This window comes from Pantoea sp. FN0305 (assembly GCF_050113845.1).
Lineage (GTDB): Bacteria > Pseudomonadota > Gammaproteobacteria > Enterobacterales > Enterobacteriaceae > Mixta > Mixta alhagi.
Genome location: NZ_JBNJSN010000006.1, coordinates 109,562 through 166,710, shown reverse-complemented (window position 1 = coordinate 166,710; position 57,149 = coordinate 109,562). Strand labels below are relative to the sequence as shown.

General features: G+C 54.5%; 52 protein-coding genes and 4 tRNA genes (2 of these 56 running past the window's edge). 36 read left to right on the top strand and 20 right to left on the bottom strand.

Annotation, left to right across the window (positions count from 1 at the left end; genetic code table 11):
• The 3 genes from ACQE3Y_RS13675 to epmB form a co-directional block, all read right to left on the bottom strand.
• Positions 1-225 carry the 5' portion of a fimbria/pilus outer membrane usher protein gene (locus tag ACQE3Y_RS13675; RefSeq protein ID WP_426981888.1) on the bottom strand. It extends 1,728 nt beyond the left edge of the window, so the window shows 225 of its 1,953 coding nt (coding positions 1-225); the start codon lies at positions 223-225; the stop codon falls past the left edge of the window.
• A 70-nt stretch (positions 226-295) separates the two neighbouring features.
• Positions 296-724, bottom strand: a complete 429-nt coding sequence (locus ACQE3Y_RS13670; protein WP_426973234.1) for a DUF1090 domain-containing protein — start codon at positions 722-724, stop codon at positions 296-298.
• Positions 725-1,161: 437 nt separating this feature from the next.
• The gene (gene epmB, locus ACQE3Y_RS13665; protein WP_250650983.1) at positions 1,162-2,190 is read right to left on the bottom strand and encodes an EF-P beta-lysylation protein EpmB; all 1,029 of its coding nucleotides are present in this window, start codon (positions 2,188-2,190) and stop codon (positions 1,162-1,164) included.
• A gap of 40 nt (positions 2,191-2,230) precedes the next feature.
• Here epmB and efp point away from each other — a divergent pair, with 40 nt between their 5' ends.
• Positions 2,231-2,797 carry an elongation factor P gene (efp, locus tag ACQE3Y_RS13660; protein WP_085069833.1) on the top strand — a complete coding sequence of 189 codons (567 nt, stop codon included), beginning with the start codon at positions 2,231-2,233 and terminating at the stop codon, positions 2,795-2,797.
• Positions 2,798-2,930: 133 nt separating this feature from the next.
• Entirely contained in the window at positions 2,931-3,065 is a 135-nt protein-coding gene (locus ACQE3Y_RS13655; protein ID WP_085069835.1) for an entericidin A/B family lipoprotein, read from the top strand.
• An 89-nt stretch (positions 3,066-3,154) separates the two neighbouring features.
• Here the strand turns inward: ACQE3Y_RS13655 and ACQE3Y_RS13650 are convergent, their stop codons facing one another.
• On the bottom strand, positions 3,155-3,694 hold the full coding sequence (locus ACQE3Y_RS13650) for a lipocalin family protein (protein ID WP_426973236.1): 540 nt from the start codon (positions 3,692-3,694) through the stop codon (positions 3,155-3,157).
• Between the two features lie 198 nt (positions 3,695-3,892).
• Here ACQE3Y_RS13650 and ACQE3Y_RS13645 point away from each other — a divergent pair, with 198 nt between their 5' ends.
• Positions 3,893-5,341 carry a flagellin gene (locus ACQE3Y_RS13645; protein ID WP_426973237.1) on the top strand — a complete coding sequence of 483 codons (1,449 nt, stop codon included), beginning with the start codon at positions 3,893-3,895 and terminating at the stop codon, positions 5,339-5,341.
• A 4-nt stretch (positions 5,342-5,345) separates the two neighbouring features.
• On the opposite strand, the gene frdD is transcribed toward ACQE3Y_RS13645, so the two are convergent.
• The 4 genes from frdD to frdA are packed head-to-tail and all read right to left on the bottom strand — an operon-like array spanning position 5,346 to position 8,633.
• The gene (gene frdD / locus ACQE3Y_RS13640) at positions 5,346-5,699 is read right to left on the bottom strand and encodes a fumarate reductase subunit FrdD (RefSeq protein ID WP_426973239.1); all 354 of its coding nucleotides are present in this window, start codon (positions 5,697-5,699) and stop codon (positions 5,346-5,348) included.
• Between the two features lie 10 nt (positions 5,700-5,709).
• On the bottom strand, positions 5,710-6,105 hold the full coding sequence (gene frdC, locus ACQE3Y_RS13635; RefSeq protein WP_426981887.1) for a fumarate reductase subunit FrdC: 396 nt from the start codon (positions 6,103-6,105) through the stop codon (positions 5,710-5,712).
• 10 nt (positions 6,106-6,115) lie between these two features.
• Positions 6,116-6,850, bottom strand: coding sequence for a succinate dehydrogenase/fumarate reductase iron-sulfur subunit (locus ACQE3Y_RS13630; RefSeq protein WP_250650978.1), 735 nt, complete (start codon positions 6,848-6,850; stop codon positions 6,116-6,118).
• Entirely contained in the window at positions 6,843-8,633 is a 1,791-nt protein-coding gene (frdA, locus tag ACQE3Y_RS13625; RefSeq protein WP_426981886.1) for a fumarate reductase (quinol) flavoprotein subunit, read from the bottom strand. The genes ACQE3Y_RS13630 and frdA overlap by 8 nt, the downstream gene beginning before the upstream one ends.
• A 210-nt stretch (positions 8,634-8,843) precedes the next feature.
• Here frdA and epmA point away from each other — a divergent pair, with 210 nt between their 5' ends.
• Positions 8,844-9,821: an elongation factor P--(R)-beta-lysine ligase gene (gene epmA, locus ACQE3Y_RS13620; RefSeq protein ID WP_085069850.1), complete on the top strand. Its 978-nt coding sequence runs from the start codon at positions 8,844-8,846 to the stop codon at positions 9,819-9,821.
• 53 nt (positions 9,822-9,874) lie between these two features.
• Here epmA and mscM read toward each other — a convergent pair whose 3' ends face one another.
• The 3 genes from mscM to rsgA all read right to left on the bottom strand — a co-directional run bounded on the left by mscM (position 9,875) and on the right by rsgA (position 15,270).
• Complete coding sequence (mscM, locus tag ACQE3Y_RS13615) at positions 9,875-13,201, bottom strand: miniconductance mechanosensitive channel MscM (RefSeq protein ID WP_426973242.1); 3,327 nt, start codon at positions 13,199-13,201, stop codon at positions 9,875-9,877.
• 9 nt (positions 13,202-13,210) lie between these two features.
• The gene (gene asd, locus ACQE3Y_RS13610; protein WP_426973243.1) at positions 13,211-14,110 is read right to left on the bottom strand and encodes an archaetidylserine decarboxylase; all 900 of its coding nucleotides are present in this window, start codon (positions 14,108-14,110) and stop codon (positions 13,211-13,213) included.
• Between the two features lie 104 nt (positions 14,111-14,214).
• Positions 14,215-15,270, bottom strand: coding sequence for a small ribosomal subunit biogenesis GTPase RsgA (gene rsgA / locus ACQE3Y_RS13605; protein ID WP_426973245.1), 1,056 nt, complete (start codon positions 15,268-15,270; stop codon positions 14,215-14,217).
• A 158-nt stretch (positions 15,271-15,428) separates the two neighbouring features.
• Here rsgA and orn point away from each other — a divergent pair, with 158 nt between their 5' ends.
• The 5 genes from orn to ACQE3Y_RS13580 all read left to right on the top strand — a co-directional run bounded on the left by orn (position 15,429) and on the right by ACQE3Y_RS13580 (position 16,869).
• Positions 15,429-15,971 carry an oligoribonuclease gene (gene orn, locus ACQE3Y_RS13600; protein ID WP_250650972.1) on the top strand — a complete coding sequence of 181 codons (543 nt, stop codon included), beginning with the start codon at positions 15,429-15,431 and terminating at the stop codon, positions 15,969-15,971.
• Between the two features lie 150 nt (positions 15,972-16,121).
• A tRNA-Gly gene (locus ACQE3Y_RS13595) sits at positions 16,122-16,197 on the top strand.
• Between the two features lie 147 nt (positions 16,198-16,344).
• Positions 16,345-16,420, top strand: a tRNA-Gly gene (locus tag ACQE3Y_RS13590).
• 148 nt (positions 16,421-16,568) lie between these two features.
• Positions 16,569-16,644, top strand: a tRNA-Gly gene (locus ACQE3Y_RS13585).
• Between the two features lie 149 nt (positions 16,645-16,793).
• Positions 16,794-16,869, top strand: a tRNA-Gly gene (locus tag ACQE3Y_RS13580).
• A 1,044-nt stretch (positions 16,870-17,913) separates the two neighbouring features.
• Here the strand turns inward: ACQE3Y_RS13580 and queG are convergent.
• Complete coding sequence (gene queG, locus ACQE3Y_RS13575) at positions 17,914-19,053, bottom strand: tRNA epoxyqueuosine(34) reductase QueG (RefSeq protein WP_250650971.1); 1,140 nt, start codon at positions 19,051-19,053, stop codon at positions 17,914-17,916.
• Between queG and nnr the strand changes: the two genes are divergently transcribed.
• The 15 genes from nnr to ACQE3Y_RS13500 all read left to right on the top strand — a co-directional run bounded on the left by nnr (position 19,052) and on the right by ACQE3Y_RS13500 (position 37,331).
• The gene (nnr, locus tag ACQE3Y_RS13570) at positions 19,052-20,575 is read left to right on the top strand and encodes a bifunctional ADP-dependent NAD(P)H-hydrate dehydratase/NAD(P)H-hydrate epimerase (protein ID WP_426981885.1); all 1,524 of its coding nucleotides are present in this window, start codon (positions 19,052-19,054) and stop codon (positions 20,573-20,575) included. The genes queG and nnr overlap by 2 nt on opposite strands.
• Complete coding sequence (gene tsaE / locus ACQE3Y_RS13565) at positions 20,572-21,048, top strand: tRNA (adenosine(37)-N6)-threonylcarbamoyltransferase complex ATPase subunit type 1 TsaE (protein WP_426973249.1); 477 nt, start codon at positions 20,572-20,574, stop codon at positions 21,046-21,048. Before nnr ends, tsaE begins: the two co-directional genes overlap by 4 nt.
• On the top strand, positions 21,048-22,703 hold the full coding sequence (gene amiB, locus ACQE3Y_RS13560; protein ID WP_426973251.1) for an N-acetylmuramoyl-L-alanine amidase AmiB: 1,656 nt from the start codon (positions 21,048-21,050) through the stop codon (positions 22,701-22,703). Before tsaE ends, amiB begins: the two co-directional genes overlap by 1 nt.
• An 85-nt stretch (positions 22,704-22,788) precedes the next feature.
• A complete protein-coding gene (gene mutL, locus ACQE3Y_RS13555; protein WP_426981884.1) occupies positions 22,789-24,729 on the top strand; it encodes a DNA mismatch repair endonuclease MutL in 1,941 nt (646 codons plus the stop codon).
• Entirely contained in the window at positions 24,722-25,672 is a 951-nt protein-coding gene (gene miaA / locus ACQE3Y_RS13550) for a tRNA (adenosine(37)-N6)-dimethylallyltransferase MiaA (RefSeq protein ID WP_426981883.1), read from the top strand. The genes mutL and miaA overlap by 8 nt, the downstream gene beginning before the upstream one ends.
• 102 nt (positions 25,673-25,774) lie before the next feature.
• Positions 25,775-26,086 (top strand): RNA chaperone Hfq, encoded by a 312-nt coding sequence (gene hfq, locus ACQE3Y_RS13545; protein ID WP_103059170.1) that lies wholly within the window; start codon positions 25,775-25,777, stop codon positions 26,084-26,086.
• Positions 26,087-26,166: 80 nt separating this feature from the next.
• Entirely contained in the window at positions 26,167-27,447 is a 1,281-nt protein-coding gene (hflX, locus tag ACQE3Y_RS13540; protein ID WP_426973256.1) for a ribosome rescue GTPase HflX, read from the top strand.
• A gap of 68 nt (positions 27,448-27,515) precedes the next feature.
• Positions 27,516-28,754 (top strand): FtsH protease activity modulator HflK, encoded by a 1,239-nt coding sequence (gene hflK / locus ACQE3Y_RS13535; RefSeq protein WP_250650965.1) that lies wholly within the window; start codon positions 27,516-27,518, stop codon positions 28,752-28,754.
• A gap of 3 nt (positions 28,755-28,757) precedes the next feature.
• Entirely contained in the window at positions 28,758-29,765 is a 1,008-nt protein-coding gene (gene hflC, locus ACQE3Y_RS13530) for a protease modulator HflC (protein ID WP_250650964.1), read from the top strand.
• A gap of 228 nt (positions 29,766-29,993) precedes the next feature.
• Entirely contained in the window at positions 29,994-30,194 is a 201-nt protein-coding gene (locus tag ACQE3Y_RS13525) for a DUF2065 domain-containing protein (RefSeq protein WP_085069869.1), read from the top strand.
• Between the two features lie 156 nt (positions 30,195-30,350).
• Entirely contained in the window at positions 30,351-31,649 is a 1,299-nt protein-coding gene (locus tag ACQE3Y_RS13520) for an adenylosuccinate synthase (RefSeq protein WP_085069870.1), read from the top strand.
• A 207-nt stretch (positions 31,650-31,856) separates the two neighbouring features.
• Positions 31,857-32,303 (top strand): nitric oxide-sensing transcriptional repressor NsrR, encoded by a 447-nt coding sequence (gene nsrR / locus ACQE3Y_RS13515; RefSeq protein ID WP_426973259.1) that lies wholly within the window; start codon positions 31,857-31,859, stop codon positions 32,301-32,303.
• Between the two features lie 16 nt (positions 32,304-32,319).
• Positions 32,320-34,752 (top strand): ribonuclease R, encoded by a 2,433-nt coding sequence (rnr, locus tag ACQE3Y_RS13510; protein WP_426973260.1) that lies wholly within the window; start codon positions 32,320-32,322, stop codon positions 34,750-34,752.
• Between the two features lie 75 nt (positions 34,753-34,827).
• Positions 34,828-35,562 (top strand): 23S rRNA (guanosine(2251)-2'-O)-methyltransferase RlmB, encoded by a 735-nt coding sequence (rlmB, locus tag ACQE3Y_RS13505; protein WP_085069873.1) that lies wholly within the window; start codon positions 34,828-34,830, stop codon positions 35,560-35,562.
• A gap of 143 nt (positions 35,563-35,705) precedes the next feature.
• Positions 35,706-37,331 (top strand): isovaleryl-CoA dehydrogenase, encoded by a 1,626-nt coding sequence (locus ACQE3Y_RS13500; RefSeq protein ID WP_426973261.1) that lies wholly within the window; start codon positions 35,706-35,708, stop codon positions 37,329-37,331.
• On the opposite strand, the gene bsmA is transcribed toward ACQE3Y_RS13500, so the two are convergent.
• Positions 37,305-37,637: a biofilm peroxide resistance protein BsmA gene (bsmA, locus tag ACQE3Y_RS13495; protein ID WP_426973262.1), complete on the bottom strand. Its 333-nt coding sequence runs from the start codon at positions 37,635-37,637 to the stop codon at positions 37,305-37,307. The two genes, ACQE3Y_RS13500 and bsmA, sit on opposite strands and share 27 nt — an antisense overlap.
• Positions 37,638-37,692: 55 nt before the next feature.
• A complete protein-coding gene (locus tag ACQE3Y_RS13490; protein ID WP_426981882.1) occupies positions 37,693-39,624 on the bottom strand; it encodes a methyl-accepting chemotaxis protein in 1,932 nt (643 codons plus the stop codon).
• A 174-nt stretch (positions 39,625-39,798) separates the two neighbouring features.
• Here ACQE3Y_RS13490 and yjfP point away from each other — a divergent pair, with 174 nt between their 5' ends.
• The 5 genes from yjfP (at position 39,799) to rplI (ending at position 42,227) form a co-directional block, all read left to right on the top strand.
• Entirely contained in the window at positions 39,799-40,575 is a 777-nt protein-coding gene (gene yjfP / locus ACQE3Y_RS13485; protein WP_426981881.1) for an esterase, read from the top strand.
• Positions 40,576-40,785: 210 nt separating this feature from the next.
• Positions 40,786-41,181, top strand: a complete 396-nt coding sequence (gene rpsF / locus ACQE3Y_RS13480; protein ID WP_104958681.1) for a 30S ribosomal protein S6 — start codon at positions 40,786-40,788, stop codon at positions 41,179-41,181.
• Positions 41,182-41,187: 6 nt separating this feature from the next.
• On the top strand, positions 41,188-41,505 hold the full coding sequence (gene priB, locus ACQE3Y_RS13475) for a primosomal replication protein N (protein WP_085069878.1): 318 nt from the start codon (positions 41,188-41,190) through the stop codon (positions 41,503-41,505).
• A gap of 4 nt (positions 41,506-41,509) precedes the next feature.
• Positions 41,510-41,737, top strand: coding sequence for a 30S ribosomal protein S18 (rpsR, locus tag ACQE3Y_RS13470; RefSeq protein WP_000135199.1), 228 nt, complete (start codon positions 41,510-41,512; stop codon positions 41,735-41,737).
• A gap of 40 nt (positions 41,738-41,777) precedes the next feature.
• Positions 41,778-42,227: a 50S ribosomal protein L9 gene (gene rplI / locus ACQE3Y_RS13465; RefSeq protein WP_085069879.1), complete on the top strand. Its 450-nt coding sequence runs from the start codon at positions 41,778-41,780 to the stop codon at positions 42,225-42,227.
• An 82-nt stretch (positions 42,228-42,309) separates the two neighbouring features.
• Here rplI and ACQE3Y_RS13460 read toward each other — a convergent pair whose 3' ends face one another.
• On the bottom strand, positions 42,310-42,858 hold the full coding sequence (locus tag ACQE3Y_RS13460) for a LysM-like peptidoglycan-binding domain-containing protein (protein WP_426981880.1): 549 nt from the start codon (positions 42,856-42,858) through the stop codon (positions 42,310-42,312).
• Between the two features lie 216 nt (positions 42,859-43,074).
• Between ACQE3Y_RS13460 and fklB the strand changes: the two genes are divergently transcribed.
• Both fklB and ACQE3Y_RS13450 read left to right on the top strand, forming a co-directional pair.
• Positions 43,075-43,695: an FKBP-type peptidyl-prolyl cis-trans isomerase gene (fklB, locus tag ACQE3Y_RS13455; RefSeq protein ID WP_426981879.1), complete on the top strand. Its 621-nt coding sequence runs from the start codon at positions 43,075-43,077 to the stop codon at positions 43,693-43,695.
• A gap of 230 nt (positions 43,696-43,925) precedes the next feature.
• On the top strand, positions 43,926-44,216 hold the full coding sequence (locus ACQE3Y_RS13450; protein ID WP_426973274.1) for a class IIb bacteriocin, lactobin A/cerein 7B family: 291 nt from the start codon (positions 43,926-43,928) through the stop codon (positions 44,214-44,216).
• 146 nt (positions 44,217-44,362) lie between these two features.
• Here ACQE3Y_RS13450 and ACQE3Y_RS13445 read toward each other — a convergent pair whose 3' ends face one another.
• Positions 44,363-46,303: a bifunctional 2',3'-cyclic-nucleotide 2'-phosphodiesterase/3'-nucleotidase gene (locus ACQE3Y_RS13445; protein ID WP_426981878.1), complete on the bottom strand. Its 1,941-nt coding sequence runs from the start codon at positions 46,301-46,303 to the stop codon at positions 44,363-44,365.
• Positions 46,304-46,628: 325 nt separating this feature from the next.
• Between ACQE3Y_RS13445 and cysQ the strand changes: the two genes are divergently transcribed.
• Complete coding sequence (gene cysQ / locus ACQE3Y_RS13440) at positions 46,629-47,372, top strand: 3'(2'),5'-bisphosphate nucleotidase CysQ (RefSeq protein WP_426973277.1); 744 nt, start codon at positions 46,629-46,631, stop codon at positions 47,370-47,372.
• Between the two features lie 7 nt (positions 47,373-47,379).
• Here the strand turns inward: cysQ and ACQE3Y_RS13435 are convergent, their stop codons facing one another.
• Positions 47,380-47,934: a YtfJ family protein gene (locus tag ACQE3Y_RS13435; protein WP_426981877.1), complete on the bottom strand. Its 555-nt coding sequence runs from the start codon at positions 47,932-47,934 to the stop codon at positions 47,380-47,382.
• 320 nt (positions 47,935-48,254) lie between these two features.
• Between ACQE3Y_RS13435 and ACQE3Y_RS13430 the strand changes: the two genes are divergently transcribed.
• Complete coding sequence (locus ACQE3Y_RS13430) at positions 48,255-48,461, top strand: DUF1107 domain-containing protein (protein ID WP_085069893.1); 207 nt, start codon at positions 48,255-48,257, stop codon at positions 48,459-48,461.
• 84 nt (positions 48,462-48,545) lie between these two features.
• Here ACQE3Y_RS13430 and ACQE3Y_RS13425 read toward each other — a convergent pair whose 3' ends face one another.
• Complete coding sequence (locus ACQE3Y_RS13425; RefSeq protein WP_250650954.1) at positions 48,546-49,868, bottom strand: hemolysin family protein; 1,323 nt, start codon at positions 49,866-49,868, stop codon at positions 48,546-48,548.
• Between the two features lie 508 nt (positions 49,869-50,376).
• On the opposite strand from ACQE3Y_RS13425, the gene tamA reads away from it, so the two are divergent.
• The 3 genes from tamA to ACQE3Y_RS13410 are packed head-to-tail and all read left to right on the top strand — an operon-like array spanning position 50,377 to position 56,242.
• Positions 50,377-52,116: an autotransporter assembly complex protein TamA gene (tamA, locus tag ACQE3Y_RS13420; protein WP_426981876.1), complete on the top strand. Its 1,740-nt coding sequence runs from the start codon at positions 50,377-50,379 to the stop codon at positions 52,114-52,116.
• A complete protein-coding gene (gene tamB / locus ACQE3Y_RS13415; RefSeq protein ID WP_426981875.1) occupies positions 52,113-55,883 on the top strand; it encodes an autotransporter assembly complex protein TamB in 3,771 nt (1,256 codons plus the stop codon). The genes tamA and tamB overlap by 4 nt, the downstream gene beginning before the upstream one ends.
• A gap of 2 nt (positions 55,884-55,885) precedes the next feature.
• Positions 55,886-56,242 (top strand): gamma-glutamylcyclotransferase family protein, encoded by a 357-nt coding sequence (locus ACQE3Y_RS13410; RefSeq protein WP_426973282.1) that lies wholly within the window; start codon positions 55,886-55,888, stop codon positions 56,240-56,242.
• A 61-nt stretch (positions 56,243-56,303) separates the two neighbouring features.
• Here the strand turns inward: ACQE3Y_RS13410 and ppa are convergent, their stop codons facing one another.
• Together ppa and ACQE3Y_RS13400 are read right to left on the bottom strand one after the other, a co-directional pair.
• Positions 56,304-56,834: an inorganic diphosphatase gene (ppa, locus tag ACQE3Y_RS13405; protein ID WP_250650950.1), complete on the bottom strand. Its 531-nt coding sequence runs from the start codon at positions 56,832-56,834 to the stop codon at positions 56,304-56,306.
• Between the two features lie 102 nt (positions 56,835-56,936).
• Positions 56,937-57,149, bottom strand: the final stretch of a protein-coding gene (locus ACQE3Y_RS13400) for a DUF441 domain-containing protein (protein WP_426981874.1). Its footprint extends 237 nt past the window's final position; only the last 213 of its 450 coding nucleotides appear in the window; its start codon lies off the right edge, out of view — the gene reads right to left on this strand; it ends in the stop codon at positions 56,937-56,939.

Sequence of the window (57,149 nt, the reverse complement as noted above, 5' to 3'; positions counted from 1 at the left end):
AAGATGGGCCAGCCGGGCGCGATAATCAATGAAAAATGCGTTAATGCCATCATCCCAGCGGCTGAAGCTGACCCTGCTCTGCCGTGGAGACATGGTGTTTTCAGGAATAACCCGCGTTAGCAGCCTGGCTTCTGGCTGATGGTTGTCATTTACTATTACCGGTACCGGCAGACTGGCATTGCCCTGCTGGCCAAACGCTATACCGAACAGCAAAATTAATGGCAAAAATTTCATCACAGAGGGAGGGCGGTCAGAAAACGGAAGCAGGGCGCTTCCGTTTATCAAAGCAGTAAGGTTATTTCCTCAGGGCAGCCAGTTCAGCACGGGCCTGTGCCAGTTCTTGCTCAATTTCCCGCAGGTCGGCCTGTTTTTCTTTTAGCTTGCGCTGATATTTTTTTACCTTATCCTGTCGGCCTGATGCCTGCGCTTCATGTAAATCCGCCTGTACTTCTCGCAGTTCATCCTGTTTTTTAGCCCGCTTTTTCTCCAGTTTGGCAACATCCTTTTGCGCACTGGCGATAACCCTGTCATGGGTACAGTGGGCTTTAACTTCTGCCAGCGCCTGTTTCAGGCCGTTAACTTTATGGATATTGCCATGATGCTGGGCAATTTCGATCTCTCTTTCCAGTACGGCGCGCTTAGTTGCACAGTCACTGTTACTGGCATGGGCGATATTAGCTATGCCGGTGAAAATAATGGCGGAAAATAGCGCAAGCTTTTTCATCGTAACTCCTTGTAAAAAAATATTATCCGAACTTTTTCTTTATATTTACCAACAGCAGTGGAGTAAACGGTAAATAAAAAAGGTAAAATCCGGCAATGCTTTCTCTTCCCGAATAACAGCGTTTACCCTGAACATCTGGCGCTATTTACATGATTATCGGCAAAGATTATTTATCTCTGGAAGGGAAAGGCCAGACTATTGTCGGGCAAAAACAGCTGTGCTGGCTATTTAATTTTCGTTATGGGTTATTTGAATGAGCTTTAGCGATTGTTGGTAACAGAAAATACTTAAAATAAATAATATTTTGTAGCTTATTTAATAAGTGAGAAAAATAGCGTTAAATGAATTTTCTGTTTCTTAAAAAATGAAGCCGGCATTGGCATAATTTTGGTCAGGGAAAATATTGTCCGGTAATAAGATCATTACCGGACGTCCAGTCAGGATTGTCTGAGCTGTAAATCGAGCGGTGTTTTGCTTGGCTCGCCACCGATTTCCCGCGCCAGTTTCGGCACCAGATAACCGGAGACCAGCGCCAGCAGCTGTCGCATGATGGCACGCGCCGTCTCGTCCGGAACATAGAAATGCGCTGCGCCCTGCACTTTATCCAGCACGTGCAGGTAATAAGGCAGTACGCCAGCATCAAACAGCGCATTGCTGAGCGCCGCCAGCGTGTGTGCGTCATCATTGATGCCGCGTAGTAAGACGCTTTGATTAAGCATGGTTACGCCAGCGCGCTTCAGCATGGCGATACCGTGGCGTAGCGCGTCATCAATCTCCTGCGCATGGTTGATATGGGTCACCATAAGCACCTGCAGACGCGAGCTTGCCAGACGCTGGCACAAACTCTCTGTGATCCGCGCCGGGATCACTACCGGCAAACGGCTGTGAATACGCAGACGCTTTAAATGCGGGATCGCTTCCAGTTCGCCGATCAGCCAGTCCAGCTCATGATCCTTTGCCATCAGGGGATCGCCGCCGGAGAAAATGATCTCATCCAGCTCCTGATGATCGCGGATATAGTCCAGCGCGCGCTGCCAGTTGCGCTTGTTGCCCTGATTATCCTGATAGGGAAAATGACGACGGAAGCAGTAGCGGCAGTTCACCGCACAGCCGCCTTTTACCAGCAGTAGCGCCCGATTTCTGTATTTATGCAGCAGCCCAGGCACAACGCTGCTCTGCTCATCCAGCGGATCGGTACTGTAGCCGGGCGCATCAATAAACTCCTGGCGATCGGTGATCACCTGCAGCAGCAGGGGATCGTTGGGATCGCCTTTTTTCATGCGTTGCGCAAAGGCACGCGGCACGCGCAGGGCAAAAAGCCGACGCGCATCCTCTCCGGCAGCCAGATGTGGATGGTGATCCAACGCTAAAAAGCGTAGTAATTCATGGGGTTCAGTGATGACGTCTGCAAGTTGTTGCAACCAATCTTCTCTGGATGGGGTATTTAGGGTTACAATGTGTGCCATTTTTTTGGCTAAGTACCAGTATTAATTGTAGAGGGCCTTTATGGCGACTTATTCTAGCAACGATTTTCGCAACGGTCTCAAAATCATGTTCGAAGGCGAACCTTACGCTATCGAATCCAGTGAGTTTGTTAAACCGGGCAAAGGCCAGGCGTTCGCACGCGTTAAGATGCGTCGTCTGCTGACCGGCAAGCTGATCGAAAAAACTTTTAAATCTACCGACTCCGCCGAAGGCGCTGACGTGGTGGATATGAACCTGACTTACCTCTATAACGACGGTGAGTTCTGGCACTTCATGAACAATGAAACCTTCGAACAGCTGGCTGCTGATGCGAAAGCCGTAGGTGAAAATGCGAAATGGCTGCTGGATCAGGCCGAGTGCATCGTGACCCTGTGGAACGGTAGCCCGATTGCCGTTACGCCGCCGAACTTTGTTGAGCTGGAAATCGTTGATACCGATCCGGGCCTGAAAGGCGATACCGCAGGTACTGGCGGCAAACCGGCCACCCTGACCACCGGCGCGGTGGTGAAAGTTCCGTTATTTGTGCAGATCGGCGAAGTGATCAAAGTCGATACGCGCTCTGGCGAATACGTATCTCGCGTAAAATAAGCTTTTATCAGGCGCATCTCCCGGATGCGCTTTTTTATTGCGAGTCATTTCCTTTGCGGTTACGGGCAAGCTGTTAATTTCCGGCTATGCTTTAGTTGCTGTACTTTCAACTGTAACCAACAAGGAAATGGCTATGTCTAAGAAAAGTATTGTTGCTATCTTTTCCGCTCTGATTCTTACTACTCTGCTCTCCGCTTGTAATACTACGCGCGGCGTAGGCGAAGATGTTGAAGCTGGCGGTGAGGCGATTCAGCGCGGCGCCCAGTAAATTGAACGGTGCGGAACGCTGTTCCGTACCGGCATTTTAGCCTGCCCGCACTGTTAATACTCGCTCACCACTCTGCTTTAATTACCCGTTTACGGTGCCGTCACGCCGTCCTGTTTTACCCATATCAGCTTATCCACCGGGAAACCGGCCGTGCGCGCCTGTGCGGTGAGCTGCTGTTTAATGGACTCATCCAGTTGCGGAGTTCGCGACAGGATCCACAGATAATTATGGTTCGGCCCGCAGACCAGCGCATAGCGATAGTCGCTGTCGAGCGCAATCACGTTATAACCAGCATAAAACGGGCCAAAGAAAGAGACTTTGAGTGCCGCACGCTGCGGCGAACCGGTAAAGTAAGCTTTTCCGATGCTCTCTTTCCAGCGCTGCTTTTCAGGGCTGTAACCGCGATTAATGACCTTCAGACCGCCATCGTCCCGTTTGCTGTAAGTGGCAGTGACGTGATCAAGCCCACGTTCGAAGCGGTGATCGAGACGGGCAATTTCATACCAATGTCCCAGATAGCGATCGGCCTCAAAGTTCTCCACTACCGTGACATTTTTGGGCGGCGTCGTACTGCAGGCGACCGAGAGCAGGGCACCTACGCTGGCAATAAAGCTTTTCCACAATGACATAATGCTTTCCTGATAAGTTTTAACGGCTTAAGTATAGGACGTCAAAACGTGACGCGCCGTTAACTCAAAAAAAATCAGTGGATCTGCAAAAAAGCCGCGCGATGCCTGGCGGTAAGCCTGTGTAAACCCGTTAAAGCCATCTGTTTCTGCGCCGATAACCTTTCTACTCTAATAACAGTCAGTGAAGAATTTCTTATCATGGCGACCATTAACACCAATCTGTTATCAGCCAATGTGCTGAAAAATCAGGCAAAGGACGCCTCACAGCTTAGTCAGACTATTGCACGACTTTCATCGGGACTACGTATTAATAACGCGAAAGATGATGCTGCCGGTCAGGCAATTGCTAATCGTATGACTGCCAATCTTGGTGCCGATAAGGTTATTGGCCGTGGGCTGGATGATGGCATCAGCCTGTCGGAAACCGCTGACGGCGGACTGGACTCTATTTCCCAGCTGTTGATCCGTGCGAAAGAGCTGGCAATCCGTTCGGTGAACGATGCGTTATCTGACAGCGATCGCCAAAGTTTGCAGGATGAGTTTCAGCAAATCAGCGACACTATCGATCAGATCGCCGGTAACACAGAAATTTTCGGTAAGTATCCGCTGGCTCCGGCGCAGGCGGAACTGCCGCTGAAGCTGGGCAATGTGTCGTCGGCAAACAGTAAATTTCCGGTGCCGGGCTCCAACTATAGTTTTACGTCCGGGATCGTTTCACTGACTTATATTCCGGCGGGCGCAACCAATATTAATTTGCGCATCGACTCTTACTCATACGATGACGATATCCAGATTTTTACCCGTGACGGCAAACATCTGACCGGCACGGCGCTGCAGGGCAGCGATGCTGATTCCACCTGGCTCAGCAAAGGGGTTTCCAGCGCGGCCCAGGCTGACAGCAGCGTGATTACCGAAGCGAATGGCTTTTTGCCAGGCGCCAGCTATGATGACTCTCTTTTGTCGCAGGGTGGCAGCAGCTATAACATCAACGGCAGCGCTACTCAGAATTATAATGGTATGACCATTACCTATAGCGGCGATGGTGATCGTTATGAAGATGCCAGCACCGGCGGCTACAACGATGGCACCGTTTCCACCGGCAATTCACGGGAAAATATCGCGATTGATAACGTGACCGAAGACCTGCTGATCATGGTGGTGGGCAACGGCTCTTTTGCGGCGCGTATGACCTGGGGAAATATGCCGACGCCGACCTATACGCCCGCAGAACCGGTCAAGGTCAGTACCCCCACGCAAATTGTAACCAGCGCCAATTTTGGCGACGATTTGCAAACCAAAACCATCCCGCCGACGCCTTCCGATAGCGCCTCGTTAGGACTGGCAGCGACGCGCCTTAATCCAAAAGAAGAGGCGACAAGAGCGCTGGGCGCGCTGGATACGGCGCTGCAAACCGTTAGCGGCTATCGTGGCGAATATGGCAGCACGATAAATAGTCTGGAATCAACCCGGGCAACGCTCTCCGCGCAAACGCAGGCGACCACCGCAGCGCGCAGCCGCATTATGGATGCAGACTATGCGCTGGAAGCCAGTAATCTGACGAAAGCGCAGATTATCCAGCAGGCCAGCAATGCGGTGCTGATCCAGGCGAACCAGCAGCCGCAGATGATGCTGTCGTTGTTGAAATAACGGCTTACAGCGTTAAAACGCCGATAGCGGCCACCACCGTAAGGATCGCCGCCAGCCCATAGAACCACCATTTGCTGGCGGGAATAGAAAACTGAAGATCGTGCGCGCCATGATGCAGGCGATGCAGCGCGCACCATAACGGCAGGACGATCGTCAGCAAAATCAGCCCGCGACCGGGCATGGTAGCGGCAAACTGCCGAATACGCTCATAGCTTAGCGCGTCCTCCGGCCACCAGCCCAGCGGCAACAGCAGACCAATCAGCAGAACCGCAACCGGCGATACCACGGCCGCCCACATTCCTCCCGCGCTAAACAATCCCCAAAACAGCGGCTCATCCGATCGTTGTGGTTGTTGCATTGTTTCCTCCTTATTGCGCCAGAGCCAGCCACAGTGCTGTCAGCGTTACCAGCAGAGTGACGATCCACAGAGCGAAAATAATCGGCTGCGGCTTCAGCTTTTCACCTTTCACCATCACAATGGCTGCCCTGGGCGCCAGCCCAAACCAGGTTTTGCTGTGCAGCAGCGCGGCGGCCAGCGTCGCCAGGTTGAACAGCAATATCGCCGGATGCTGGAGAAAATCCACAAAGCTCGCCCAGGATTCAGGGCCTCCCTTCAGGGCATAGAGGCCGAAAATCAGTTCCAGGCTAAACCATAGCGCAGGCAGAGCGGTGCCTTCACGCAGCATATAAAAGCGATAAAAAGTCAGCTGCCGCCACCAGTTGGTTGATACCGGCGCCAGATAAGGTTTGCGTTTACTTATCATTCACAGCTCCTTAGTGCGGTTTCAATCGGGCGATCAGATAATCTTTGGCGCTAGCCACCTTGCCCTGCTGGATAGCCGCAGCCGGATCGACATGTTTAGGGCAGACTTCAGAGCAAAAGCCAACAAAGGTACAGGGCCAGACGCCATTGTCGCCGTTTAACAGCGGCATACGTTCAGCCTTGCCGCGATCGCGGCTGTCCAGATTGTAGCGATGCGCCAGGGCGATAACGGCCGGGCCGATGAACTGCGGATTAAGGGCAAACTGCGGGCAAGCGGCATAGCACAGGCCGCAATTAATACAGCCGGAAAACTGATGATAGCGCGCCATCTGCGCCGGGGTTTGCCGGTTGGCGCCCTGCGCCGGAACGCGTGGATTGCCAATAATGTACGGCTTAATCGCCTCCAGGCTGGCGATAAAGTGGCTCATATCCACCACTAAATCGCGCTCAACCGGAAAATTAGCCAGCGGTGCAATGCGCAGGCCCTCCGGGTAATCACGCAAAAAGGTTTTACAGGCGAGTTTAGGAATACCGTTAACCATCATGCCGCAGGAGCCGCAAATCGCCATGCGGCATGACCAGCGCCAGGCCAAGTCCAACGCCAGGTTATCTTTGATATAACCCAGCGCATCCAGTAACGAGGTTTGTTCATCCCATGGCACCGCAAAGTGTTCATCATGCGGTTTAACGTCCTGTTCCGGGTTATAGCGCTGGAGAGTGATATTCAGAGTCGGCTGTTTATTCATGAGGCGTCTCCTGCGCCTGCGCGGCGTCCGCCTGTGCGCCATATAAGCGCTGGGCAGGCGGCAGGCGGGTAATGGTTACCGGGGAGGTTTCGATGCGCGGCGCGCCATCGGCGTTAAAGAAGGTCAGCGTATGATGCAGATAATTTTGATCGTCGCGCTGTCGGCAGCCCTCATCCAGCCGCTGATGAGCGCCGCGGGACTCTTTGCGATGCATCGCCGCATGCGCCATACATTCGGCTACGTTCAGGCTATGCTCCAGCTCAAGGCTGTAAAGCAGTTCCGTATTGAAAACGCTGCTGCTGTCGCTGATATGCAGGCGCTGGTAGCGCGCTTTTAAATCCGCCAGCGTATCGATCGTCTGCTGCATCAGCTCAGGGGTGCGATAAATCCCGCAGCCCAGTTCCATACTGCGGCCCATCTCATCACGCAGCGCGGACCAGCGCTCTGTGCCTGGCTGATTAACACGCGCCAGCAGGCGCTGTTCCACATCTTTCGCCTGCGCGGTTAACGCCCGCTCGCTGCTGGCAGGATTCTCCAGAGCCCGTTCCGCCGCCTGTTCGCCAGCCAGACGCCCAAACACCACCAGCTCCGCCAGCGAGTTAGATCCAAGCCGGTTAGCACCATGCAGGCCGATGGCGGCACACTCTCCGGCGGCAAACAGCCCATTGATACGCGTTTCGCCGCGCGCGTCGGTTTCAATGCCGCCCATGGTGTAGTGCGCCGTCGGACGTACCGGAATCGGGGCGGTAACCGGATCCACGCCAACGTAGGCTTTGCTCAGCTCACAGATAAAAGGCAGCCGCTCATGCAGTTTCCTGGCACCGAGATGACGCAGATCGAGATGAACCACTTCGCCGCGCGGGCTGGAGAGGGTGCGGCCCGCCTGCCACTCATGCCAGAACGCCTGCGACACTTTATCGCGCGGCCCCAGCTCCATATATTTGTTTTTGGGCTGGCCGGGCGGCGTTTCCGGCCCCAGGCCGTAATCCTGCAGATAGCGATAGCCATCCTTATTCACCAGAATTCCGCCTTCGCCACGGCAGCCTTCCGTCATTAAGATGCCGGAGCCAGGCAGGCCGGTAGGGTGGTACTGCACAAACTCCATGTCGCGCAGGGGAACGCCGTGACGCAGCGCCATGCCCATGCCGTCACCGGTAACGATGCTGCCGTTGGTGTTATAGCGGTAGACACGTCCGGCACCGCCGATGGCCAGCACTACGGCGTTGGCGCGCAGCGTGACCAGCGTGCCTTCCATCATATTCAGCGCCACCAGACCGCCGACACGCCCCTCATCCACCAGCAGATCCAGGACAAAGTGCTCATCGAAGCGGCGAATTTGAGGATATTTCAGCGAGGTCTGAAACAGCGTATGCAGCATATGAAAGCCGGTTTTATCAGCGGCAAACCAGGTACGCTCGATTTTCATGCCGCCGAAGCGACGCACGTTAACCGTACCGTCCTGTTTGCGGCTCCATGGGCAGCCCCATTGTTCCAGCTGGATCATCTCCTGCGGACAGTGCTGTACAAAGTAATCCACGACATCCTGCTCGCACAGCCAGTCGCCGCCAGCAACCGTGTCGTGGAAATGGGCATCAAAACTGTCATGCTGCTGGGTAACGGCGGCGGAGCCCCCTTCGGCAGCCACGGTATGGCTACGCATAGGATAGACTTTTGACACAAGGGCAATGGACAGCTGCGGTTGCGCAACGGCAGCGGCAATCGCCGCTCGCAAACCCGCGCCGCCCGCGCCGACAACCACCAAATCGGCCTGAATGCTCTGCACGGTGACCTCCCGTCGAATGTTTGATAACTCTTTTGGGGTAGGAAGTATATGCCACCTGGAGAGGCGCAAAATTGACCTGTTCAGGTATTACGGTGGGAAAGCCGGCCTGGTCCGGCGGAATAAAGTTTGTTGGATTTATCAGCCGATATTTGTTTGATAACCATGATACGAGTAGACTGCATCCCCTTGTTTGACTGAGGAGTAAACCCCATGAGCGAGACGGCAAGCTGGCAGCCGAGCGCACCCATCTCTAACCTGTTGAAACGCGCGAAAATCCTTGCGGAAATTCGACGTTTCTTTGCCGATCGCGGCGTACTGGAGGTGGAAACCCCGGCAATGAGTCAGGCAACGGTAACCGATATTCATCTGGTCACCTTCCAGACCCGTTTTGTCGGACCCGGCGCTTCGCAGGGGTTAGATCTCTGGTTAATGACCAGCCCGGAATATCATATGAAGCGTCTGCTGGCGGCAGGCAGCGGGCCGATCTACCAGATGGGCCGCAGTTTCCGTAATGAAGAAGCGGGACGTCACCATAATCCGGAGTTCACTATGCTGGAGTGGTATCGCCCGCATTATGATATGTACCGTCTGATGAATGAGGTAGACGATTTGCTACAGCAGGTGCTGGAGTGCCAGCCGGCGGAATCGCTCTCTTATCAGCAGGCGTTTATCCGTCATCTGGAGATTGATCCGCTCTCGGCGGATAAGGCACAGCTGCGTGAAGTAGCCGAGAAGCTGGGCGTAGGCGATTTAGCGAATGCCGAAGAGGATCGCGACACGCTGCTGCAACTGCTGTTTATGTTGGGTGTGGAAACAAAGATTGGTCAGGATAAACCCACCTTTATTTACCATTTCCCGGCAACGCAGGCTGCGCTGGCGGAAATCAGCACCGAGGACCATCGTGTCGCGGAGCGGTTTGAAGTCTATTTCAAAGGGATCGAGCTGGCGAACGGCTTCCGTGAACTGACCGATGCGCGCGAACAGCGTCAGCGCTTTGAACAGGATAACCGTCGTCGCGCCGCGCGAGGCCTGCCGCAGCAGCCGATTGACAACAATCTGCTGGCCGCGCTGGAACATGGCATGCCCGCCTGTTCTGGCGTCGCGCTTGGCGTTGATCGTCTGGTAATGCTGGCGCTGAAGGCGGAATCCCTGAGCGAAGTGATCGCTTTCCCGGTTGACCGCTGTTAAACCCATCCGGCAGGCGTGCGTTTAACGCCGCCTGCCGTTAAGCCAGCGATCGACTACAGCCCGCCCGATTTAAAGGTATGCGAGGCGGGTGAGCCGTTACTGGCTGGATTCCGCTTCGCCGCCGTCTCCATACGTACCTGGAATGGCGGGAACGGCATCTCAATATCGTGCTCACGAAAGCCCTTCAGGATCAGCTGATGCAGCTCATGACGCAGCGGCATACGATGTACCATCTCCGCCGCGTGAATACGTAGCTCAAACAGCTGGATCCCCTGCTGCAAATCCACCAGAAACACTTCCGGCACGGGCGTATCCAGCACATAGGAACAGCGTTCGCAGGCGCGTTGCAAAATCGTCGTAACCTGTTCGCTGTCTACGCCCGCTGGCGCAGGCACGGTAAGCACCACGCGCGTTACCGAGTCAGAAAGCGACCAGTTAACAAATTGCTCGGTAATAAACGCCTTATTCGGCACGATAATCTCTTTGCGATCCCAGTCGGTAATGGTGGTTGCACGCGTATTAATGCGCGTAATGCTGCCGGTGAGATCGCGGATAGTCACCGTATCGCCAATGCGAATCGGCTTTTCAAACAGAATAATCAGGCCGGAAATAAAGTTGGCGAATATCTCCTGCAGGCCGAATCCCAGCCCTACGCCCAGCGCCGCCACCAGCCACTGCAGTTTCGACCACTCAATACCGATCATGGAGAAGCCCATCAGGCCGCCAATCAGCAGCAGCAGATATTTGGTCAGCGTGGTAATGGCGTAGCCGGTGCCGGGCGTCAGGTTAAGATGCTGTAACAGCGCCAGCTCCAGCAGAGCGGGCATGTTACGCACCAGCTGCGTGGTTACAATAAAGATCAGAATCGCGATCAGCACCGAGCCCAGCGTAATCGGATGCAGGCTCTCCACGCCCTGTACCGTACTACTGACGTCCCACAGGCGAATATTCTCCAGGAAAGCGAAGGCTGAATGGATTTCAGACCACAGTACTATTACCGAGAGCAGCGCTATCAGCGTCAGTATCGAACGCACCAGACGCAGCGACTGCGCGCTAATGGCATCCAGATCGATCACCGGTTCGTCAATCTCGACGGCGTCCGCCGTTTGTGCGGTGGTTTCTTCTTCACCGCGCGCGCGTTGTGCCAGCATTTCAGCACGACGCTGACGCGCGCGATCAAAGGCGATGCGGCGGCGCTGAATCAGCATCCAGCGGCGAATAATATGGTAAATCACCAGCAGCAGGAACCAGATGGCGACGGAGGTTTCCAGCCGCGCCAGCAGCGCCTGGGCCGTAGCCAGGTAGCCGGTGCAGGAGGCGAGTGCCGCCGCCAGCGGAATACAGATCAGGATATTCCAGAAGATCCGGTTAAGAACGTTATCACCGCTGCCTTCATTATCCAGCCAGAGCGGAATACCGGCGCGTTTCAGGCTGACCGTAACCAGGCTCAGCGCCCCACAGATCAGAATAAAGCACAGTCGTCCCAGCGTGGCGGAAAACTGGCGATCCTCCAGATTTGCGAAGGTGATCAGTAACATAATCAGCGGAACCATCAGACCGATAGAGAGCGAGTAGTAGCGCATCGCGCGTGCGACCCGCAGCTGCGGCCAGCGGAAATGAACGATAAATAAGCCGTTCGAACGCGCAAAGGCGGCGCTGATCATAAAGGCCCACAGCAGCGGCAGCGTGGCGGTAACGCCATCGCCAATGGCGACCGCCACCGGATAAGGCCAGGCATGTTGCAGACCAAAACCAAAGGCGGCCCACAGTACCGGCAGGGGCAGGGCAACCAGAATGGACCAGAAAACGGTGCGCAGCGTCAGGGTGAAATGATCCTGCGTTACTTTGCCCACGCGGCTGGCGGAGCGCGCCAGAAAAGCGTTGTAATGACGGCGCGAGCTGATGCTGAAGCCAACCAGCAGCACGGCGCCCAGAATCGGCAACACCGTTTCACGATTGGTTATCATCATCATCAGCGCGCCGCCCAGCTGGCCCAGCGTATCCAGCGACAGCAGCCTGGTCAGGTCACGCGCCACTTCCAGCGGGTAGCTCAGGCTCAGAGGATTGACATCGGCGGTCCAGAAAAGATAGCGGTGGGCGGCCTCTTTGATTTCACCCAGTGCATCCTCCAGCTGGCTGTTGGCGACCTTCAGCTTGGTAACTTCCAGAATCAGGGTGTCGCAGCCGGAAATCAGCGAGCCGAGCAGCTCCCGCTGGGTTTTGATCTGAGCATCAAGAATACGGTTCTGCTCACTGGTCAGCGGCTGGCCGTTTTCCTGCTTCAGCTGGCGCAACTGCTGCTGCTGGCTGAGCAAGTCTTCATAATGCAGGCGCTGTACCCGTAGCTGCCCCATCTCACTATCCAGCTGCTGTGAAATCGGCATTTCCGGCAGGCGCGCCACCTGGGCGCGCAGCGCCTCGCCAAGTAAATTAGACGCGCCAAGCCACTGCGACTGCTCGCGAATAGTGCTGAGCGCCTGACGTACCTGAATGGTTTGGTTGGTGGCCTGCCGCTGTTGCGAAGCAATTAGATCAAGGCGTTGGGCCTGCTGATTGAGCGCGGCGGAAAGCTCACGGTTAACATGAAACTGCTCGGTGATAGATGCTGGCAGATCGCCGCTGTTTTCCGCCAGTTGTTCGGTACGCGCCAGCGCCAGCTCCGCTTCATGCTGGCGCAGACTGTTTAACTGATTACGCAGTGCCTGCAGGTAATCATCCAGCTGCTCCGCTTTTTTCTGATGCACTTCGGCGCGCATGCGCGCCAGCTCCTGGCGATTGTTCGCCGACAGCTGTGCCAGCTCTAATTCGTCAACGCGCGCTTTTAAGGCCGCCGACTCCGCCTGGCTTGCATAACTTTGTGCGTGAGCGAGAGCGCCCGATGCGGCAGAAGGGGCCTGCAGGGCGCGATCGCTTTCGCTTAGCGCACGCCGCGCTTCGGTTTGCTGCTGCGGTAGCTGACCAAGCGAATCACTGATCTCTCTGGCGCGATCCTGCTCCTGCTGTGCCTGACGCCCTTCCTCCAGCAGCTGGCTGCTGATTTGCAGGATCTCCTGCTCCAGCTCAGCGCTGCTCATCCCGTTGCGTAGCGAGCGCGCACTATCGTTCAGACCGGCAAGCTGCTGGCGCAGTTCACGCGCCAGTTTAGGAAAATCATCAATGACTTGCTGATATTGCTTTGCCCGCTCCAGCGACTCGTTGCGGGCTTCAAGAAAGCTCAACGCTGATTCCAGCGTTTGTATCACTTCAGCCTGAGCAGGCGTGGAGCGGGCGGATTTCGCCAGCTCCAGCTCCTGGCGCACCAGCGCCGCATCGGGTGCGCTGGCAGCGAAGGCGGACAGGGTGAAAAGCGAGAAAAAAAGAAAACAGAGAATCAGGCGCACGCTAGAGTCTTATTGGTGATGTAAAACGGTTTCCGCATCGGTACGCGCCAGAGCCATAGCCATCGGCTGGCCAAGACGCGTTTTGCTTTCAGCCTCCAGACTTTCTGCCAGCTTAATGCGACCCGGTGCGAACAGATTAATAACGGTGGAGCCAAGCTTGAAGCGACCCATTTCCTGACCTTTCAGCAGCACTACCGCGCCTTCTGCATCGGCACCCGGCCAGCTCCAGCGTTTAATCACCCCTTCACGCGGCGGCGTAATGGTGCCCGCCCACGCGGTTTCAATACTGCCGACAATGGTAGCGCCAACCAGAATCTGCACCATCGGGCCAAACTCGGTATCGAAATAGCAGACAACGCGTTCGTTACGGGCAAACAGGTTGGGAATATTACGGGCAGTAAGTGGATTTACTGAATAGAGATCGCCCGGCACGTAAATCATTTCGCGCAGGATACCGTTGCAGGGCATATGTACGCGGTGGTAATCACGCGGTGCAAGATAAATAGTGGCGAATTCGCCGTCGCGGAACTGAGCCGCCATCTGACGATCGCCTGCCAGCAGCGCTTCCAGGGAATAGTAGTGGCCTTTTGCCTGGAAAATGGTTTCGCCTTCAATATGGCCTAACTGGCTGATGGCGCCGTCGGCCGGCAACACCAGCAGGTTCGGATCGGCATCAATCGGACGCGCTTCATCGCGCAGCGGACGGACAAAAAAGTCATTGAAGGTACGATAGCTGGCGGTATCTGGCTTTTGCGCTTCGGACATATCGACCCGGTAGAACCAGACAAAGATATCGATCACTGCTTTAGTCAGCCAACCGGCACGTTTGCCAGCCGCCCAGCCAGCCAGCTCGGTGAGCCACTTTTTAGGGAGCAGATGATTCAGGCCGAGTTTAATTGAATCCAACACGTTAGCCTCCTGGCTTAATCACACGACGTTGAAGAAAAAGGGGGCGAATTGTAGCAGCGACAGCCCGTTTAGGCTAACGCGCCGATGATGCCATAATTGCAGCATTAGTCTTCGCTGTTACCAAAGTTTTTACGCGTTTTTACCTGCGCCATGCTCTCCAGAATGCGGTGATAATTTTCGAAGCGGGATGCATGAATCATCCCGTTTTCCACGGCTTCACGGATGGCGCAGCCGGGATCGTTATCATGCTTGCAGTCACGGAATTTGCAGCCGCCTAAAAATGCACGAAACTCGATAAAACCCTGAGTAATTTGTTCCGGCTCCAGATGCCACAGGCCGAACTCGCGCACGCCGGGCGAATCAATCACGTCGCCGCCATGCGGGAAATGGTACAGGCGCGCGGCGGTGGTGGTGTGCTGGCCTAATCCGGAGACGTCAGAGACATCATTGGTCAGGATCGTTTGGTCGATCAATTCCAGACCGAGCAGCGCGTTAAGCAGGCTCGATTTCCCCACGCCTGACTGACCGGCGAAAATACTTATCTGACCGGTTAACGCGGCTTCAAGATCGGCAAGACCCGATTTTTCATAGCTGGAAACCATCAGCACGCGATAGCCGATATGGCGATAAATATCCATCTGCTCATTGACAAAAGCGCGGCCTTTATCATCCAGCAGATCGGTTTTATTCAGCACCAGCACCGGTTCAATACCGAGCGTTTCACTGGCGACCAGATAGCGATCGATAATATTCAGCGACAGTTCAGGCACAATAGCGGAAACAATAATAATCTGATCAATATTGGCCGCAATGGGTTTGACGCCGTCATAAAAATCGGGACGCGTCAGCACCGTACGACGCTCATGTACCGCTTCAACAATGCCTTTTACCGTTGCGCCGCCTTCAACGCCAGGACGCCAGAGAACACGATCGCCGGTAACCAGAGAGCGAATGGTGCGGCGAATATTGCAGCGGTGAACCTCGCCCGCGCTATCTTCCACGTCCGCATGCATGCCGAAGCGGCTAATGACAATGCCGTCCTGCGCTTCACCAAACAGGCTGTCATCTGGTTCAGGCTTATCCGCACGCTGTTTTAATCGACGTTCGTGGTTGGCGTTAACGCGACGCTGCTGGCCTTTAGACAGTTTATTTTTACTCACTCTTCCTCACAGGGATTCCGACGGTTTCGCCTTGTCAGGCAAAACGTCTATGATACACCGTGGGCTGAATTACGGCGAGCGACGCGGCGCGGCTTTGCGCGGTCTCTTGCCGTTCAGCCTGATAAACCAGACTGAGACTGCCAACTGCGGGATAAAACATGGGAAATGAAAACAACCTTATCTGGATCGACCTGGAAATGACCGGGCTGGATCCGGAACGCGATCGTATTATTGAAATTGCGACGCTGGTAACGGATGCCAATTTAAATATCCTGGCGGAAGGGCCAGTGCTGGCAGTACATCAGAGCGCGGAACAACTGGCGCTGATGGATGAATGGAATGTGCGCACTCATACGCAAAGCGGGCTGGTGGAGCGCGTCAAAGCAAGTGAATATGGCGATCGCGAGGCGGAGCTGGCTACGCTTGAGTTTCTGCGTCAGTGGGTGCCAGCTAACGCTTCGCCGATTTGCGGCAACAGCATTGGGCAGGATCGTCGCTTCCTGTTTAAATATATGCCGGAGCTGGAAGCCTATTTCCACTATCGTTATCTGGATGTCAGCACGCTGAAAGAGCTGGCGCGACGCTGGAAGCCCGAAATTCTGGCGGGCTTTAAAAAAGCAGGCACCCATCAGGCGCTGGACGACATCCGTGAATCAGTAGCGGAGCTGGCCTACTACCGCAGCCATTTTTTACAGCTGTAGCGCCAGAATAGGCTAAAAAAGCGGCGTTTTGCCGCTAAAATCAGCAAATGCATCGAAAGCGCAAATTTTTGCCCTCAAGGGCTTGCAGGGCAAAAGTTTTCTCGTATAATGCGCTCCCCGTACCGATGAAGATTTTAATCGGCTACGCAGGCGGGAATAGCTCAGTTGGTAGAGCACGACCTTGCCAAGGTCGGGGTCGCGAGTTCGAGTCTCGTTTCCCGCTCCAAATTTGAAGGGTGTTGAAAAAACACAACGTATCCTGGTCAGGATTTTGGGTCGCAGCAAAACGGCAACGGAACGAACTCAGGAGCTTACTGAAGTAAGCAACCGGAGTGAGTGAAGAGAGCCAGCGCAGCCTGAAAAGAAAGATTATGCGGGAATAGCTCAGTTGGTAGAGCACGACCTTGCCAAGGTCGGGGTCGCGAGTTCGAGTCTCGTTTCCCGCTCCAAATTTGAAAGGTGTTGAAAAAACACAACGTATCCTGGTCAAGGTTTTGGATTGCAGCAAGGCGGCTACGGATCAAACCTCAGAAACTTACTGAAGTAAGCGCCTGTGGTAAGTGAAGAGAGCCGGTACAGCCTGAAGAAAAAGATTATGCGGGAATAGCTCAGTTGGTAGAGCACGACCTTGCCAAGGTCGGGGTCGCGAGTTCGAGTCTCGTTTCCCGCTCCAAATTTGAAAGGTGTTGAAAAAACACAACATATCCTGGTCAGGATTTTGGGTTGCAGCAAAACGGTAACGAAACGAACCGCCAGGAGCTTACTAAAGTAAGCAACCGGGGTGAGTGAAGAGAGCCAGCACAGCCTGAAGAAAAAGATTATGCGGGAATAGCTCAGTTGGTAGAGCACGACCTTGCCAAGGTCGGGGTCGCGAGTTCGAGTCTCGTTTCCCGCTCCAGTTTCATCATCGGTTTACCTCCTTTTATCCTTATCTTCCCTGCTATTATTTTATCCCTGTTTTGTCGTTGTGTTTCCGTCACCGTTTCTCCTGTACGATTTCATCCGCTTTAGCACATCTCACGTCTCTTTTTGCTGCCGTTGCATGGCGCTGAAAAACGTTATGCGTTAACCCGGCCGCATCCATCGCATAGAACATACCGTTTGCGCACTGATTATCCCTAAGCCAGCGCAGCCGTCTTCAGGCAAACCGGCTGTCACGCAGCCAGCAAGAAGGGATTCTGGACGGTTCGCCAGATCCTGACCGACGGTTCAGCCAAACACCCCTGCTGTAACCAGCATGGGATCATTCAGTCGTCCGGGGCTTTTCAACGGCAAAAAGACCACAACATCAACGGCGAATTCAGTCAGGAAAGTGGAGAACGTATCCACAGCGAAGAGGAAAAAAGTAATTTTTAAAGGCTGATATTTTATTGTGATACAGGCATTTTTTTAACGGAAGTATCCTGGAGTAATAAGGGATCTCCTGCCTGGCAATGAAAAAAATGGCGGGTTGAATATTGCCAGGGAAAAGGGCTTGTATTTGCCTGGCAATACGTCCATAATCCGTGCCCTCTTCAGTACCAGCGAAGGGCGCGGATTCAATTTCACTAGTGCCATACCGTCGCTTTTGTTTGAGATTCATTCGCAGTGAAAGGGTATCAGGCTACTCACTATCCTTGCTATAAGAATGATGGTTTTCTCGTTCATAAGGTGTAAATGTTATCCACAGCGGTAAGCGGCGTCACACAAGACACAACACCAGAAGTCAAATCTGTTTAAACAGACTTATCCACAGGATAGGTTTCTCTTTGCTTGCATGAAGCCATTATTGTTTGCTTACAATATTCTGATAACCATTTGAAATATATGAATATGATAATATTTCAATTTGTTATGCTGGCCGCTTGCGCTTCTTGTTTCAGTTGAATGACAACGACTTTTTATTTTTATACACAGCTTGTGGAAAAGTCACTGCGCTTAACGCGGGTGATTATATAAGCAGTTATGCATCACGCGGCAATCCCTTTTCAATGGCGCGCACCAGACGTTTTTGCTGTGGTCGCTGCACCTCAATAGCGTTTTCTGCCCGTTTAATCTTTTGCTGCTCCAGCGCCCAGTGAATATGCTCATCCAGCATGGGATTTTCGCCCAGACGGCTGGAAAGCGCCGCGATATTTTCCGTATCCCAGGGCGCATTGCCCAGCGCGACGGCGATATTACGCAGCCAGCGTAAATGTCCGATACGGCGAATTGCCGAGCCTTCCGTAACACGTAAAAATTTCGCCTCATCCCAGGCAAAAAGCTCGGTTAACGGTGGCGCATGCAACGCGGCGCGCGGGCTAAAGTCATCCTCATCGCTTAACTGACCGAAACGATTCCACGGACAAATCAGCTGGCAATCATCGCAGCCGTAAATACGATTGCCGATAAGTGGGCGAAACGCCTCCGGGATCGCACCTTCCAGCTCAATTGTCAGGTAAGAGATGCAGCGGCGCGCATCCACCACATAAGGTTCAACAATCGCACCGGTTGGGCAAGTGGTGATACAGGCGACGCAGCGGCCACACTGTTCTTGCTGAGGGCGATCGACCGGCAGCGGCAAATCGATCAGCAGCTCGCCAAGGAAAAACCAGGAGCCCGCTTCGCGGTTAAGTATAAGTGAGTGCTTACCTGTCCAGCCGAGACCTGCTTTGGCCGCCAGCGGGCGTTCCAGAATTGGCGCTGAATCAACAAACGGGCGAAAATTAACCGTTTCGCAGCGCTCACGTATTAAATCGCCGAGCTTTTTCAGTCGATTGCGTAATACTTTGTGATAGTCGCGGCCTAAAGCGTAGCGGCTGACATAACCCAGGCGGGGATTTTTTAGCGTGCTGGCAAAGGCGGCTTTTGCCGGCAAATAATTCATCCGCACGCTAATTACGCGCAGGGTGCCTGGCAGCAGTTCATGCGGGCGGGCGCGCATCATGCCATGCCGCGCCATCCATTCCATCTCGCCATGATACTGCTTATCCAGCCAGGCCTGCAGACGCGGCTCTTCCAGGCTGAGATCGGTATCGCAAATGCCGACCTGCTGAAAGCCGAGCGACAGTCCCCACTGTTTTATATCCTGAGCAAGCTGTTGAAGATCGAGAGGGTGTGACATGACTGACCATACTGAGAGAGAAAACGCCCACAGTTTACCACACTCCGTGTGGCCTGCGCAGGCGCTGCGTCAGCTGGAAACCGAAGGCGCTGATCATCTTGGGATCACGCTTTATGAACTGATGCTGCGCGCCGGTCACGCTGCTTTTGATACGGTTCGCCAACGGTGGCCGCACGCCAGACACTGGCTAATATTATGCGGGCAGGGGAATAACGGCGGCGATGGCTATGTTATTGCGCGACTGGCGCAGGCGGCAGGCTGCCAGGTGACGCTGCTGGCCTGCGAAAGCAGCCGTCCGCTGCCGGAAGAGGCCCAAAGCGCGCGCGCGAGCTGGCTGGAGGCGGGCGGAGAAATTCATGCGGCGGATGCTATCTGGCCAGAGCAGGTAGATATTATCGTGGATGCGCTGCTTGGTACCGGACTAAATCGCGCGCCCGCTGCGCCTTATGATGCGTTGATTGAGAAGGCGAACCGGCATCCGGCACCGATATTTTCTGTGGATATGCCTTCCGGGCTGGTCGCGACCAATGGCAGCGCGCCGGGCGCGGTGATTGAAGCCGCCATGACGCTGGCGCTGGTGGCGCTTAAGCCTGGCCTGCTTACCGGCAAAGCGCGCGACTATGTCGGTGAGTTGCGTTATCACGCGCTGGGGCTGGAAGAGTGGCTTAGCGGCCAGCAGGCGCCAATGGCGCGCTACGATGCGCCATTCCTGCCCCACTGGCTCCAGCCGCGCCGTGCAACATCCCATAAAGGCGACCATGGACGCCTGCTCGTCGTGGGCGGCGATCGTGGAACGGCAGGAGCGATTCGCATGGCTGCAGAAGCGGCTTTACGCACCGGCGCGGGTTTAGTGCGAGTGCTTACTCACAAGGACAATATTATTCCCATTCCTGGCGCACGCCCGGAGATTATGGTTGATGAATTAACCGACGAGGCGCTACAGCAACAGCTGGAATGGGCCGATGTGATTGTTATCGGACCGGGACTCGGTCAGAAAGCGTGGGGTAAAAAAGCCCTCAGCCAGGTAAAAAATTCTCAGAAACCGATGCTATGGGATGCTGACGCACTTAACCTGCTGGCATTCAATCCCGATAAACGTCAGAATCGCATCATTACGCCGCACCCCGGTGAAGCAGCGCGGTTGCTGAACCTGAAAACCAAAGAAATTGAAAGTGACCGCTTACTTGCAGCTCAGCGTCTGGTGAAACGCTATGGCGGTGTCGTGGTGCTGAAAGGCGCGGGCACCATTATTGCCAGTGAGAGCGGAGAAATGGCGTTTGCCGATGTGGGAAATGCCGGCATGGCCTCGGGCGGTATGGGCGATGTTTTGTCGGGCATTATTGGCGCACTGTGCGGCCAGCATTTGACGCTGTATGATGCTGCCTGTGCGGGCTGTGTCGTACATGGAGCGGCAGCGGATGCTGTGGCGGCGCGCGTTGGCACGCGTGGTATGTTAGCCACTGACCTGTTTTCCGAGCTGTATCAATTCGTTAATCCTGAGATGTTAAACATTAAAGCATGAATACCTGTGTTATCGCATTGCCTGACGAGGCGGCAACCCTCGCTCTGGGCGCACATCTGGCCCGCGCCTGCGACAGCGCGGCGGTCATCTATCTTTATGGCGATTTAGGGGCAGGGAAAACCACCTTTAGTCGCGGCTTTTTACAGGCGTCAGGTCATCAGGGTAATGTCAAAAGCCCTACCTATACGCTGGTTGAGCCTTATCAGCAGCTTGCCCGGCCGGTTTATCATTTCGATCTCTATCGCCTGGCCGATCCGGAAGAACTGGAGTTTATGGGCATTCGCGACTATTTTGCAGGCGATGCCATCTGTCTGGTGGAGTGGCCGCAGCAGGGCGCGGGCGTGCTGCCTGAACCCGATCTCTCTTTGACGTTAAGCTACGTTAATCAGGCGCGCGAGGCGGCGCTGGTGGCGCATTCACCGCTGGGAGAACGCCTGATTTCACAGGTGTTAAACCATAAGGATTCCGCATAATGGCACGCATCAAGGTTATGCTGTTGATGCTGCTGTGCCTGTTATCCTGTACCACGCTGGCAGCTAACCTGTCCGATATTCAGGTATCAAACGGTAACACTCAGGCCACGATAACCCTTAGCTTTAACGGGCAGCCAGTCTACGGCTTTTTCCCGCTGCATAACCCGGATCGCGTGGTGCTGGATATTCGTCAGTCCGGCGTGATCAAAGGTTTGCCGCTTAATTTTAGCGGCGATAACCTGGTCAAGCGTATCCGCACCAGCCAGCCCAAAGATAACCAGAGCATTCGGTTGGTATTTGAATTGACGCAGCGCGGCAAAACCCGCGCATCCACGCAGCGCGACGGCAATAATTATAAAGTGGTATTTACCATTACCGGCAAGCCAGCCGCCGTTACGCCTGCGCCGGTCAGCAGCGCCCCACGCTCTCGCCCTCAGCCAACCGCACCGGCGCATAATCCCTTTGACGGCAATAAAGTGACGGCGGTGTCCAACACCAACAGTCGGGTTTCGCCGGGCCGGAGCAACAGCGTTGCCAGTGATACGGTGATTGTCGCCATTGATGCCGGACATGGCGGTCAGGATCCGGGCGCGATTGGCATGAACGGCCTGAAAGAGAAAAACGTCACTATCGCTATCGCCCGTAAGCTAAAAGCGATGCTTAATGACGATCCGATGTTTAAGGGCGTGTTAACCCGCGATGGCGACTATTTTATCTCGGTTATGGGGCGTTCCGATGTGGCGCGTAAGCAAAACGCCAATCTGCTGGTATCCATTCACGCGGATGCCGCACCGAACCGCAGCGCACGCGGCGCTTCAGTTTGGGTGCTGTCAAACCGACGAGCGAACAGCGAAATGGCCAACTGGCTGGAGCAGCATGAGAAACAGTCGGAACTGTTGGGCGGAGCGGGCGATTTGCTGGCCAACAGCCAGGCAGATCCCTATCTGAGCCAGGCGGTGCTGGATCTGCAGTTCGGTCATTCGCAGCGCGTGGGTTACGATGCGGCGACCAAAGTGATTCAACAGCTACAGCAGGTAGGGGCGCTGCATAAACGCCGACCTGAGCATGCCAGCCTTGGTGTACTGCGCTCGCCGGATATTCCGTCACTGCTGGTTGAGACGGGCTTTATCAGTAACCCTTCGGAGGAACGTCTGCTGGGCAGCAGTGCGTATCAGGAGAAGATTGCCAGGTCGATTTACCGTGGCCTGCGTAATTATTTCCTGGCGCATCCGTTACAATCTGTCCCAAAGCAGGAAAACCGACCGTTGGTGTCCTCAACGGCGGTTGAAGCAGAAGCGAACAGCAGCCGCTCCTCGCTAAGCTATAGCGGCCCGGTGAAGCGTCATGTGGTAAAGCGTGGCGAGACGTTGTCTGGTATTGCGGCGCACTATGGCGTTTCGATGAGCACCCTGACGCAGCTGAACAAGCTTAAAAAACAGAGCGTTTGGGTAGGCCAACGGCTTAAAGTACCGACCAGCGGCACGGTAAGCTCAGCGGCAAACCGTGGTCCGCTGCGTCATAAAGTGGTGCGCGGTGACTCGCTGACCGCTATCGCGGTACACTATGGCGTCAGCGCGCAGGCTATTATGCAGGTCAATAATATGAAGTCGACTAACGTTATGCTGGGACAAACGCTGAAAATCCCCGCCTCCTGATAATAGCTTTGCTTGCCGCGCGTTTGTTTCTCGCCAGCCTCTACGGAGGCTGGCGCCATTTCCGCCCGATTAAGGATACTGCGCTATGCCCATTCAGATCCTGCCTCCTCAGTTGGCTAACCAGATTGCTGCCGGTGAAGTGGTTGAACGTCCAGCGTCGGTGGTGAAAGAACTGGTTGAGAACAGCCTTGATGCTGGCGCCACGCGCATTGATATTGATATCGAAAAAGGCGGCGCAAAGCTGATCCGCATCCGTGATAACGGCTGCGGCATCGATAAGGAAGAGCTGGCTATGGCGCTGGCGCGTCACGCCACCAGTAAAATTACCTCGCTGGATGATTTAGAAGCGATCATGAGCCTCGGCTTTCGCGGTGAGGCGCTGGCCAGTATTAGCTCGGTTTCACGTCTGACGCTAACCTCGCGCACCGCCGATCAAAACGAAGCCTGGCAGGCGTACGCGGAAGGGCGCGATATGACGGTCACGGTAAAACCGGCAGCGCATCCGGTCGGCACCACGCTGGAAGTGCTCGATCTCTTCTACAATACGCCCGCCCGACGCAAGTTCCTGCGTACAGAGAAAACCGAGTTCACCCATATCGATGAAGTGGTGCGCCGGATTGCGCTGGCACGCTTTGATATCGCCATTTCCCTGACGCACAACGGTAAACTGGTGCGACAGTATCGTGCGGCGACCCAGGAGAGCCAGCAGCTGCGGCGTCTGGGCGCAATCTGTGGCGCAACCTTTATGGAACATGCGCTGAAAATCGAATGGCAGCATGGCGATTTAATTCTGCGCGGCTGGGTTGCCGATCCGGCTGGCGCACGTCAGATCAGCGAGCTGCAGTACTGTTATGTAAATGGCCGCATGATGCGCGATAAGCTAATCAATCATGCGATCCGCCAGGCCTATCAGGAAAAGATAAGCGGAGAGCATCAGCCCGCCTATGTGCTCTATCTGCATATCGATCCTCATCAGGTGGATGTGAATGTGCATCCTGCCAAGCATGAGGTACGTTTCCACCAGTCACGCCTGGTACATGATTTTATCTATCAGGGCGTGATTTGCGCCTTGCAGGAAAGCGGGGCGGAAAGTCTGCCGTTAACCGCAGAATCAGAGACGCAGCCGCGCTGGCAGCCGGAGAATCGCCCGGCAGCGGGCGGTAATCATTTCTCCAGCCCGCCTTCGACGCCAGAGGCAGTACGCCCGCCAACGCAGCTGTCGTCGCGTCATCTTGATTCCCCGACGGAGCACCACGCCGCGCAACCGGCAGGGGCGGCTGCGCGTGGGAACCACGGCGGCGGAACGGCGCGCGCCGCCGGCGGCCCGTCAGGCTGGCCGCAGCAGCAGCCGGGCTATCAAAAGCGCGAAGGCGCGCTTTACCAGCAACTGTTGCAAACGCCCGCACCCCGCACAGAAGAAGCCGCGCCTGTCACATCGCCTGCGGCGGGCCCGGCACCTTTACCCGCGCATAGCCAAAGCCTGGGACGACTACTCACCGTGCTGCATGATAACTATGCGGTGGTGGAGCGTCAGGGCGGACTGGCTCTGGTGGCCTTGCCCGTTGCGGCGCGCTGGCTAAGGCAGGCTCAGCTGGAGCCGGGAACGGAAGGATTGAAACCGCAGCCGCTGCTGATTCCGGTGCGGCTAAAGCTGGCTGCGCCAGAGCGTCAGGCGATGCAGCAGCGTACCGAATTGTTGCAACAGTTTGGTATTGATTTGCAAAGTGATGGACAGCATGTGACTCTGCGCGCGGTGCCTTTACCTTTGCGCCAACAAAATTTACAAAACTTGATTCCAGAACTGTTAGGCTATCTCGCCCGTCAGCAGGAAATTTCTTCGGGCCAGCTTGCACAATGGCTGGCACGACAGGCTGAGGCTGAGCTTACGCCCTGGAATCACTCGCGGGCGATTGCGCTGCTGGCGGAAGTCGAACGGCTTTGTCCGGCGCTATTAAAATCGCCGCCTCCAGGTTTATTACAACCGATCGACACAGAAACGGCGTTAAGCGCTCTGAAGCATGAGTGAAAGTGAAATGGCGGGCCGGCCTAAGGCTATTTTTCTGATGGGGCCAACGGCCTCTGGCAAGACAGCGTTAGCGATGTCGCTACGTCAACGCTTGCCGGTTGAGCTGATTAGCGTGGATTCTGCTCTGATTTACCGTGGTATGGATATTGGCACCGCCAAGCCAACTGCGGAAGAGCTGGCGTTGGCGCCTCATCGTCTGCTGGACATTCGCGATCCGTTGGAAGCCTACTCGGCTGCTGACTTTCGGCGTGATGCGCTGGCGGAAATGGCGGATATCGTTTCAAAAGGGCGAATTCCGTTGCTTGTTGGTGGAACCATGCTCTATTTCAAAGCGCTACTGGAAGGATTGTCGCCGTTGCCCTCGGCCGATCCGGAAGTACGCGAACGAATTGAGCAAACGGCGCGTGAACAGGGTTGGGACACGCTGCACCGTCAGTTATGTGACATCGATCCCGTTGCTGGTGCTCGTATTCATCCGAATGATCCCCAGAGACTCTCGCGAGCACTGGAAGTTTTTTTCATTTCGGGTAAAACTTTAACGGAACTGACGAAAACCGCGGGTGAGGCTTTGCCTTACGATGTGGTTCAGTTTGCTATCGCTCCGGCGAGCCGTGAATTATTGCATCAGCGTATTGCGTTACGTTTTGAGCAAATGCTGGCTTCAGGTTTTGAAGCGGAAGCGCGTGCGCTGTTTGCACGAGGAGATTTGCATACGGATTTGCCTTCCATTCGTTGTGTTGGCTATCGCCAGATGTGGTCATACCTTGAAGGCGACATTAATTACGACGAAATGGTTTATCGGGGAATTTGCGCCACCCGGCAACTCGCGAAGCGCCAGATTACCTGGCTTAGAGGCTGGCAGAATGTTCACTGGCTTGACAGCGAACATCCAGAGCTGGCTCTCAGCAAGGTATTACAGGTTCTTGGTGCGAACCTTGGGTGAATGTGTACAATTGAACCGTTATCGTGCGCAAATTTTTTTACGCAGTATTTAGAGCCGTAGGGTTCTCAGTAATAAACAACAAGCATATAAGGAAAAGATAGAATGGCTAAGGGGCAATCATTACAAGACCCGTTCCTGAACGCACTGCGTCGCGAGCGTGTTCCGGTTTCAATTTATTTGGTGAATGGTATCAAACTGCAAGGTCAAATTGAGTCTTTCGATCAGTTTGTTATTTTGTTGAAGAATACGGTAAGCCAGATGGTGTATAAGCACGCTATCTCCACCGTTGTCCCGTCCCGTGCAGTCTCCCATCATAGCAACAATGCAGGTGGCAGCAGCAACTATCATCACGGCGGCAATAATCAGGCAGCGCAATCGCAGCCACAACAGCAAGACGGTGACAGCGCTGAGTAAGCCTTTTCATCGTTCTGCCAAAACGGGGAATGCATTAATGACCTTCCCCGTTTTGGTCAATCTATTAGAGAGGTTTAAGCTTGTTTGACCGTTATGATGCCGGTGAGCAGGCCGTACTGGTACACATCTGGTTCTCGCAAGACAAAGAGACGGAAGACCTGCAAGAATTTGAAACGCTGGTCTCTTCCTCAGGCGTCGAAGCGCTGCGCGTGATAACCGGTAGCCGCAAAGCGCCACATCCCAAATATTTTGTCGGTGAAGGTAAAGCTGTCGAAATCGCTGAAGCGGTGAAAGAGACCGGAGCATCAGTGGTGCTGTTCGATCATGCTTTGTCACCCGCTCAGGAACGTAATCTTGAGCGTCTATGCGAATGCCGTGTGCTGGACCGCACGGGATTGATTCTGGATATTTTTGCCCAGCGCGCCCGCACTCACGAAGGTAAATTACAGGTAGAGCTGGCTCAGCTTCGCCATCTCGCTACGCGTCTGGTACGTGGCTGGACCCACCTTGAGCGTCAAAAAGGGGGGATAGGCCTGCGCGGACCGGGTGAAACCCAATTAGAAACTGACCGCCGGTTGCTGCGTAATCGTATCAGTCAGATTTTGTCGCGCCTGGAACGCGTAGAAAAACAGCGTGAACAGGGGCGTCAGGCACGTGCCAAAGCGGATATTCCAACGGTTTCGTTGGTGGGCTATACCAACGCCGGAAAATCCACGCTGTTTAATAGCGTCACCTCTGCGAATGTTTATGCCGCCGACCAGCTATTTGCTACTCTCGATCCAACGCTGCGCCGTATCGACGTCGCGGATGTGGGCGAGGTGGTTCTGGCCGATACGGTAGGCTTTATCCGTCATCTGCCGCATGACCTGGTCGCAGCCTTTAAAGCGACGCTGCAGGAAACGCGCGAAGCAACGCTACTGCTGCATGTTATCGACGCTGCCGATGTCCGGCTCGATGAAAATATCGAAGCGGTAGAGGCGGTGCTGGAAGAGATCGAAGCCGATGATATTCCCGTACTGCAGGTAATGAACAAGATCGATATGCTGGACGGCTTTGAGCCGCGCATCGATCGCAACGATGAAAACCAACCGGTTCGGGTCTGGCTCTCTGCCCAAACGGGCGTAGGTTTGCCGCTGCTGTTTCAGGCGCTAACCGAACGGCTCTCTGGTGAAATCGTACAGCAGCAGCTGCGTTTGCCTCCTGAACTGGGACGTCTGCGTAGCCGTTTTTATCAGCTGCAGGCGATTGAGAAAGAATGGAATGAAGAGGATGGCAGCGTAAGTATGATGATACGCATGCCCATTGTTGACTGGCGCCGCCTGTGCAAACAGGAACCGACGCTGGTGGATTATATTGTTTGAATGATGTTGCCTGAGAGGCGTATCCCGGACTGGGATACCACCGCACACACAATAAATGGAGTATAAACATGGCGTGGAATCAGCCCGGGAATAACGGACAAGACCGCGACCCGTGGGGAAGCAGCAATAATAAAGGCGGCAACTCTGGGGGTAATAAAGGAGGACGCGATCAGGGACCTCCCGATCTCGACGATATCTTCCGTAAGCTGAGCAAAAAGCTTGGCGGTCTGGGTGGCGGCAACAAGGGCGGCGATAGCTCGCGCAGCTCAGGTAACGGCGGTAAGCTGGTTGGTATTGTGGCCGTAGCGGCCGTGGTTATCTGGGCCGCAAGCGGCTTCTATACCATCAAAGAAGCGGAGCGAGGCGTGGTGACGCGCTTTGGTCAGTTTAGCCATCTTGTTGAGCCGGGCCTGAACTGGAAACCGACCTTTATCGATCAGGTTCGTGCCGTTAACGTTGAAGCGGTGCGTGAACTGGCTGCTTCTGGCGTGATGCTGACGTCGGACGAAAACGTGGTGCGCGTTGAGATGAACGTGCAGTATCGCGTGACCGATCCGGAGCGCTATCTGTTTGCGGTCACCAGTGCTGATGACAGCCTGCGTCAGGCCACCGACAGCGCGCTACGTGGCGTTATCGGCCGCTCCAGCATGGATCGTATTTTGACTGAAGGACGTACCGTGGTGCGTAGCGAAACGCAGCGCGAAATCGATGAGACCATTCGTCCTTACGACATGGGTATTACCGTGCTGGACGTAAACTTCCAGGCGGCGCGTCCGCCAGAAGAAGTGAAGGCCGCGTTTGATGATGCGATTGCCGCCCGTGAAAACCGCGAGCAGTACGTTCGCGAAGCAGAAGCCTATGCGAATGAAGTTCAGCCGCGCGCTAACGGTCAGGCGCAGCGTATTCTGGAAGAGGCACGCGCGTATAAATCCCGCACCGTGTTAGAGGCTCAGGGTGAAGTCGCGCGCTTCGCTAAAATTCTGCCGGAATACAAAGCCGCACCGGAAATTACCAAAGAACGTTTGTATATCGAAACCATGGAGCGCGTGCTGAGCGGTACACGTAAGGTTTTGGTAAACAGCAACAACAATAATCTGATGGTGTTGCCGCTGGATCAACTGATGCGGGGCGCGGGTTCAACCAATGCCGCTGGCAGCCAGGAGAGTAGCAGCCTGATGCGTCTGCCGCCGGCGACCGGCAGCAACGATCGCGCCAACAGCGGTTCGTCCTTCTCACAGGATGACATTATGCAAAGCCGCCGTGCTAACGCACAGCGCAATGACACCCAGCGCGAAGGGAGAGAGTAAGCGATGCGTAAGCCATTAATCGTATTAATTATCGTTGTGCTGGTGGTGCTTTACGCGTCATTGTTTGTGGTTCAGGAAGGTCAGCGTGGAATCGTGCTGCGTTTCGGCAAAGTTCTGCGTGATGATGAAAACAAGCCGCAGGTTTTTGAACCGGGCCTGCATTTCAAAATTCCGTTCCTGGAGTCGGTGAAGACGCTCGACGCACGTATCCAGACCATGAATAACCAGGCCGATCGCTTTGTGACCAAAGAGAAAAAGGATCTGATTGTGGATTCTTATATCAAATGGCGCATCAGCGACTTTAGCCGTTACTACCTGGCAACCGGCGGCGGTGATATTTCACAGGCCGAAGTGCTGCTGAAGCGTAAATTCAGTGACCGTCTGCGTTCAGAAATGGGCCGTCTTGATGTTAAAGACATTGTGACCGATTCCCGTGGACGCCTGACCACTGACGTACGCGATGCGCTGAACACCGGTAGCGCCGGACGTGATGATGAAGTCCAGACCCCGGCAGCGGATGATGCTATTGCCAGTGCGGCAGCGCGCGTAGAGCGTGAAACCAACAGCAGCGGACCGGCAATTAACCCGAACAGTATGGCTGCGTTGGGTATTGAGGTGGTTGATGTGCGCATTAAGCAGATCAACCTGCCAACTGAGGTTTCCGATGCGATTTACAACCGTATGCGCGCTGAGCGTGAAGCGGTAGCGCGTAGTCAGCGTTCGCAAGGTCAGGAAGAGGCAGAAAAATTGCGTGCTCAGGCGGACTATCAGGTCACCCGCACTCTGGCAGAAGCGCAGCGTGAAGCTTTAATCACACGTGGTGAAGGCGATGCCGAAACGGCTAAGCTGTATGCCGATGCGTTTAGTCAGGATCCCGATTTCTACGCCTTTATTCGTAGCCTGCGCGCCTATGAGAAGAGCTTCAATAACAATCAGGATGTGATGGTGTTAAGCCCGGACAGTGATTTCTTCCGTTATATGAAATCGCCTTCTGGTGCCGCAACACGCTAAACCCGTGAAAAGAGCCGACAGCCTGTCGGCTCTTTTTTTGCCTCTTTTTCGGCTCCCGCTTCTTTATCGCACAACGTGATCCCCCTGTTTAGCCTGATAAAATTCAACAGATGACGTCATGATATATCCCGTCACTCTTTTTACATCCGCTTCAGCTAACCCTGTATTTACTGATTCTGTATCCGTGTGCATAATCGCCTGCTTCTGCCCGTTTGCTACTGAGAAATAATGAATACAACCATTTGGATGGCGCTGGCGTTAGTGCTGGTATTAGAAGGCCTTGGGCCAATGCTGTGGCCGCGTGTCTGGCGGCGTATGATCCTGGCCATGGCACAATTACCGGATCGTCTGCTGCATCGCTTTGGCGGTGGGATTGTGGTGGCTGGCGCGGTGGTTTACTACATGTTGAGTGTTCACGGCGGCAGTTAATGCCATATCCAGGAAAGGCTTTTCACAGAGGCAAAATGGCAGGGAACGCCTGGTGAAATCAGCCGTAAAAAACTGCGCAATCGTATGCTAAAAGTGCTGAAAGTGGAAAATCATGGTGGTAGAATCCTTTTTTAAGCAATCGGTGGTTTCAAAAAAATGGGTAAGAACGTTGTCGTACTGGGCACCCAATGGGGTGACGAAGGCAAAGGTAAGATTGTTGACCTTCTGACAGAGCGCGCTAAATACGTTGTGCGCTATCAAGGCGGCCATAATGCGGGTCATACGCTTGTCATCAACGGTGAAAAAACCGTTCTCCACTTAATTCCTTCTGGCATCCTGCGTGAAAACGTCACCAGCATCATCGGCAACGGTGTAGTGCTGTCTCCGGCTGCGCTGATGAAAGAGATGAAAGGTCTGGAAGAACGCGGCGTCCCGGTACGTGAACGTCTGTTAATTTCTGAAGCTTGCCCGTTGATTCTGCAATATCATGTTGCGATGGATGTGGCGCGTGAAAAAGCGCGTGGCGCGAAGGCGATCGGCACCACCGGACGCGGCATCGGCCCCGCTTATGAAGATAAAGTTGCCCGCCGTGGCCTGCGCGTAGGCGATCTGTTTAACAAAGAAACCTTCGCCGTGAAGCTGAAAGAGATCGTTGATTTCTACAACTTCCAGCTGGTTCACTACTACAAAACAGATGCGGTCGACTATGACACCGTGTTGAAAGATGTCATGGAAGTCGCTGATATTCTGACCAGCATGGTTGTTGATGTCTCCGATCTGCTGGATAATGCGCGCAAGCGTGGCGACCTGATCATGTTTGAAGGCGCTCAGGGTACGCTGTTGGATATCGATCACGGCACCTACCCGTACGTGACTTCCTCTAATACCACCGCAGGCGGCGTAGCTACCGGCTCTGGTATTGGCCCGCGTTACGTTGATTATGTGCTGGGTATTATCAAAGCCTACTCAACCCGCGTTGGCGCCGGTCCGTTCCCGACCGAGCTGTTTGATGAAACCGGCGAGTTCCTGTGTGAAAAAGGCAATGAGTTTGGTGCCACCACCGGGCGTCGTCGTCGTACCGGCTGGCTGGATATCGTTGCCGTGCGCCGTGCGGTGCAGATTAACTCGCTGTCTGGCTTCTGCATGACCAAACTGGATGTGCTGGACGGGCTGAAAGAGGTTAAAATCTGCATTGGCTATCGTATGCCGGATGGACGTGAAGTGACCACGACACCGCTGGCTGCAGAAGGTTGGGAAGGCATTGAGCCGATCTATGAAACCCTGCCAGGCTGGAGCGAAAGCACGTTTGGCGCGAAGTCCGTTGATGCGCTGCCGCAAACCGCACGTGATTACATCAAGCGTGTTGAAGAACTGACGGGCGTACCGGTTGATATCATCTCTACCGGCCCGGACCGCAGCGAAACCATGATCCTGCGCCATCCATTTGACGCCTGATTATGTAAAAGGCCGGACACGCTCCGGCCTTTATCTTCTGACTTACTGCAGACGCACCGCGCTTTATTCCCATCCTTTTGCTTACCGCTTTTTCCTGAAATCCGGCTTGCTTAAAAAAATGCCCTTAATCTTATGGGCTGGTTTATCATCATTAGATAATAATTATGCTAAACGGATGAAATTCACCGGAAATTCACCGAGGTTATTGTGCAACTGACGAGCTTTACCGATTTTGGCCTGCGTGCGCTGATTTACATGGCGTCTTTACCCGCCGGGCAGATGACGAATATTACCCAGGTTACCGACACTTACGGCGTGTCGCGCAACCATATGGTCAAAATCATTAACCAACTGAGTCGTCTGGGCTATGTGGCTGCCGTTCGTGGCAAAAACGGTGGCATTCGCCTCGGAAAACCGGCATCAGAGATTGTTATTGGGCATGTTGTTCGGCAAATGGAGCCACTACAGCTGGTGAACTGTGATGCTTGCGCTATCACTTCCGCCTGCCGTCTACGTCAGGCGTTGAAAACCGCCACCGAACAATTTTTGCGTGAGCTGGACAACTACACGTTGGCCGATCTGGTGAAGGATAACCATCCGCTTTATAAAATTTTATTGCCGGAGCCTGGGATCCCCACGCTAACCGGCTACTGACAACGGAGGAACCGCTATGTCAAAAGATCCTTTTCAGGAAAGAGAAGCTGAAAAATATGAAAACCCTATTCCCAGCCGCGAATTTATCCTCGCCCATTTAGAAAAACGTGAAAAACCTGCCAGCCGGGAAGAGTTGGCTGTTGAAATGAACATTAGCGGTGAAGAGCAGCTTGAAGCGCTGCGCCGCCGACTGCGTGCCATGGAGCGTGACGGGCAACTGGTGTTCACTCGTCGTCAATGTTATGTGCTGCCTGAACGCCTGGATCTGCTGCGCGGTAAAGTAATGGGTCATCGCGATGGCTACGGCTTCCTGCGCGTGGAAGGGCAAAAAGATGATCTCTATCTCTCCGCTGAACAGATGAAGTTCTGCATGCACGGCGACGTTATCCTGGCGCAGCCGCTGGGTGCCGATCGTAAAGGCCGCCGTGAGGCTCGTGTGGTCCGTGTACTTGAGCCGCGTAACAGCCAGATTGTTGGCCGCTATTTTACCGAAGCTGGCGTGGGCTTTGTGGTACCGGATGACAGTCGTCTGAGCTTCGATATTTTGATCCCGCCGGAAGAGATCATGAATGCGCGTATGGGCTCGGTGGTAGTGGTCGAGCTGGTGCAGCGCTCAACGCGTCGTACCAAAGCCATTGGCAAGATTACCGAAGTGCTGGGTGACAATATGGGCACCGGGCTGGCGGTGGATATGGCGCTGCGTACGCATGAAATCCCGCACGTCTGGCCGGCAGAGGTAGAAGAGCAGGTCGCTAAACTGCGTGAAGAGGTGCCGGAAGAGGCGAAGCAGGGCCGCGTGGATTTACGCCAGCTGCCGCTGGTAACCATCGACGGTGAAGATGCCCGCGACTTTGATGATGCGGTTTACTGCGAGAAAAAACGTGGCGGCGGCTGGCGTTTATGGGTTGCGATTGCAGACGTCAGCTATTACGTGCGCCCCGGCACGCCGCTGGACAACGAAGCGCATAATCGCGGCACCTCGGTTTATTTCCCGTCGCAGGTCGTCCCGATGCTGCCGGAAGTGCTCTCTAACGGCCTCTGTTCTCTGAACCCGCAGGTAGATCGTCTCTGCATGGTCTGCGAAATGACCATCTCCTCCAGCGGTAAGCTGACCGGCTATAAGCACTATGAAGCGGTGATGAATTCCCATGCGCGTCTGACCTACACCAAAGTCTGGTCGATTTTGCAGGGCAATCCGGAGCTGCGTGAACAGTATGCGCCGCTGGTGGGTCATCTCGAAGAGCTGCACCGTATGTATGAAGTGCTGGAAAAAGCGCGTGAGCAGCGCGGCGGCATCTCTTTCGAAACGGACGAAGCGAAATTTATTTTCAACGCCGAACGCCGTATTGAGCGCGTGGAGCGCACCGTACGTAACGATGCCCATAAGCTGATTGAAGAGTGCATGATCCTCGCCAACATCGCCTCGGCACGTTTCGTTGAGAAGCATAACGAGCCTGCGCTGTTCCGCGATCACGATCGCCCCAGCGATGAGAGCATTAAAAGCTTCCGCTCGGTGCTGGCTGAACTGGGCCTGTCGCTGCCTGGCGGCAACAAGCCGCAGCCGCTGGACTATGCCGAACTGCTGGAAACCATCGCTGACCGTCCCGATCACGAAATGCTGCAAACCATGCTGCTGCGCTCCATGAAGCAGGCGGTTTACGATCCGGAAAACCGTGGTCACTTCGGCCTGGCGCTCGCCTCCTATGCGCACTTTACGTCACCGATCCGCCGCTATCCCGATCTGCTGCTGCATCGGGCGATTAAGTATCTGCTGGCGCAACAGCAGGGCACGCTGCAGGGCAACAGCACGCCGACCGGCGGCTATCACTATGAAATGCAGCAGATGCTGCAGCTGGGCCTGCACTGCTCCTTAACCGAACGCCGTGCTGATGAAGCCACGCGTGACGTCGCTGACTGGCTGAAGTGTGACTTTATGCAGGATCAGGTGGGCAACACCTTTACCGGCGTGATTGCCAGCGTAACCGGCTTTGGCTTCTTTGTCCGTCTGAACGATCTGTTTATCGATGGGCTGGTGCATGTGTCGACGCTGGATAACGACTATTACCGCTTTGATGCGGTAGGGCAGCGCCTGATTGGCGAATCTGGCGGACGCACTTATCGTCTCGGCGATACCGTAGAAGTACGCGTTGAGGCGGTGCATATGGACGAGCGTAAAATCGACTTTGCGCTGATCTCCAGCCAGCGCAGCCCGCGCGGCGAAGGCAAAACCGCGCGTGAGAAGGCGAAGAAAGGCGCTTCCGGCAGCCATAACAAGCGCCGCCGCGAAATGCGGAAAACCGCGAATTTCGAGCCGGATGCAGCGTTCCGTGGCGACAAAAAACCTGCGAAGCCAAAAGGCGAGAAAAAAGCGAAAAAACCGTCGGAAAAAACGCGTAAAATCGCCGCCGCAACCAAAGCTAAGCGTGCATCGAAGAAAAAAGAGGCATAAGCGGTAACAGGCAATCCCTGTCGCGCCGCAGGCCAAAGGGCGGCAGGGCCGCCCGTAACCAGCATCGGATAACATATGAGTGAAGTAGTTTTCGGCATTCACGCCGTACAGGCGCTTTTAGAGCGCGATCCGCAACGTTTCCAGCAGGTCTGGATCCTGAAAGGCCGTGACGATCGTCGTCTGCAGTCGCTGATTACTGCGCTGGAAGCGCAGGGGATCGTGATTCAGGTTGCTACGCGCCAGTGGCTCGACAGTAAATCAGAAGGCGCTGTGCATCAGGGTATCGTGGCGCAGGTAAAACCAGGAAGGCAGTATCAGGAAGGCGATCTGCCGGATCTGCTGGCGTCGATTGAATCGCCGCTGCTGTTGATCCTGGATGGCGTCACCGATCCGCATAACCTTGGTGCCTGCCTGCGCAGTGCGGATGCCGCTGGCGTGCATGCGGTTATCGTACCGAAAGATCGTTCTGCTGCGCTGAACGCCACGGCGAAAAAAGTTGCCAGCGGCGCGGCGGAGAATGTCCCGCTGATTCGGGTGACCAACCTGGCGCGCACCATGCGTCTGCTGCAGGAGTATCATGTCTGGATTGTCGGCACTGCAGGCGAAGCGACCCATGAAATATGGGAAAGCAAAATGACCGGTCCGCTGGCACTGGTGATGGGCGCGGAAGGCGAAGGCATGCGCCGTCTGACGCGTGAGCACTGTGATGATCTGATCAAACTGCCTATGGCGGGCAGCGTCTCTTCACTGAACGTTTCGGTAGCGACCGGCATTTGCCTGTTTGAAGCGGTACGTCAGCGTCGCGGCTGATCGCTGCGGGGCGTGATGAGCGCCCCGAATATCCTCTCTGTTACGGGCATCTTCTGCGGCTTTCTGCATAATGACTCTACTGCTGGATAATTCAAAGCCCTGGCCGCTGGCTCATCGGGCTTTCCGCATGGAGATTCCCGCTTATGTCCGTTACCCATACCGTTTTTAATCAGCCTCGCCCACTCAGCAATAGCAACCTGTTTCTTTCCGATACGCCGCTGCGTGAAGCCGTGGCGCGCTTTGGTGCGAACTGGGACCAGGATCTGCTGGCATCGGTAGGGCAGCAGCTTGGCAGCAGCGAGTCGCTGGAGCTGGGAAGGCTGGCTAACGCTTTTCCCCCTGAGCTGCTGCGCTACGACGCGCGCGGCGAACGGCTGGATGATTTACGCTTTCATCCTGCCTGGCACCTGTTGATGCAGGGGCTGTGCGCTAACCGCGTGCATAACCTGCCCTGGCAGGCCGGGGCGCGCTCAGGCGCGTTTGTGGCCCGCGCTGCGCGTTTTATCCTGCACGGGCAGGTAGAAGCTGGCACGCTTTGCCCTGTTACCATGACTTTTGGCGCGACGCCGCTGTTGCAGACCAGCCTGCCGTCCCTGTTTGCCGACTGGCTGCCGCCGTTATTAAGCGATCGTTACGATGCACACCTCCACGCTGCGCCGCAAAAGCGCGGGCTGCTGATCGGCATGGGCATGACGGAAAAGCAGGGCGGTACCGATGTCCTGAGCAATACCACGCGCGCAGAACCTGTTGCAGCGCGCGGTAACGGCGAGAGTTATCGTCTTACCGGCCATAAATGGTTCTTTTCTGTGCCGCAGAGTGATGCGCATCTGGTGCTGGCGCAGGCGCCGGGCGGCATCAGCTGTTTTTTCTTGCCGCGCCTGCTGCCGGACGGTACGCGCAACGCGGTACGCATTGAACGCCTGAAAGATAAGTTGGGCAATCGCTCTAACGCCAGCAGTGAAGTAGAGTTTGACGGCGCAACAGGCTGGCTGTTAGGCGACGAAGGCGACGGCGTGCGTCAAATTTTAAGAATGGGCGGCTATACCCGTTTCGACTGTGCGCTGGGCAGCCATAGCCTGATGCGGCGCGCCTTCTCAGTGGCGCTCTATCATGCGCATCAGCGTCAGATGATGGGAAAAACGCTGGTTGAGCAACCGCTGATGCGTCAGCAGCTCTGTCAGCAGGCGCTGCAGCTGGAAGGGCAGACCGCCCTGTTAATGCGTATCGCTCATGCCTTTTCGCAACCGGCGGATGAACAGCAGCGTGCTTATGTGCGTCTGTTTACGCCTGCCGCGAAGTTTGCAGTGTGCAAAAACGCGACGCCTTTCATCGCTCAGGCGATGGAGATATTAGGCGGCATCGGCTATTGCGAAGAGAGTGAGCTACCGCGTCTTTATCGCGAAGCGCCGGTAAACAGCATCTGGGAAGGCGCAGGTAATGTTATGTGTCTGGATGTGCTGCGGGTGTTGAGAAAGCAGCCAGCGGTAACAGAGATGCTGGCTGCTCAGTTTGATGAGGTTAAAGGCCTTAACCGCCATTTCGATAGCTGCTGGCGTCAGCTCAAACTGCGGCTGCGGAAGCCGCAGGAGGCGCAGGCGCGCGCGATAACCAGTCAGCTGGTGTTATTAGCGACTGGCCAACAGCTTTTGACCACCCTGGAACCGCCGTTGGCGGATGCCTGGTGTCAGCACTTTTTAGATACGCGCGGCGCGGTATCTGTTGCAAACGCTGTTGGCGAACGTTTATTGCTGCGTGCCAGCGGTGGATGAGCCCGCCGGGCCATACAGCACCGCTGAGGCGTACCACATTCCCGGCATCACCGTTTCGCTGAGCGCCACTATCTGATAATAGGTGGCGCCAGCCTGATTGGCCTTTCGCGCAATTTCGCGCTGGGCATCGTCCGGCGAGCCGCGCGTAGTGCTGGTAATGCTGCCCAGCCTTGGCAGGTTAGCGGTCTGCGCCCGGTGAATCTCTTGGGCCTGCGGCAACGGCGGCGGCGGCGCTTCCGGCGTCGAACGCAGCGTACTGCAGGCGCTTAAGGTCAGAGTTAACAGCAGTAAAGGCCAGTAACGCATCGTAAACTCCTCACGGTAGGGGATCGCTAAAGTGTATGCGATCCCCACTGTTCCGTTAGCCTTTCAGGGTAAAAACACTCACCAGCTCGGTCAGATGATGACCTTTTTTGCTAAGCTCATGCGCTGTTTCTTCTGACTGGGCCACCAGCTCGGTATTTTGATGCGTTGCCTGACCGATCTGCGTCATCGCGATATTGACCTGACCGATCCCGGCGGACTGCTCCTGAGAGGCGATATTAATTTCGCCCATCAGCGCTTTAACCTGCTCAATGCGGGTAACAATATTTTCCATCGCGCTGCGCGTTTGTTCGGACAGGATATGGCCCTGATTCACGCTGCTAATGGAGTTACTGATCAGCCCATCGATCTCCTTCGCTGCCTGCGCGCTACGGCTCGCCAGCGCGCGGACTTCAGCCGCAACAACCGCAAACCCTTTACCATGCTCGCCTGCGCGTGCTGCTTCTACCGCTGCGTTCAGTGCGAGGATATTGGTCTGAAAGGCAATGGATTCAATGACGTGGGTGATATCAGCAATGCTCTGTGAGGAGACCTTGATCGCCGACATGGTATTGACCGAGTGCGCGACCGTTTCGCCGCCTTGCTGCACGGCGCTTGCGGCTTCCGCTACCAGCTGTAGCGCCTGCGCAACGTTCTCCGCATTCTGTCCAACGGTAGCGCCCAACTGCTCCATACTGGCGGAGGTTTCTTCTACGCTGCTGGCCTGGCGGGTAATTTGCTCGCTGATATTTTCACTGCTGACGGCAATCGCGTCGGTGCCCTGACTAATATCCTGCGCGGCGGTGCGCACCTGGGAAACGATTCGTTCCAGCCCGTCACCGATGCCGTTGATGGCGGTAATCAGCTGGCCTACCTCATCTTTACGCTGCGTTTGCAACGTTGCCTGCAGGTTGCCGTCCGCATACTGTTCAGCCAGATGGATCACCTTCTGTAGCGGAACGCTAACCCAGCGGCGCGTGATAACGACAAAACCTACGGCAAACAGGATCACCAGTCCCATCCCAAGCAGCAGGAAAGTATTGCGGGCCGAAGTAATGGGCGCCAGCAGGCTGTCTTTATCCACATCACCAAGAATGATCCAGTTCCAGCCAGGCAGATGCTGCCAGGCAACGATACGCGGTTCGCCATCCTGTACCGTTTCCAGCGTGCCGCTCTGCTGGGTGGTGAGCTGCTGCATGGTTTCCGGCGACCAGTGCGCCATTTTCCCCTCTTCTTGCGGATGGAACAGCCAGGTACCGCGAGAAGTTCCTGCCGCGCCGTTCATCACCATAAAGCGGCCGGTATCGCTGAAGGACTTATCCAGCACTTTATCGCGCATCAGCGCGATCTGCTTACCGATCTCCACGCCGACAAACAGGATGCCAACAACCGTCCCGCTGGCATCTTTTACCGGCTGGTACTGGGTGATGTAGCGTTTGCCGAACAGGGAGGCCAGGCCGCGATACGCTTCACCTTTACTTACCTGGGCGAAGGCCGGGCTTTGGCGATCGAGCTGAGTTCCCATCGCACGCGAACCGTCTTCTTTCAGCAGTGAGGTGGCAACACGCACGTAGTTATCGCCGTCACGGACAAAAATCGTTGAAATAGCGCCGGTACGCGCTAAAAAGTCATCAACAACGGTTTCATCCAGATTCAGGGTTTTTAACCCGGCGCGTAAAGTTGGCGTAGAGAAGTCGCCTACCGTAATACGAGCGCTTTCATCACGGCTAAACTCTTTCGGCAGGAAGCTTTGGAACAGCCTGGTATAATTGGCTACTTCTTCGCTTAGCGTGGCGTTAAACATGCCCGCCATGTCGCCAATCCCTGCCACCTGGTTTTGCATATTTTCCAGCGTTAATGCCTGCAGCTGTTTGGCTGCATTATTGCTTAAAGCGAGCGTGAGGATGAAAAACAGCACGGCCACGCTCAACGAGGTCATGACAGACAGCTTGACGCCCAAACTGGCGCGGCTGAGTGAGAGACGCTTCATGAGTTCTACCTTTTGGTAATATTATGGGATCTCGTTAAACGGCAAAAAATGATGAATTTTTACCCTACAAACTGCAGGGAGAAGGATCTTTTTTTCTGCAGCTGATTGAGAAATCGCGCAATCCCTTATAATCAAAGGCTATTTTCCATGCATAGTGAGCGGATCATGACGGCAATGACGCAGAAAAAAATCCCCACAGGTAGGGCGATCGATATTGTTACCGAATCTTTTAGCGGCATTGAGTGCCTGCATGCCGCGCCGGCTGGTCAGCGCGCTACCGCTCTGCCTGTGGTGATTTTCTGGCATGGTTACCTCTCATCCAAAGAAGTCTATGCCTGGGCTGCCGTCGCGCTGGCGCAGGCAGGCTTTCGCGTGATTATGCCGGATGCCGATCAGCATGGTTCCCGTTATGGCGGCAACAGCGCATACCGGCTGGCCCATTTCTGGGATATTTTGCGCAGCAGTATCGATGAGCTGCCGCAGCTGGAAGCCGCGTTGCGAACGCAAGGCTTAATAGCCGAAGGCCGCTTCGGCGTGGCGGGCGCTTCAATGGGCGGCATGACCGCGTTAGGGGCCATGGCGCGCTATCCGCATATTAACCGCGTCGCCTGCCTGATGGGATCGGGCTATTTTATGTCGTTAAGTCAGACGCTCTTTCCGCCCTTGCAGGCAGAAACGCCGGAAGAGCAGGCGGAACGGGCGCGCCTGCTGGCACCGCTCGCCGGATACGATCCCAGCCGTCAGCTGGAGCGGCTGGCGGATCGTCCGCTGCTGCTGTGGCATGGCGAAGCGGATGACGTTGTTCCGGCAGCGGAAACTCAACGGTTGGTTCAGGCGCTGACCAGCGCGCAGCTTGACCAGCAGCTTAGCTGGCTAACTGAACCAGGAGTAGGGCATAAAATAACGCCGCAGGCGTTAGAGGCGCTGGTCAGTTTTTTCGCATCTCTTTGATAGTTGAGATGAAGGGCGCAGGCGGGAGAGCATAATGCGCTGCCGCCCCGACCCGGCGCTTTTTTTCCGTGATTCCCGCTTGAGTTTCCCCCGCCATGCCAGTATGATTACGCGTCAATTTTTTCAGCCGTACACTTAAAACGTTCCTTGCTTCCATGGGCCGCGGTTGACCCTGACAGGAGGCTGAATAATCCGTAAGGAGCAAATTCGATGCGTCATTACGAAATCGTCTTTATGGTTCATCCTGACCAGAGCGAACAAGTTCCGGGCATGATCGAGCGCTACACTGGTGCCATCACTGGTGCAGAAGGTAAGATTCACCGTCTGGAAGACTGGGGTCGCCGTCAGCTGGCTTACCCGATCAACAAACTGCACAAAGCGCATTACGTTCTGCTGAACGTAGAAGCACCGCAGGAAGTGATCGATGAGCTGGAAACTAACTTCCGCTTCAACGACGCCGTTATCCGCAGCATGGTTATGCGTACCAAAAACGCAGTAACCGAAGCATCTCCGATGGTTAAAGCGAAAGACGAGCGCCGTGAGCGTCGTGAAGATTTCGCTAACGAAACCTCTGACGATGCAGATGCCGGGGATTCTGAAGAGTAATCGACCGTGACGGCGAACCGGCTGCGTTTGTCTGGCACTGTGTGTCGGGCACCGTTGCAAAAAATAAGTCCGTCAGGGATTCCACACTGCCAGCTGGTGCTTGAGCATCGCTCGCAGCAGGAAGAGGCCGGATTCTTCCGGCAGGCCTGGTGTCGTATGCCCGTGATTATTAGCGGTAAGACGCATCAGGTGATTACTCAACATATAACGGTCGGCACGCAGCTTACCATTGAAGGCTTTATTTGCAGTCATCAAGGGCGCAATGGCCTCAGTAAAATTGTGCTGCATGCCGAGCAGATTGAATTGATAGATTCTGGAGACTAGCCAAATGGCACGTTATTTCCGTCGTCGCAAGTTCTGCCGTTTCACCGCGGAAGGCGTTCAAGAGATCGACTACAAAGATATCGCTACGCTGAAAAACTACATCACTGAAAGCGGTAAGATTGTACCGAGCCGTATCACCGGTACTCGCGCCAAATACCAGCGTCAGCTGGCTCGTGCTATCAAGCGCGCGCGCTACCTGTCTTTGCTGCCGTACACTGATCGTCATCAGTAATCGGCCACTGTCCAATTATCGACTTTGAGAGGATAAGGTAATGCAAGTTATTCTGCTTGATAAAGTAGCAAACCTGGGCGGCCTGGGCGATCAGGTTAACGTTAAAGCGGGCTATGCTCGTAACTTCCTGGTTCCGCAGGGCAAAGCTGTGCCGGCAACCAAGAAAAACGTTGAGTTCTTCGAAACTCGCCGTGCTGAACTGGAAGCCAAACTGGCTGACGTTCTGGCAGCAGCCAACGCTCGTGCTGAAAGCATCAATGCACTGGGCACCGTAACCATCGCTTCTAAAGCGGGTGACGAAGGCAAACTGTTCGGTTCTATCGGTACCCGTGACATCGCTGACGCTGTAACTGCAGCTGGCGTTGAAGTGGCTAAGAGCGAAGTTCGCCTGCCGAACGGCGTTCTGCGTACCACTGGTGAGCACGAAGTGAGCTTCCAGGTTCACAGCGAAGTGTTTGCTAAGCTGAACGTGAACGTAGTTGCTGAATAAGTTATTTCAGTAACATGAAAATGCCGGCCCTGGGCCGGCATTTTTGTTTTTGCATCTAACCACTGCTTGTTTCTGCTGCGTTTTATTGTGCTCGCAAAAAAGAGCCGTCCGGCTGGCGGGTAAACAGCACCGGGCCGTTCTCGCCCTCTACCGTAAGCCCGGTCACCACGCCATTGCTGTCCTGACGAATTTTCACCTGCTGTCCACTTTGCAGGCTGCTTAGCGGCTTATCATCGCCTTCAACGCGCGCCATCGCGAAAACATCGTTCACCTGGAGATTATTATCCCGGAATAGCTGCGCCAGCGTTTGACCAGAGGCGATCTGATAGCTGCGCCACTGACCATTATCCTGGGTGGGTTGCGCAGGCTGAGCGGGCGGCGTCGCAGGTGGGTTATCATAAATTTCCGCCTGCAGCGGCACCTCTTTACTGCCATCGTCGCTGACCGGGCGCGGCGCACTGTCACGTGGCGCTGAGACTGGCCAGAGAAAAGCCAGCAGCACCACGATAAGCACCAGAATAATGCCACGCCGATGCGCTGGCGGCAGTGGCTGCATCCAGCTAATACCATCCGGCAGATGCCAGAGGCGGGTCAGCCATAAGCGAATGCCAGAATGGGAGTCCTTGAGCATAATGTTACCTCCGGCACCTTGTGCGCGTCGCGGTTGCTTTCCTCGATGCAGTATGGGCAAAAAAGACGCAAAGTGCCTGTCTGGGTTATAAAAATTGCGATGGCGTTATTGTTTCCTTTTCATTACAAAAAGTCATCGAAAGAATGCAGATTTTACCCCTGCAACGCAGGCTGTTATGCTGCGTCTTCTTTTGATTGATTGGTGAAAGGATAAAATATGACAACCCCTTCTTTTGACAGCCTTGAAGCGCAGGCAAGCTACGGTATTGGTTTGCAGGTAGGGCAGCAGTTGCTGGATTCTGGCCTGCAGGGATTACTGCCGGAAGCGATGGTAGCGGGCCTGCGTGATGCGCTGGAAGGGAATGCGCCAGCGGTACCGGTTGATGTAGTGCATCGCGCGCTGCGCGAAGTACATGAGCGTGCGGATGCCGTACGTCGTGAGCGTCAGCAGGCGATGGCGGCAGAAGGTCAAACCTGGCTGCAGGAAAACGCCCAGCGTGAAGGGGTAAACAGCACCGAATCCGGGCTGCAGTTCCGTGTCATCAATCAGGGTACCGGCCCGATTCCTTCTCGTCAGGACCACGTGCGCGTTCACTACACCGGTAAGCTGATCGACGGCACGGTATTTGACAGCTCGGTCGCGCGTGGCGAGCCAGCAGAGTTTCCGGTAAGCGGCGTGATTGCTGGCTGGATTGAAGCCCTGACGCTGATGCCGGTGGGTTCTAAATGGGAGCTGACGATTCCACACAATCTGGCCTATGGCGAGCGTGGCGCAGGCGCATCGATTCCACCGTTCAGTACGCTGGTATTTGAAGTGGAATTATTAGACATTATCTAACCACTCTTATTTAATAATATAAAGGCAAAAAGGATAAACTTTTTGCCTTTATTATAATGTAGTAAAATTGCCTGTTGTTTCCCCTGCTTTGTTTTTATTTATCCTTATTTATATATTTCCTAATTCGATGTATCCGCTTATTGCTTTATGAAATTGATTTTCACTATACTTTGCTTGCCTTAATAATAAGGAATTTAGTAAATCAACCTACACATAAAAGAGGGACTATTATGCGTCAGCTAAACGACAAGGAAATGGAGCAAATCTCCGGCGGCCTGCTTGGTGTATTCGATAAAATCGGTTTGAATATTGGGGCCGCTATTGGCAGCATTGTAGATAAAGGGACTGCACTGGGCGGTCTGGTCACAAACGCAACAGAAGCAGGTACCCTGTTAGGCTCAGGCATTGGCAAACTGCTGGATTTGAACATCACAGGCGCAATCACCGATATCGGTAATGGTGTAGTCAGTATTGTCGATAACGGTTTGAGCGCTATCAAACAGCTGTTCGGCAAAAAATAATGCTGTTCTACTCCATATAATATTTTATAGCTTCCTTGATTATGTAAAACGGGTCATTTGTTTTCACGCTATGGGAGCTAATGGGATATTATTGTCTGGTGTTAATTCAGGAATCATAAAAAGCCAGCCGAAGCTGGCTTTTTATATTATTTTTGCAGGTCGATGCGATAAATAGCAAAGCCATTTTCGTCCTGGCTGATATAGCTTAGCGGATAACGACCATAGCGGGAAATAAAATCTGCGGCTTTCGCTGAAGGCGAGGTTTCAAAACGAATATCCAGCGGTACAGCGCTCTGGACAGGAGCCAGACGCCAGTTATTATCCGCCTGCGGATGCACTTCCCCCTGCGCTTTGGTTTGCGCGCTAATCCAGGCTGAAACGATCGCGCGGTTCTCATCAGGTGAAGAGAAAGCAATATATTTTTCTCCGGTCCCGGCAAACTTGCCGCCCCAGGCACGATAGTTATTGGTTGCGATCAGGAAGGTGGCGCTGGCCTCGATGGGTTTACCCTGCCAGGTGAGATTTTTAATGCGTGACGCTTGCGGATGAATTAACTGACATTCCTCATCATAACGAGCTGGTTGCGTCACATCTATCTGATAGTTCACGCCATCAATCACATCAAAATTATAGGTGCGGTAGTTCCAGTTAATCAGCGCCTGCGGCTGCCGCTGTTGCGGGTCGATCTGATTAAACTGTCCGGCAGAACATTCCAGCCATTGCTTTACCTGCTCGCCGTTAACTTTCATCACCACCAGCGTATTGGGATAGAGGTAAAGGTCTGCAGCGTTACGAAACGTGAGTTCGCCCTTTTCCACTTCCACATAGCTGGCCGGATCGTTTTTACGCCCTCCCGCTTTAAAAGGCGCGGCGGCGGAAAGCACCGGAATATTGGCCAGATCGGGGTCGCCCTGAATAAAATGCTCAACGTAAGCGCGCTGCGCGTTATTCACGATTTGCACCGTAGGATCGTCCTGCACCAGCGACAGATAGCTGTACATCACGTCTGAAGATTTACCGATCGGCTGTGCGACAAAATCACGCGTGGCGCGATGAGCGTCAGCCAGCACCTGCACCAGGGCGCGATCTTCCTGCGCCAGCGATTTTTTCGCCGCCTTATCATAAATTGGGCGCGCCTCGGCACGTGCCTGGGTCACTTTCCATTGTCCTTCGTCATTATTTAGCGTCAGATCCACTATGCCAAGGTGATCACCCCACATGCCCGGCATGACCGCCGGTATTCCGTTGAGCGTGCCCTGTTTGATATCCGCACCGGGAATAGCGGCAAAATCGGCGCTGGGGAAGACGGCGTGCGCATGGCCAAACATAATGGCGTCAATGCCCGGCACTTTGCTGAGATACCACACGGAATTTTCAGCCAGCGCATGATAAGGTTCGCTCGATAAACCAGAGTGCGCGACGGCGATGATCACGTCCGCGCCCTGTTGACGCATCACAGGCACCCAACGTCTGGCGCTTTCAGTTATATCATCAACCGTTATTTTTCCCTGCAGGTTCGCCCGATCCCAGACCATAATTTGTGGCGGTACAAAACCGATATAGCCCACGTTCAATGTGTAGCTTTTTCCGTCCCGCCCGATCACCTTCTCTGGTTTAATCAGCCAGGGAGTAAAGCGTGGTTTGCCCGTAGCGGTATCGATAATGTTGGCGTTGATATAGGGGAAATGAGCCCCTGCCAGCGCCTTCTGCAGATAGTCCAGACCATAGTTAAATTCATGATTGCCCAGATTGCCGACGCTGTAGCCCAGCGTATTCATCGCCTGATAGACCGGATGCGTTTCTCCCGCCTTTAGTCCCTTTGCGGCCATGTAATCACCAAGCGGGCTGCCCTGGATAACGTCGCCGTTATCTACCAGCACGCTATTTTTAACTTCCGCACGCGCCGCAGCGATCAGCGTGGCGGTGCGCACCAGGCCAAATTTATCGCTGGGTTTGTCTTTGTAATAATCGAAATCCATCATGTTGCTGTGCAGATCGGTGGTTTCCATAATGCGAAAATCCACCGTGGCAGCGGAAAGCGGAATCGAAACCGTGGCCATCACCAGAAGCGCAGTACCCTTAACCATTTTTTCCTCCTGAAAGTAATCGCTACAAACTTCTCAAATTAATCTGCAAAGGTTACGTTTCATCGCACGAATTTGTGATAGTGAACAGATAAATAACCCTTATTAAGGTCTGTGACCGTTATGCGCGAAATGGCCCAGGGAAAGGGTAATGCAGTAATGCGTGAATTATGCTATTGATAACTAAACGATCTACAAATACGACTGGCTGGCAGCCGCTGACTGTGGCATCTGAATGCCAGCTGCTATGCTTAAACAGCATGATCAATCATCGTAAGTCCCGGCACTGTCGTCAGGCTTACTTCGGTCATCGACAAAGAGGTGAAAAATGTTAGAGCAAATCTGCCAGCTGGCGCGTGAAGCGGGCGACGCCATCATGAATATTTACGATGGTCAGGCGCCGCTCGACGTTTCTCACAAATCTGACGATTCGCCCGTGACCACTGCCGATATTGCGGCGCACCGCGTGATTATCCGGGGGCTGCAGCAGCTTACGCCCGAGGTGCCGATTGTTTCCGAAGAGGATCCGCCTGCTTTTGAGGTACGTCAGCACTGGCAGCGTTATTGGCTGGTCGATCCGCTGGATGGCACCAAAGAATTTATTAAACGTAACGGTGAGTTTACGGTAAATATCGCGCTGATCGATCAGGGCAAACCGGTACTTGGCGTTGTCTATGCGCCGGTGCTGGGCGTGATGTATTCCGCTGCGGAAGGTAAAGCCTGGAAAGAAGAGAACGGGCAAAAAACGCAGATTAAAATCCGTGATGCGCGACCGCCGCTGGTGGTTGTCAGCCGTTCTCATCAGGATGGCGATGAGCTGACGGAATATCTCAAGCAGCTGGGCGAACATCAAACGGTGGTCATTGGCTCCTCGCTTAAATTTTGCCTGGTTGCGGAAGGTAAGGCTCAGCTCTATCCGCGCTTTGGGCCGACCAACAGCTGGGACACCGCTGCTGGTCACGCGGTAGCGCTGGCCGCAGGCGCGCATGTTCATGACTGGAAAGGGCGCTCGCTGGACTATACGCCGCGCGAGTCCTTCCTCAACCCTGGCTTTCGCGTCTCTATTTTCTGAGGTGCATCTATTTAAGCAGCTGATGCAGCAGGGAGATAACCTGCTGCGTTTCTTGCGCCGTCAGCGCACCATCTTTCGCAAAGCGCACCCTGCCATTTTTATCTAACACCACTACCGCAGAGCCGCCATCCTCCAGCTGCCAGGCCCGTTTCGCCGCACCGTTGCTGTCGACGATAAACTGTGACCAGGGATACTGTTTCTTATTGCTCTCAATGCTGCTGCGCACAAACATACCGGTACCGGGGATAGCGTCGTCAGTATTGATAATGGTGGTGGTTTGATAGCGATCCTGCGGCAGATGCGCCTGTTTTATCGCTTCCAACAGCGCAGCATTTTTCTCTTTAGCGGATGAGCGTCCGGCCATATGTTGCACCACGCGCACTTTACCGATCAGCTGCGCGCTATTCCACGGCCGATAGCTAAAATTATCCTGTTGATAGTTAAGCTCTCCTTTATCACTGATGCCTACCGGCGCAACGCGCTGGCCGTTGACAAAATCATGAGCATGGCTGCTAAAAGGCAGCAACAGGCTAAATACGAGGGCGAGCGGGGCGTGTCTCATTATTATCTCCATGTTGGCGGGTGATCCGACCAGTTGGTCATGTTTTTGAAATAATAAGCAGCCATTATGCTGCTGTCGCATCAACTTGCCAGCTTTGCGGCTGACTGCACAAATTGGCTCAGGCAGGGGGTTTATACTGCTTTATATGAGTGCATTAACAGAGTCTCCTGTAATGATGTGTCAATACAGTAAAAAAAGTTAATTTTAGGAACACAGGAAGCGGACGATGTTCTATAGTTTACCGGCACTTTGCGCTTCAAGGGCTCGTACCGATTTTGGCAACGGCGGAGCGTATTAATTTTTCAGGAGTTGAAAGCAACATGAAGATTTTTCAGCGTTATAATCCTTTCCAGATCGCCAAATACGTTAAAACACTGTTTAAAGGAAGGATTTACATCAAGGATGTAGGCGCGTTCGAGTTCGATAAAGGCAAAATCCTCGTTCCACGCGTTAAAGACAAGCAGCATTTTAGCGTAATGTCGGAAGTCAACCGTCAGGTGCTTCGGCTGCAGGCAGAGTATCAGTAATAAAACAGGGCGCGATTAACGCGCCCTTGTGCTGTCTGGCGGCAAACAATTGGCTGAGCCGCCTGAAAAATCCTGCAAACCTTCCTATTCTTCCATATCTTTGTTTATCGTCAGGGTTGCCGGACGTTCATCAATACGCGTAACCAGTAGCTGATCGATACGATAGCTATCAATATCCACCACTTCGAACTTATAGCCTGCAAACTTAACAAAATCGGTACGCTTGGGGATTTTGCGCAGCATGTACATCATGAAGCCGCCGATGGTTTCATAGTTGCCCGACTGCGGAAACTCGTTGATATCCAGCACGCGCATCACATCATCAATCGGTGTGCCGCCTTCTACCAGCCAGGAGTTTTCATCACGGGCGACAATCTGTTCTTCCAGCCCTTGCCCTACCAGATCGCCCATCAGCGTGGTCATTACGTCGTTCAGCGTAATAATGCCCACTACCAGCGCGTACTCGTTCATGATAACCGCAAAATCTTCACCGGCGGTTTTGAAGCTTTCCAGCGCTTCGGAAAGCGTCAGGGTATCAGGAACAATCAGCGCAGAACGGATTTGCAGGCCGCTGTTGAGCGCCATGCTTTGATTACCCAGCACGCGCAGCAGCAGCTCTTTGGAATCGACATAACCGACGATATGGTCGATATCGCCGTTACAGACTAAAAACTTGGAGTGGGGATGCAGCGCAATCTTCTCTTTCAGGCTGCTTTCTTCTTCATGCAGATCGAACCAGATAATGTTCTCGCGCGAGGTCATTGAAGAAGGGACCGTGCGCGATTCCAGCTCAAACACATTCTCAATCAACTCATGCTCCTGCTTGCGCAGCACGCCCGCCAGCGCGCCCGCTTCCACAACGGCATAAATATCGTCAGAGGTGATGTCGTCTTTACGCACCATGGGAATTTTAAACAGGCGGAAAATCATGTTCGCCATACCGTTGAAGAACCACACCATCGGGCGGAACATCAGCAAACAGAAACGCATGGGATTAATAATGCGCAGCGCGATAGCTTCCGGCGAGATCATCCCGATACGCTTTGGCGTCAAATCGGCGAACAGAATAAACAGGCTGGTCACCAGGGTAAAGGAACAGATAAAACTGAGCTGTTCCGCCAGTTCAGGCGAAACCAGACCATCGAACAGTTTCTGGAAAGAAGGAGAAAAAGCGGAGTCGCCAACGATACCGCCAAGAATAGCCACGGCGTTCAGGCCAATTTGCACCACGGTAAAGAACATCCCCGGCGTTTCCTGCATTTTCAGCACGCGCTGCGCGTTGATATTGCCATCATCGGCCAGCAGTTTGAGTTTAATTTTACGCGCGGCGGCCAGCGATATTTCTGACAGAGAAAAGAAGGCGCTGATCGCAATCAACACGAGTATGACAAGCAAGCTATCTAACATAAAGATTCCGTTGGTTTTTGATACTTGTCATTTTTGGCCTGGGCAGCGCGCGTTGCGGCATCACTGCAGCTTTCCATTTATGCTGGGCTATCCGTGCCAAAAATGTCTGCGCCGGTTCGACACACAGGTCGGGGCAGAAAGGGATGATAACAGCCGCATAAGCGGCCGCTGTGGATTATAGCAGTAGCTCTGCTCAGCCCGCCAGCGCTGTTGCTGCGCCATCTTGTTTAATAAACAAGCGGACATTCCCGGGGCATTAAAACAACCATATTCGCCGTTATTGCGCGAACAAGCAGCATTGTTGGTTGTAACGCGGCGCAGCTTTGCCGACAATAACGGCAAAATTTGCTTTTGGGGCGCTTTTTTATTTGCTGTGCGCATAGTCGCAACGGCAAGAGGAAAGCTATGCTGTTAACCAAACTCGACATCGACATTAGCGCCTGTTGGTTCGCAATGTTATTTGTCCCCTGGGAAAAAGGGGGATTCGGCAACATTAACAGGAGTAAGCGTGCCACGATTTCATCTCTATTGCATAGCCTGTTTGCTGATAGCAGCGCCTGGCGCTCAGGCCGCGAACATTCGCTTACAGCTCGAGGGATTAACCGGAGATTTGCAGAAAAACGTCAGGGCACAGCTTTCCACAATCGATACCGATGAAGTGAGTGCTGACGGCCGTTTTCGTGCGCGGGTTAAAAAAGCCATTGAAGAAGGGCTGCGCGCGCTGGGCTACTACGAATCTGATATCAATTTTGAAAGCCGTCCGGCTCCGGCAAAAGGCGGCAGACCGGTACTGATTGCACGCGTTTCAGCAGGCGAGCCGGTAAAGATCGCCGGTAGCACCATTATTCTGCGCGGCGATGCGCGTAATGATGCGGAGTATCAGCAGTGGGTAAGAGAGGGACGTCCTGAAAACGGCACCATTCTTAATCACGGCAAGTATGAAAGTTTCAAAAAAGGCTTTACCAATCTGGCGCTGCGCAACGGCTATTTTGACGGTGATTTCAAGAAAAGTCAGCTGGGCGTATCCGTAGAGCGCCGCGAAGCGTTCTGGGATCTCGATTACGACAGCGGCAAGCGCTATCGCTTTGGCGACGTGACCTTTGAAGGATCGCAGATCCGCGATGAGTATCTGCAAAACCTGGTGCCGTTTCACGAAGGCGATTATTACAGCTCACGCGATCTGGCTGAGCTAAACCGTCGCCTGTCGGCGACCGGCTGGTTTAATTCAGTGGTGGTCGCGCCGGAATTCGATAAAACCACGGCGGATAAAGTTTTACCGCTGAGCGGCGTGGTCTCGCCGCGCACCGAAAACACCATTGAAACCGGCATCGGCTACGCTACTGACGTCGGGCCGCGGCTGAAAACCACCTGGCGTAAGCCGTGGGTGAATTCACGCGGACACAGCCTGTCGACCAGTGCCAACCTATCAGCACCTGAGCAGCAGCTTGATTTTAGCTATAAGGTGCCGCTGCTGAAAAATCCGCTGGAACAATATTATTTGGTTCAGGGCGGCCTGAAGCGCACCGACCTGAACGATACCAAAGCAGATTCCAGCACGCTGGCGCTGTCGCGCTACTGGGATAACAGCTCCGGCTGGCAAAAAGCCATCAATTTGCGCTGGAGTCTGGATCACTTTACCCAGGCGAACGTCACCAACACCACCATGCTGATCTATCCCGGCGTCAGTGTTAACCGCACCCGCTCGCGCGGCGGGCTGATGCCAGACTGGGGCGACTCCCAACGCTATTCTGTCGATATTTCTGATACCACCTGGGGATCGGATGTCGATTTTCTTGTTTTACAGGCGCAAAACGTCTGGATCCGTACGCTGGCGGAGCGGCATCGCTTTGTGGCGCGCGGCAACCTCGGCTGGATTGAAACCAACGACTTTGAAAAAGTGCCGCCCGATCTGCGTTTCTTCGCCGGAGGCGACCGCAGTATTCGCGGCTACAAATATAAAGGCATCTCTCCACGCAATGATGACGGCAAGCTGACCGGGGCGTCGAAACTGGCGATCGGCTCGCTGGAGTATCAATACAACGTGACCGGCAAATGGTGGGGCGCGGTATTTGTGGATTCCGGCGAAGCGGTGAACGATATCAAGCGAAGCAACTTTAAAACCGGCGTCGGTATAGGCGTACGCTGGGCCTCGCCGGTTGGGCCGATTAAGTTCGACCTGGCGCGGCCTGTGGGTGATAAAGAGGAACACGGTTTGCAGTTTTACATCGGACTGGGGCCTGAACTATGAAGCTATGGAAAAAGGTCCTGATTGGGATTCTGATTTTTTTAGCAGTGCTGGCAGGCGGCGGGCTGCTGCTGGTGGGCACTACGCCCGGCCTGCATCTGCTGTTGAACGGCGCAGCGCGCTGGGTGCCAGGTTTATCTATTCAGCAGGTGAATGGCGGCTGGCGTAACCTGACGTTGAAAGGGGTGCGCTATGAAATGCCGGGCGTAACGCTGAACGCTGGCGAATTCCACCTGGCCGTACAGCTGGGCTGTCTGAAAAACTCCGCGTTCTGCGTTAACGATCTTGGGCTGAAAGATCTCAATGTTGTGGTGGACAGCAGCAAAATGACGCCATCCAACGCACCGCCGCCGGAAGAAGAGAGCGGCAGCGGTGAGATCAGTACGCCTTATCCCATTACGCTGCGTCATCTCAGCCTGCACAATATCAATCTTAAAATTGATAATACCGCAATTTCCCTGCTCGATTTTTCTACCGGCCTGCACTGGCAGGAGCGTGCGCTTACCTTAACGCCAACGCGTATTCAGAGCCTGCTTATCGCGCTGCCGAAAGCGGCGCAGGTGGCTAATGAACAGGTGGTACAACCCAAGATCCAGCAGCCTCAGGCGCAGGAGAAACCGCTGGGCGAAACGCTGAAAGCAATGTTCGAGCAGCCGCTGCTGCCAGCGATGCCTGATTTCCGCCTGCCGCTTGATATTGAGGTACAGGAGATCGTGGGCGAACAGCTGCGGATCACCGGCGATACCGAGCTGGCAGTCAATCGTTTACTGCTGAAAGCGAAAACGCAGGATCGTCTGTTACAGTTGCAAACGCTGGATATTGATTCGCCGCAGGGGCAGCTTAAGGCCAGTGGACAGGCGCAGCTTGCCGGTAACTGGCCGGTAGCTTTCAACCTCAACGGCGCGCTGAACGTCGAGCCGCTGAAGGGCGAGAAGATCAAAATGACGCTTGGCGGCGCTATGCGTCAGCAGCTTCAGCTGGGAGTGAATCTCTCCGGCCCGCTGAATGCACAGCTTACCGGCCAAACCGAGCTGGCCACCGTTGGTCTGCCGCTGCAGCTAAAATTAACCAGTCCACAGCTGCGCTGGCCGCTCAGTGGCGCAACGCAGTATCATGCGGATAATCTGGATTTCAGCTTTAGCGGCAAGGCAACCGACTATGTGATGTCGTTGCGCACCGCTTTGCAGGGCGAAGCCATTCCGCCAGCCGATCTGGCGCTGGACGGCAAGGGCAATGTTGAACAGTTCAGCCTTGATAAATTGCGGCTGTCGACGTTACAAGGCCATGCCGATCTTAGCGGTCTGGTGGACTGGAGCAAAGCGATCAGCTGGCGCAGCGAACTCACGCTGAACGGGATTAATACTGCCCGGCACTATCCTGACTGGCCCGCCACGCTGGAGGGTAAAGTCACCACGCGCGGCAGCCTGTATGGCGGGAGCTGGCAGATGCGCGTGCCGGAACTCCGGCTGCGCGGCAAAGTGCGGCAGAACGCAGTTTCGGCAGATGGCTCGCTGTATGGCAACAGCTACAACCAGTGGAATATTCCCGGGATTAAACTGGTGCTGGGACGCAACAATATCGATCTGAAGGGGGAACTGGGTGATGCGCTTAACCTGGATGCCAATATTGACGCGCCGCATCTGGACAACGCGCTGCCTGGTCTGGGCGGCGTGGCGAAAGGCACCATCAAAGCGCGCGGAACGCTACAGGCGCCGCAACTGCTGGCAGATATTACCGCCACCGGCCTGCGCTGGCAGGAGCTGACCATTGCCCGCGTGCGGCTGGATGGTGATGTGAAATCAAGCGAACAGGTGGCAGGCAAGCTACATCTGCGCGTTGAACAGCTGAAGCAGGCATCGCTGGCGATTAATCAGCTAACGCTGAACGCAGACGGCAATGAGCAGAAACACCAGGTGAAGCTTAACGTCAACGGCGATCCGGTTTCGGGCCAGCTGGCGCTGAACGGCAGTTTCGATCGTCAGCAGCAACGCTGGCAGGGGACGCTGAATAACACCTTCTTTGATACGCCGGTAGGCGAGTGGCGACTCACCCGCGCCATCTCAATTGATTATCAGAACGCGCGACAAACCGCGACCATTGGCGCGCACTGCTGGCGCAATCCCAATGCGCAGCTCTGCGTGCCGCAGCCGATTGAGGCGGGGCCGGACGGTCATGCACGCGTAACGCTAAACCGCTTCGACCTGGCGATGATTAAGCCTTTCCTGCCGCAAGAGACGCAGCTGGTAGGCGTGTTCAGCGGCGATGCCGATGTTAGCTGGCATAGCGACGGCTCGCTGCCTACCGGACGGGTAGCGCTGAAAGGCAACGGCGTTAAAGTCACGCAGGATGTGCAGGGTAATGCGCTGCCGATCGCCTTCGATACCCTGAATCTTAACGCTGCCATGCGTAACGGCCAGGCGCAGCTAGAGTGGCTGCTGCGCATTGCCAATAACGGGCAGTTTGACGGCAAGGTTCAGATTAGCGATCCACAAAACCGCCGTAATCTCTCCGGCAATATCAATATCAACAACATGTCGCTGGCGCTGTTTAATCCGGCGCTGATGCGCGGCGAACAGGTGGCAGGTATGCTCAACAGCAATCTGCGCCTTGGCGGTAACCTGCAAAAGCCGCTGGTTTATGGGCAGCTGGGGCTGCGTGATGTGGACGTGGAAGGCAGTTTTATGCCGGTTGATCTGACCAGCGCTAACCTGACGATGGCATTTAACGGCATGAGCTCAACGCTGGCGGGGTTAATCCAGACTGCGCACGGACAGATTAACCTGGACGGCAATGCCGACTGGAGCCAGCTGGATAACTGGCGCGCTCATATTGCCGCACGCGGCGATCGCGTGCGGGTGACCGTTCCGCCGATGGTGCGCATGGATGTTTCGCCAGATCTGACGTTCGATGCTTCGCCCATCGCCTTTACGCTTGACGGTAAGGTGGATGTGCCCTGGGCGCGAATTACGGTTCAGGAGGTGCCAGAGAGCGCCGCCGGCGTCTCTTCCGATGAGGTGCTGCTGGATGAAAATCTACAGCCAGTAACCCCACAAACGGCGGCAATCCCAATTAACAGTAATCTGATTATTCACGTGGGCGATGATGTCCGTCTCAGCGCCTTTGGCCTGAAAGCGAAGCTGAATGGCGATCTCAAGCTGGTACAGGATAAACGCGGGCTGGGACTGAATGGTCAGATCAATATCCCCTCCGGTCGTTTCCATGCTTATGGACAGGATCTGCTGGTGCGTAAAGGCGAACTGCAGTTTGCCGGGCCGCCGGATCAGCCTTATATCAATCTGGAAGCCATTCGTAATCCCGAGGCAACCGAGGATGATGTGACCGCCGGGTTGCGTGTGACCGGGCTGGCGGATGAGCCAAAAGCGGAGATTTTCTCCGATCCGGCGATGTCGCAGCAGGAAGCGCTTTCTTACCTGTTGCGCGGGCAGGGACTGGATGCGGATGGCGACAGCAACGCCCTGACTTCCGCCCTTGTTGGTTTAGGGGTTGCGCAAAGTGGTCAAATTGTGGGTAAAATCGGCGAGACCTTCGGCGTTAGCAATCTTGCCCTTGATACTGCCGGTGTCGGTGACAGCCAGCAGGTTCAGGTCAGCGGTTATGTCCTGCCGGGTCTACAAGTAAAATATGGAGTGGGTATCTTTGATTCACTGGCGACTTTGACATTGCGTTATCGCCTGATGCCTAAGCTCTATTTGGAAGCAGTGTCCGGCGTCGACCAGGCACTCGATTTGCTCTATCAGTTTGAGTTTTAGCAATGCGAATAATTGTCTACGGCAGTTTACGGCGCAAACAGGGAAATAGTCACTGGATGACAAACGCGCAGTGGCTCGGCGATCATCAGATCGAGGGCTACGATCTTTACAATATTGGTCTCTATCCCGGCGTCGTGCCGGGAGAGGGCACCGTATATGGTGAAGTTTACCGAATTGATGCCAGTACGTTAGGTGAACTGGACGCGCTTCGAACCCGCGGCGGCGAGTATAAGCGTCAGCTGATTCAGACGCCGTACGGCAGCGCCTGGCTGTACGTGTATCAACGATCGGTAGCAGGATTGACGCATATCCCAAGCGGCGACTGGCTGCAACGGGATAATATTTCATCAGGTGAATAAAAAGCCACCTCCTTTGGAGGTGGCTTTACATAGTGGTAAGAGGGCTCTCACCCGATGGGCATTACTTCTTCGCAGCGCGTTCGAAAGAGGTACGGATCTCTTCTTTGGCCGCTTCCGCGTTATCCCAACCTTCAACTTTAACCCACTTGCCTTTTTCCAGATCTTTGTAATGTTCAAAGAAATGGGTAATCTGGGCACGCAGCAGTTCCGGCAGATCGTTCACATCTTTAATGTGATCGTATTCTTTGGAGAGCTTGGTGTGCGGTACGGCAACCAGCTTCGCATCTTCACCTGATTCGTCGGTCATTTTCAGCACGCCAACCGGACGGCAGCGAATGACTGAACCCGGCTGCAGCGGATACGGTGTCGGCACCAGTACGTCAACCGGGTCGCCATCCAGAGACAGCGTGTGGTTGATATAACCGTAGTTGCACGGATAGAACATAGCAGTCGACATAAAGCGGTCAACAAACAGCGCGCCAGACTCTTTATCTACTTCATATTTGATCGGATCGGCATTAGCCGGGATCTCGATAATGACATAAATATCTTCTGGCAGGTCTTTACCGGCAGGAACCTGGTTCAAACTCATCTCGCTTTCCTTCATTCGTCATAAGTTGAGTGACGGCTATTATAGCCAACTGACAATGAAAGTATGCCCCCTTTTTCCGCTTTCGGAATGCTCCAGCCAGGGTTATTTATTGAAAATAAACAGCGAAACCAGTCCGGCCGCGATCAGCGGGCCCACCGGCACGCCGCGAAACAGGGAAACGCCGATAATCGTACCGATCAGCAGGCCGCCGACAATGGTTGGCTGGCTGCTCATCAGCGTGACGCCGCGCCCGCCGAGCCAGGAAACCAGGATCCCTACCGCAATCGCCAGCAATGATTTCCAGTCGAGAAAAGA

What these genes read in the sequence shown, in the direction of transcription:
- ACQE3Y_RS13670 (WP_426973234.1), bottom strand. Translation starts at nt 724, where the DNA reads ATGAAAAAGCTTGCGCTATTTTCCGCCATTATTTTCACCGGCATAGCT.
- epmB (WP_250650983.1), bottom strand. Translation starts at nt 2,190, where the DNA reads ATGGCACACATTGTAACCCTAAATACCCCATCCAGAGAAGATTGGTTG.
- efp (WP_085069833.1), top strand. Translation starts at nt 2,231, where the DNA reads ATGGCGACTTATTCTAGCAACGATTTTCGCAACGGTCTCAAAATCATG.
- ACQE3Y_RS13655 (WP_085069835.1), top strand. Translation starts at nt 2,931, where the DNA reads ATGTCTAAGAAAAGTATTGTTGCTATCTTTTCCGCTCTGATTCTTACT.
- ACQE3Y_RS13650 (WP_426973236.1), bottom strand. Translation starts at nt 3,694, where the DNA reads ATGTCATTGTGGAAAAGCTTTATTGCCAGCGTAGGTGCCCTGCTCTCG.
- ACQE3Y_RS13645 (WP_426973237.1), top strand. Translation starts at nt 3,893, where the DNA reads ATGGCGACCATTAACACCAATCTGTTATCAGCCAATGTGCTGAAAAAT.
- frdD (WP_426973239.1), bottom strand. Translation starts at nt 5,699, where the DNA reads ATGCAACAACCACAACGATCGGATGAGCCGCTGTTTTGGGGATTGTTT.
- frdC (WP_426981887.1), bottom strand. Translation starts at nt 6,105, where the DNA reads ATGATAAGTAAACGCAAACCTTATCTGGCGCCGGTATCAACCAACTGG.
- ACQE3Y_RS13630 (WP_250650978.1), bottom strand. Translation starts at nt 6,850, where the DNA reads ATGAATAAACAGCCGACTCTGAATATCACTCTCCAGCGCTATAACCCG.
- epmA (WP_085069850.1), top strand. Translation starts at nt 8,844, where the DNA reads ATGAGCGAGACGGCAAGCTGGCAGCCGAGCGCACCCATCTCTAACCTG.
- orn (WP_250650972.1), top strand. Translation starts at nt 15,429, where the DNA reads ATGGGAAATGAAAACAACCTTATCTGGATCGACCTGGAAATGACCGGG.
- nnr (WP_426981885.1), top strand. Translation starts at nt 19,052, where the DNA reads ATGACTGACCATACTGAGAGAGAAAACGCCCACAGTTTACCACACTCC.
- queG (WP_250650971.1), bottom strand. Translation starts at nt 19,053, where the DNA reads ATGTCACACCCTCTCGATCTTCAACAGCTTGCTCAGGATATAAAACAG.
- tsaE (WP_426973249.1), top strand. Translation starts at nt 20,572, where the DNA reads ATGAATACCTGTGTTATCGCATTGCCTGACGAGGCGGCAACCCTCGCT.
- amiB (WP_426973251.1), top strand. Translation starts at nt 21,048, where the DNA reads ATGGCACGCATCAAGGTTATGCTGTTGATGCTGCTGTGCCTGTTATCC.
- mutL (WP_426981884.1), top strand. Translation starts at nt 22,789, where the DNA reads ATGCCCATTCAGATCCTGCCTCCTCAGTTGGCTAACCAGATTGCTGCC.
- miaA (WP_426981883.1), top strand. Translation starts at nt 24,722, where the DNA reads ATGAGTGAAAGTGAAATGGCGGGCCGGCCTAAGGCTATTTTTCTGATG.
- hfq (WP_103059170.1), top strand. Translation starts at nt 25,775, where the DNA reads ATGGCTAAGGGGCAATCATTACAAGACCCGTTCCTGAACGCACTGCGT.
- hflK (WP_250650965.1), top strand. Translation starts at nt 27,516, where the DNA reads ATGGCGTGGAATCAGCCCGGGAATAACGGACAAGACCGCGACCCGTGG.
- hflC (WP_250650964.1), top strand. Translation starts at nt 28,758, where the DNA reads ATGCGTAAGCCATTAATCGTATTAATTATCGTTGTGCTGGTGGTGCTT.
- ACQE3Y_RS13525 (WP_085069869.1), top strand. Translation starts at nt 29,994, where the DNA reads ATGAATACAACCATTTGGATGGCGCTGGCGTTAGTGCTGGTATTAGAA.
- ACQE3Y_RS13520 (WP_085069870.1), top strand. Translation starts at nt 30,351, where the DNA reads ATGGGTAAGAACGTTGTCGTACTGGGCACCCAATGGGGTGACGAAGGC.
- rnr (WP_426973260.1), top strand. Translation starts at nt 32,320, where the DNA reads ATGTCAAAAGATCCTTTTCAGGAAAGAGAAGCTGAAAAATATGAAAAC.
- rlmB (WP_085069873.1), top strand. Translation starts at nt 34,828, where the DNA reads ATGAGTGAAGTAGTTTTCGGCATTCACGCCGTACAGGCGCTTTTAGAG.
- ACQE3Y_RS13500 (WP_426973261.1), top strand. Translation starts at nt 35,706, where the DNA reads ATGTCCGTTACCCATACCGTTTTTAATCAGCCTCGCCCACTCAGCAAT.
- bsmA (WP_426973262.1), bottom strand. Translation starts at nt 37,637, where the DNA reads ATGCGTTACTGGCCTTTACTGCTGTTAACTCTGACCTTAAGCGCCTGC.
- ACQE3Y_RS13490 (WP_426981882.1), bottom strand. Translation starts at nt 39,624, where the DNA reads ATGAAGCGTCTCTCACTCAGCCGCGCCAGTTTGGGCGTCAAGCTGTCT.
- yjfP (WP_426981881.1), top strand. Translation starts at nt 39,799, where the DNA reads ATGACGCAGAAAAAAATCCCCACAGGTAGGGCGATCGATATTGTTACC.
- rpsF (WP_104958681.1), top strand. Translation starts at nt 40,786, where the DNA reads ATGCGTCATTACGAAATCGTCTTTATGGTTCATCCTGACCAGAGCGAA.
- rpsR (WP_000135199.1), top strand. Translation starts at nt 41,510, where the DNA reads ATGGCACGTTATTTCCGTCGTCGCAAGTTCTGCCGTTTCACCGCGGAA.
- rplI (WP_085069879.1), top strand. Translation starts at nt 41,778, where the DNA reads ATGCAAGTTATTCTGCTTGATAAAGTAGCAAACCTGGGCGGCCTGGGC.
- ACQE3Y_RS13460 (WP_426981880.1), bottom strand. Translation starts at nt 42,858, where the DNA reads ATGCTCAAGGACTCCCATTCTGGCATTCGCTTATGGCTGACCCGCCTC.
- fklB (WP_426981879.1), top strand. Translation starts at nt 43,075, where the DNA reads ATGACAACCCCTTCTTTTGACAGCCTTGAAGCGCAGGCAAGCTACGGT.
- ACQE3Y_RS13450 (WP_426973274.1), top strand. Translation starts at nt 43,926, where the DNA reads ATGCGTCAGCTAAACGACAAGGAAATGGAGCAAATCTCCGGCGGCCTG.
- ACQE3Y_RS13445 (WP_426981878.1), bottom strand. Translation starts at nt 46,303, where the DNA reads ATGGTTAAGGGTACTGCGCTTCTGGTGATGGCCACGGTTTCGATTCCG.
- cysQ (WP_426973277.1), top strand. Translation starts at nt 46,629, where the DNA reads ATGTTAGAGCAAATCTGCCAGCTGGCGCGTGAAGCGGGCGACGCCATC.
- ACQE3Y_RS13435 (WP_426981877.1), bottom strand. Translation starts at nt 47,934, where the DNA reads ATGAGACACGCCCCGCTCGCCCTCGTATTTAGCCTGTTGCTGCCTTTT.
- ACQE3Y_RS13430 (WP_085069893.1), top strand. Translation starts at nt 48,255, where the DNA reads ATGAAGATTTTTCAGCGTTATAATCCTTTCCAGATCGCCAAATACGTT.
- ACQE3Y_RS13425 (WP_250650954.1), bottom strand. Translation starts at nt 49,868, where the DNA reads ATGTTAGATAGCTTGCTTGTCATACTCGTGTTGATTGCGATCAGCGCC.
- tamB (WP_426981875.1), top strand. Translation starts at nt 52,113, where the DNA reads ATGAAGCTATGGAAAAAGGTCCTGATTGGGATTCTGATTTTTTTAGCA.
- ACQE3Y_RS13410 (WP_426973282.1), top strand. Translation starts at nt 55,886, where the DNA reads ATGCGAATAATTGTCTACGGCAGTTTACGGCGCAAACAGGGAAATAGT.
- ppa (WP_250650950.1), bottom strand. Translation starts at nt 56,834, where the DNA reads ATGAGTTTGAACCAGGTTCCTGCCGGTAAAGACCTGCCAGAAGATATT.